Raw genomic sequence first — 57,671 nt, 5'->3', positions numbered from 1 at the left:
TCCGTCATCCATGACATCAATTCCAGCAGCGTAATCCCCGGGTCATGTTCATTCTCATCCGTCCACTCCGGAAAAAGCTTCGGTATCGACTTCCGAGCCTCCTGCACCATCTGTTCAAACATACGATCATCCAAGTTAGGTATTGGCAGCACTTGTGCTCACCGTTGCCAAAAACTTATAAAACTATGAAAAACAGATACTAGCTTATAAGTATTGTTTGCTTCCTGCTTCGTTGTGTCCGATTTTGCCCAAGGGCTACTCTCGTTTGGTGTGACAACACTCCACAGGCGTAAATTCGGATGCAACGCGTCCTACATATTAGCGGTAACGTTAACGTGTTATATCGCTAATTGCTTTCCATAACGTGAAAGGTTGATCGAAGCATTCAGGTCTCTATCCATACTCAAGCCACAAGAACAGACATACACTCGATCAGATAGTTTTAACTCCTTCTTCACGCCCCCACAAGAGGAACACATTTTAGAAGAAGGAAACCATCTGTCAGCTTCCACAAGTACAATCCCATTTTTCTCGCACTTGTAAGATAGCTTAGCCTTGAAATCGTGTAGCTTTTGCTCTGCAACCGCTTTAGACAGGTACTTGTTCTTCATCATCCCGCTCACATTCAAGTCTTCAATCACAATTTTCGATGGCTTGGTTTTCACAATCGAATTTGTCACTTGATGAATGTGGTTGTTACGGGTGTTCGCTAACTTCCTATGAAGCAAACGTATCTGTTTTTCTTGTTTTACAATGTTGCTCGTCTTGGCGTAACGGCTTCCCTCCTTGTTCATTTCGTATTTACGGGAAACGCTTCTCTGCAACCTGCGAAGCCGTTTCTTCGTCTTGCGTACTGCCTTGGTTTTATTGATGTTCTTATGCTTGATACCGTCTGAACGAACCGCTAAGTCTTTCACTCCCAGGTCTATTCCAAGAGTAACGTCCGCCAATTCTACCGCAGCTGTTTTTTGTTCAACACCCACTGCTATATACCAATACTTTCCGTCAAAACTAACTCGCGGCTGGGTGTACTTTGTATGCATCGGAAGTTTTTCAGCTGTTTCTATCCAGCCCACTTTCTCGATAAGCACCTTGTTTTCTTGTACTTTGAGTTTATCGGTATCGTTGTAGAAGGCAGGTTTTGAGCGTTTTCTACTCTTGAACTGCGGATACTTTGCTTTCTTTTTGAAGAACTTTTTGAACGCTTCGCAAGCATCTTTAATCGCTTGTTTGGTCACATTGTTCGATACTTCATATAACCAAGCGTATTCTTCTGTTTGTTTCAAAAGGGTTAACTCTTTGCGCAAGTCTTCATCAGGGATGAACTTACCGCCGTTCTCGTAGTTTGCTTGTTGCCGATTTAACGCCCAATTGTACGCCCAACGTGCAGTTCCTACGGATTTCCAGAGTTGTTTCTCTTGTTCGGGTGTTGGCTTTAGCCTAACTTTCTTCGCTAGAATCATCTGCTAACAACTCCTTAATCATCCGCTTGGCTTTATTAGCTCCTTGCAGACGAAAACTGAAAACGGTATCGATCTGAATTAAATCTTCTACAAGTTCTTGTTCTTCTGTTTTCTCAGTATTGTCAATGATTTTAATCTCGCAACCAAACATAGCGGTGAAGTTTTCCACTACTTCAAAACCAAAGCGAAGAAGTCTTTCTTTATACAGCAACTTTGGATACTTCCTGACGTGCCATACGTTCGATAAGGCCGCTTAATCCTAATTCCGCTGCCAATGTCTATGATGACCTCAAATGAGTATCCTTTAGCGATCATATACATTCCCACGTTCTCTGCTTGACGCTCCAAATCATTTTTCTGTTTTGATTATGTTAAAACAATTAATACTACAACGCATTCACAACCACCTTGTGCTTGCCGCTCACAATGATCCCGTGCGGGAGCGCCGGGAGGCGGTTCACGTCGAGTTCCGTACGCTCGCCATCCTCAATCTTGTATACAGTCATGTAGAGCTTCTCTACATGACTGATCACTCGAATTGATTTCAACAACGCGTAGAAAACAGAAGGGTGGATTTGTTGACCAATTCCCCAGCCTTTGCCGTCGAAATTGCCGGTTAACGGATCTAGGAATCTGTTCAACTTCTCCAACGCCTGAATTTCGGTAGCTACTACAGCGTCCATTCCCTCAACAGCAACGATCGCCGAAACGGAAATTTCCATATAGACCGGCTCAATCACTTGAAGCCGTTCCGGAAAAGCAACAAGACTGGAAGCCCGCTGTAGAATATACCTCTCTACCTGCTTCTTCAGCTCTGGAAACGCGGAGCTTCCCTTCTGCCCTTCTTTTGGCAGTACCACTAAAGTCATAGCGCCGATTTCTTTATGCATATAGGCGTTTCTATTCGGAATGCACGTGACTTTTGCAATGTTCGGATAAGCCTCACGGGCCAGCCACTCGTAGTCTTTGGAAGATACAGCCCGATCGCGATGCTTCAGCAATTCTGGTCCGCGCTGCAAGGCCGACTCCAGCTGTTCGGCTTGGCACCCGCCTGACGCTGGTTCTGGGTTATAAACTTCACCGACAAACGCAATAGAGTCCTGCATCTGGTTAATTTGCCGAGCCCCTACGTTTCCGATTTGTCCGGATGTAACTTGGTAGGTTACCTTCAGCTGCTCCAGCCCACCCTTTGGCGGCCGCATGCCATGGATACCGTCACCTACACGAATACGTCCAAACGTACGATCGATCATATAATGACGATCCCGATTGCCGGAATCCGCCATCTGGCGAACCGCTGTCCAACGAACCCAAAGTTGAAGTAAGTTCCCTTCGGAATCCCGACTTATATCCATAAGTGGCGTTCCCGTACGTTCGTACTCAGCGATTTCCTCTTCTGTCACAAACTCCGTCTCATCTACCCATACCTCTTCGGAGACAATCCCGCTTCTGCTGAGCTGGTATTCCGTTTCTTCCAGTCCTTTGGAGTCGGGAATTTCCCCGATAATCGTTTCCTGCTGAAGCACTTGAACCGTATTCATGTACAAACCATGAATGGTAGGAATTTGTATCCGACCAGAACTATCATCATATTTATCATCACGATTAACAGCACGAATCCAGTAGCCATCTTTACCAAACAACGACGCTCCTGCAAAATCAGACGGACCTACGAATTGCACGGTACCGCTCTGGGTCAAACCGTTCGTATCATCAATAACTTTGAGTGCTGCCCATTCGGGATGGCTTCCCGGCATCAAACCAGCTCGCAAATACTCCCATTCGAGTAATGGCATGTCCTGCTCTGAGAAACGCTGCTGCTTCACAGAAACGAACATCAATATCGGACCTTTTACTGGCGGTGTATCAAAAGAAAGATGCAAGGCAGGATGACGCCCCTCCAAAGGTTGAAATGGCTCAAACCCGCCCTCCAACTGACGGCTATGCCGAGTCCGATCCTCAAACACCGTATTATTCAGCGCTAAACACCGTTCGGCTGGGTATAATCGATCATCATACTTATAGGTTAGGGACACATCATCCACCCAAGGTGAAAGATAGATCGCTTGCGCCACATACGCATTCTCAATATGTAAAATCCTCGCTCGGATCCAGCAGTTTTCATTGCCGTTCACATAAGTCGCTTCAAGATCAGCTGGACAACGGAAGTGAATTTCTTTGCGCACCTTCTGCTCCTGTGGATAATAAAACAGCTTCTCTGCTTCCTTCCCCACATCCAACCGCAACCAAGTTGCCCCATTCCAATACTCCCAAGCAACCTCCATAACGGTGACGTGAGTAACTGGCGGCTTATCGAACTTGGATTTTTTCATCACCATTTTCCAATCGACTTGTTCCGTCAGCTCCGGCTGAAACCGATTCTGAACCGCTTGCAGTCCAAAGCTCAGCTTAATATCGCCGTCTTTTTTCGTAAATACTTCCTGACTCCCGATGTAAAAAGAACCATAAAGCGCAAACTGATCACCAAACGGATAAAACCCCGATGGGTCCGCACCAATATCATTGTAAAACATCTGATCAGGCCGAACGCCACCTGTTTCCAGTGTATCGACATAATCCGTTTTAAATGAAATATGGTCCATGGACAGCCTGCTGTCAGCCAGCGTTTTACCACCGCTTATGAGCGGCTTTAAACGGCATTGTATCCAGCGTCCGGATGCCCCGTTCACTTCTCGCAGAGCAATCTCACCCGCCACCGCTTTCAATAAAATAACCCTATTACCTCTAGCCTCTACGTGGTCAAAAGCCTTCCAACCTTCCGCTGTGGCATACAGCCACTCGGTTAGCTCGGGATCTGCCAGTTGGCTGGACATCGAAAGTTCATCAAAACGTCGCTTCGAGTTACGGAACTCGATTTCGATACGTGCCGTATTATACACGGTGAAAAGAGAGCTGTGCTCCAAATAAATGGCATGCTCCTGCAAATTGTCACCATCTTGCAAACGGAAAAGCGCCGTTGGCGCAGCATATCCTTGCCGGGATGCCGTAACGAACTCATCAGAAATGCGAATGATCATATCCTGTTTGCGGCTCGTCATATACACATCTGTAAGCAACGCGGGCGTCAATAAGCTACTCCGTGCTGTCTCATACAGAATGCTGCCTTCTTCTGCTGCAGCGGCAACTTGTGTGCCTGCCGAGATGAATACGGACTCCTTCGTACCCTCGTTCAGCGCAAACGTTAAGTAACTTCGGGCAGGACGTGCCGGAAGCAGCGTCACATCGAACATGTTGAGAAACGATATCAAATTTTTCGTAGGCACTCGGTTCAACCGTTTGATATTGTCATGAAACATATCAGCAAACATCAAGAACAGCGCGGAACCCGGGTCCGGATTTTCTGGTGTAAACCGCCACTCGGGTGTATAGTATGGCGCCATTTCCTTCATTTGCGCGATTAGATCGGGTAAATCTCTGGAATCAATTTTGGGAGGTTGCACAGCTCCACCTCCTCTCTGTACGTGTCGTCATCGCTACCGCAGCCAGCCTCTCTCTATTTCGATCCTTCAAATAAATAAAACGGATAGACTTGGTTAAATAAGTTATTGGTCGTACGTACCAAATAAGAAATATGAATCATCACCTTAGCAGGGTCATCTGCTTCCGGAATGGCTTGTACATCGACTTCGTGAACCCTAGGTTCCCAGTTCCGAATGGCTTCTTGTATATTACTTTGGAGCAAATGAAGCGTTGTATCGTCCGTTAATCCGAAAATAAATTCCTGAACACCACAACCAAAGCTCGGGCGCATAACCCGCTCCCCTTGTGTGGTTCCCAAAATAACGCGGATCGCTTCGGCGATGTCTTCCTCATACTCAGACATTCGGATTCGCCCTGTTGCAGGATCGACCTGAATGGGGAATTTCCAGCCTCTTCCCAAAAATGCTTCCGACACCTCGTCACGCTCCACTCGTTAGTTGATTTTGACCATACTGCCTTTAATATTAATGATACCATCGGACTTCAGGTCCAGTGTTGCCCCAGCCTTCAGAGCCATCGTGGCAGAAGCTTCTATGCTAATTTGAGTGGATTTGATTTTGATTTCCTTCGTGCTCTCAATGCTGACCTCGCCTTTGGCGTTCAAGGTGATCTTCGAGGTTTGGCTCACAACCGAAATTTCATTCGCCGAGCCGCCCTTGATCATAATCTTGTTATTCCCGCTTGAATCTGCGATCGAAATACTCTCATCCTTATCCTTCAATTCAATAATTTGGCCTTTTTTCGTCTTAATCTTCATGCTCTCGTCACCACTTTTATCGTTGAAAGAAAGCTCATGACCGGAGCGTGATTTAATCATGCGCAAATCATTTTTATCCGCGGGCGCAGGCGGCTTATTCTTCGGATTCCATAGCGTGCCGATGACGAAAGGCATTCGGAGCTCTCCCAGATGGAAAGCGACTAAGACTTCATCCCCTACCTCTGGTATAAAAAGACTGCCCATTTCCTTACCGCCCATTAACGTCGCGATACGGACCCAATCCGTTTCGGTCTCTGTTTCCTGCATGGACAGCTTGAGCTTCACTCGTCCCATTTTATCAGGATCGGTGTTATTCGTTACAATGGCGACCATGACGCCGCCAAATTTCTGACTGGCAAAATCAGACACGCCACCTATGGTAATATCGGGAGTTTTGAACATTAGACCACATTTCCCCCCAGCTGAAACCGAGTTGTATAACCTTCATCGTCAAAAATATGTGTAGCCCCGGTAATATAGTAAGTCTGGTCGAATGATTTCCCAACACCACTGAGTTTGATATATCGCCCGGCGCGAATCTCAGGAATCCCAATGCATTCCCCGTTACCGCTAATCAGCTTCATCGCTCGGCGATTTAGGATCGCATTCGCATAGCTTTTTGCTTCTTCTACCGAGGACACATTCGTGTACATATGCTCGATGAAATCACCTTTAGATGCCAAAATATCCTTGCCTGTCTTGCTATTTGAGCCCAGCTTCGTAATACTAGCCGATTTACCTTCGATCACTTTCAGCTCTTTATTATCCCAGGCTCTTACGGTTACACCTGTGATTTGCTCGGCTAAATTCATATCAATCATTAAACTACGGAGGGTTTTCCCCATTTCTAGCGTCATCAATGCCGTCATCGCCGTGAGCGGCTTACGGAAATATAAGTTCTTCCCTACAACAAAGAAATCATAGTTAACCAAATTAGCTAAATTTTGAATAAAGTGATAGTCATTAATCTGACTCTGCGAAAGCGCAGGAAATTCCGTCGTCGTTGCATCAATATGTGTTTTGAAGCCATACGTTTTGGCGATTTCCTCAACAACATCACTATATTTCTTCTTATTCCACGAGCGAGACTTGGTCCCTTTCATCATGAGATAAGAAATGTCCATCCCCCGCACGATGAGGCCAGGAGCACCCTCTTCCGGGAAATCAACAACAACGGATGTAATATGTCCCGAAAATACAGCGGTCATTTTGTCTACATAACCTAAACTGATCTCAATGGCTTTGCCTAAAGAAAACGTTGACAGCCATTGGAACTCATTATTTGTAATATCGTACGCATTCGCAATTCGAAACGAAAAGGAGTCTGCGGTTCCATCGATAGACGTTTCAACGCGAAGTATATCAATGGCAATCGTATCCGATATTTTCGTTCCATCTACGCTAATGAGATAGGAAGGCGCATAGAAATCTTTGTACTTTTTGGCCAACTCGTCATAGGGAAAGGAGCTCGTTTCTAATTCTAAGGCCATCGGCTTAATCCAGCCTCGGGACTGAAATGCGGCGTCCCGTTGCGACTTTCATAGGATTATCAATCTGATTGGCTTTGGCGATTTCCCGCCATAAGGTTGGATCCTCGTATTCAGTTGCAGCAATCATCCAAAGCTGTTCCCCTTGATTCAGCATTTTCAGCTTTGTCCGGTCGGCCGAGTGGCGGGGGATCTGCTTAAGCTGGTCTTTCTTGCTCAGCGTGGATTTAAAGGTCACTTTCAGCTTGGCACGAACCGGAACTCCGGTTTCCAGAAACATCGTGAAGTGCTGATTAACCGCCACAACTACCCCCTTGAAGTCCAGAGACCCCCAAACAAACCGGCAAAGCGGTGGTGCATGGATCTCCTTCTCGACATCCAAGAGACCTGAGATTTTCTTCGTAAGCAGACGAACGTCCGTCCCTTTTTCGTAGGTGTCAAAATAAAAATCCATGGACAGCGTCGTTGTCCCTCCGCTCACGAATTGAGCGATGGGCATGGACAGACCCGGCACTGTTTTCCAAGAGTAGCTATTATTCGTGTCTAGGGTATACTCACCCGGATTGAACATCACTTGTACATTTTCTGTTTTGCTTCCCTTATGAACGATAATCATTGCTTTCTTGAGCGCCATAGGTGTCTGTCCTTTCTGTTTTTATCTATACTTAACGTTATTAACGATTCACGATGAAAATAATTAAATGCCGCGACGCTGCCGCTCGAACTTCATCTTTTTCTCAATTTCGCGGTAAACTTTGTCCGCGATTTTGGCTATGTCCAGCTGCGGGAGCTGTTTCATCAGCTCCTGCAGCTGCTCCGCACTTAGCTCCGGCACCGCCTGAGGAACCGGCGCTGCTGGGGTTGGCGCTTCGTCTGCGCTTGCTCTGGTGCGCAGCCAGTCCATCTCCAGCGGCGCTTCGGCTAGCGTGCTGCTGATCTCTGCGGCTGGAGTTTGTTTGTGCTCCAGCGTGGGTTGTGGTTGCTGCGAGGCTAGAGAGATTTGCCTCGCGGTTGGCGTGCTGCTGGTCATCGGCGCGCCTTGGTTTGGTTGGCCGGCGTTAAGCACGCCGCCGGCTAGTGCTTGCCGCTGCACCTGAGTGGGCAGCGGCTTGATGGCAGCAGCCAAGCTTGTGCTGCTGCTGTGGGTCATGCTGGCGCTGCGCTGAGCACCAGCTGTAGAGCCTGCGGCGGCGCTGCTGATGGCAGCCGCCTGGGTGAGACCCGCAGGAGCAGCGCGAAGCGCTCCTGCGCTGCTCGCCAGCAGCGGCATGACACGCGGTGTCATGCTCACGGGCTGGCGAGCTATCGGCGCGCTCGCAGCACGCGCGCCGCCGGCACTACTTGCTGCCAGCGAAGCAGCAGCAGATTCAACCCCCTGAGCGCGCTCCTCTTCCAGCGCGCTCACTCTAGCCCGAATGGTTCGTTCCGCTGAATCTGACTGGAAGCCGCCAGCTTCCACTCGATTCTCCGAACCAATCCCTGCCTGCAGCTCGCGCTCGCTGTCATCGACAATGACTTGTCTCTGAACATGCTCGACTTGCGCCCTGCGCCAAACTGCTCGGCCGGTCTGGCTCGTCATTTGCCCAGTCATCCCTTCGCCTGCTGCTCGGTAATCCATCGTTTGATTGGCTCTTCTTGCACCTGTGCGAATATCCGCTGTTCGACCGGCTTCTCCTGAGCTTGTTCGACTCGTCATCTGTCGGGTCATTGCTTCACCCGTCCCAGTTTGAGTCATCGATTGTCTAGCCCCGCCAATCTCTGGTCGAATCCTCGTCATTACCTCGGTATCGATCTTTCTTTGTATCGCTGCTTGCTGTTCTCTTACTCGATCGATTCCCGTCGGCCCGCCAGTTCTTCTTACCATGTCCACAGGTGCCCGGCTTATAGTTCCTCTAACAAGTTCCAGTGGAGCATGGTTTGCTTGTTCATTACTTGCACTGTCATTACTAACTTTGTTGTTAACTGTGTTACCAACCTTTTCACTGGCTCTTTCTCGGATGGTTCCACTTACTGCCTCTATATTCGTTCCAGTCTCACCTATCGACCCTTTTTCAGCTTGCCTCCAAATGGCACGAACGGAAGCAGGCTCAATTAGCTCAGTATTACGGGAGAAGCTCCGCTGTAATCCTATTTGATCTGCATTCACTGTAAGACTAGGACCAATCTTCTTCAAACTGTTTTCAACTACTTTTGTAGCTATCTCAGAAGCTAAACTTTGGGAGGAGGGGAAGTCACCGCGTGACTTCGTCCCTAATCTATCTTCGTTCGTCCTTGAAGGTTGTTGTCTGCCCTCTTCCAACAGTCTCGAACCTGCCGATTCAACAGGAGTACGAAAAATCCGTCGAGCCTCCGGTTTAGGAGAACCAGCTCTAGCTTGTAGGCTAGTTTGAAAACCATCAAGTCGATTCTCAGAACCAGCGTTCCTTTTAGCTTCAGCTGCCAAGTTCAGACTTGTTTTAATTTTTCTGGCACTGGATTCGGTCATTTTTGCAGCTAGTTCAGAAGCTAAAGTTGGAGTAGAAAGTATGCTTCGCACAGAAGCTGGTTTTTCTTCCTTTTGTGTCGCAGATTGTTGCTTCCTTAGCTCACTATTTACTTCGGTTCCTGCCAGCTTGCGAAATACACGCCCAACTTCTTGCAGCTGTATTCGCGAGCTGGCTTGCAAGCTAGCTCGATATCCCTTAAGCGGCTTCATATCACCCAGCTCATTTGATGTTTGGTTCCCAAGTATCGGTGACCTCGCAGTTATTGGGAAATTCCACCCCATTTTCATGCCTGTTTCATCTTGCTCTTCAGGTTTCGAAGCAGCTCGGAGGACACGCTGTGAATCTTGTAAAAAAGAACTGGCTTGCAAACTGGACAGATATCCCTCACGGGGACTTCCTGCCTGGAGTGTCACTCTACTGGCACTAGGATTAGAAGATAGTTGTGTACTACCCTCTTTCCTTTGCGCCTTTACATCTACTTTTGTACTCCTATTTGGTTGTAGTGGAACTGCCTCAGAGTGTGACTGTATCATCGGTTCCACATTCGGATTCGCAGCCGATCTCGCGATGGCTATGGGATTATCAGCGTTACTTTGTACGATATTCTCCCTGCGCATAATCCGAGGAATGTGAGTAGTCATTGTTAGATGATCGGAGATCACCTGTAATTTATTTTGTGGAACTGTATGTATACTCCCAACAAATGAATCATTAGAAGAGTTTTGTCTTTGTTTTTGTCGTTGGACGAGCTGCTTTAGCAATTTCTCGTTGCTTTGAATTTTTACAACAGATTCTAGTCCATTGTCCATCACACTTGCTTTTCTATGTATTTGGGAAGGATAAGCAGCCTCTACAAATCGAGATGCTTCAATACCTTGCTCAGTCACTTGTTTAGTAACGAGCTTGGTAAGGCGTTCCATCATGGAGGAGCCTCGATTTCTTTTGTTAGCTTCACGCGTGCTTGAACGAGTTTCCACATTTTCATTTGAGATAGCTTTCGAAATCGGCTGCTGCCCAGTCCCCATCTCAAGCTTTTGACCGGCAGAAGAGTTTGTCTTTAGCTGCACTGTTTGGTGTGTATATTCATCTTGCTGAACTTGATTCCGTATTTGATCCTGGTTTCGATGATTCGGTACCTGATTCTCTACTTGATCCAGTTGATCCTGTATTTGATCCTGAGCTCGATTTTGCACCTGATTCTGAACTTGAATCTGCACATTCTCTTGGGCTCTATCCCACTCCTGCGCTTTTTCCTGTTCTTGCCCTCGCAGTAGTTCTTGTACCTGTTCTTGTTCTCGCTTTTGTAGAATTTCTTCTACTTGTTCCTGTACTCGTTCTTGCCCTTGCTCACTACCCTGATCTCGCTCCTGCAATCTTTCCTGCGTTGGCACTTGCACTCTTTCCTGCTGTAGCTCACGAATTCGCTCAACTAGTTCCTCTTGCTCTTGCCTTCTCACTGAAGCCAAAGCATCATCTTGATGCACCACTTGAGCTGTTAGTCGCTCTTGTCCAACTACTTGCTCATCCCGCTTACGCCAAACATGCGGCACACTCTGCCCTACTCCCCTTGATGTGGAAGCATGCATAGCAAAAGGTAAAGTTGAAGTCAAACGCGCCGCATTAATAGCTAATGGTTGCTGACTAGCAGCCAGAAAACCTCTAGCAGTTGAAACTTCTTCCTTACGAGTTAGTTTCCCATCGTTCTTCGGCTCACCTATCGGCGACAAAAGAGCAGTTGACGAAACATCCTCCATATCACTGGCATTAGCCATATTTCTGACAAGTAAGCTGCTAATAAAATGCACAGAAGCAGGTGCTTCCGATTTCGAAAAAGGCCCCTCACCAAGCTTTGGCAATGAATGATTATACTGCGAAAGTCTTTGCTTCTGCAGCGTTTGTGTTTGGCCCACACTATTTATATAGAGCTTGGCAGCATGCAGTATAGAAGGCTGCATCCCAATTGTAGATACCACAGAAGGAGCAATAGCAGAATTACCTACCCTGCCATCAGGCAAACCAGCGCTGAGTTTCCCCACTTGAAACTGCTCTATCCATTGCAATGTATGCCGAATAGCACCCACATGTTTGACTACTTGCACATGATTATCCATAGCTGCAGCTCTATGCACGATTGAGCGCTGTGTATGTATTTTTGTATGTTGAGGTCCATTCACCGAGTGCGATTGTTGATTCGGGTTACTGCTTTGGGCATGTGAAAGCATCCCAATTGAAGCGGTAATCTGCCGAATAGATCGCTGGATTAACGGTGAATTCCCTTTGTTAACGTAGTTAATTGAATTTGATTCCTTTGGTGGCATTGCCTGCTTCTCACCCAAAATCTCATGAGCAGCAGCTTGATGATTCTTTTGATTTACGGATATTTCTGCATTCTTTTTGCTTTTTCGTCCTTTTTTCTTGCTCATCTTGTCAGCAAGTACTTGCCTGTAACCACTATTCGCAATCAGCTGCTGTAACTGACGAATCGTTTGCTTTTTAGTAATCAGGGGTGCTGATTTGGGATGCTGCAAGCTTTGCAGCTGCAGTTGCAGCTGGATAACCCATGACTGATCATTCGTGTCCGTTAAGGCCGATAATTCTTTATCTGTGAGAATTCCTTTTTGTTTAAAAATTAGAGCTAATAGACCTAAATAGTTATTACGCCAAAATCCGTATTTGCCCATAATACCGGATGCAAACTGTCTGGATTCCCTGGCTGCACGTCCTGCAGAACTACTGCTAGCAGCAGAAATCTGCAAAATGCCCTTGGTTCTCTTCACTCGGGGTTTATGCGATTGTCGAGATTTCATAAACAATCCCCCTAAAAGTTTTGCTTTAGCAAAACTAGCATCTTAAGCGTAAACTTTGCACTCACACTTATTTTTTGAAAATAGTTTTCAAACCAGCATGCACCAGCTCGATCGACTCGATAGCTATATTGCCGCTGCTGGCATTCAAATCAGGTCCGTTCCATTTCACCGGAAAAGCACTGAAAAAATTCCATCGGCACATCTCCGTGCCTGCTTGGTTATGTAGGATAATGGAGCCATTTTTACGCTTTATTTTGCCTTGGGCGACACCATTGTACCATTCCCAGAGCTCGCTGGAAGTGGTGATGCCTCTTTTTAGCACGATATTAGGATACTTCGTATGCTCGATCATATAGTGGGGGTGCGTGTTCACGCCGCCTTCCCATAAGGGCTTAACTTCCGTTTCAGACTTCATGCCTGTTACTTCAGAAAAACCGCCGACAATGAGTCCGTCAAGCTCTACCTCAAACCGGAATGCGCCACCTACGTTATGCAATTTGGACTCGTTTTTGGACTGTTTCACTTGTTACTCACCTCTTACCGAACACATCAAACGGATTGTCAGGCTGCTTTTTACCATCGTCGTTCAGATTGCGGTTGATGCGCGATATTTCCTCACACCACGTTCGGCGCTCCCGGTGCTCCATTGACATGATTTCATCATGCGTCCAATGAAAGTAGTAAGCAATGAAGCCCGCTTCCTCATAGATCTTGTCAATGGGATAACCCGTTATGCCCCCGCCATCTCGTCCAAAAAAGACACGTCCACATCAAACTCATGCTCACATTTCGGACAGCTTGTGTGTACTCTCGGCACTTCCATTTCATTGATTTGACGATAAAAGTTTTGCAGGAACGCGAGATCAGCCGTGAAGAACTTCTCTACCACTCGGGTATCTATTGCACGCAAATCACCGAGATTGGTAATCACTCGTGTTAATAGGATAATCGTTAAATACCCCGGATTTTGCTGGACGCGTTGATCACGCATAGGTAGGATTTCATCCGCAGCTGTTGCTAACCGCATAACGCCTCTCTTGTGCAGCGTACCGTTGTCATCCACATATCCTCTAGGTAGCTCGAATTCATATTCCGTTTTGAAAGCCATGATGTTACCCCCTTAGCATTATCAAAGAAAACTACTGCGTAAGCAAACTAGCTTAGCGCCTGAAAAAAAGAAGAGTTAGGAACCGGAGACTTCGTGCTCCGGCACCTACTCTAGCGCTGCATTACTTCGTGCGTGTCATGCCTTCGTGGGCAAGCTCTAGGCTCTCAATGGCAATTTCATTGCCTGTACCTTTGAAGCTTGGAGCAGAGTACTTGGACGGCCATGCTTCAATAACCTGCCAAGTCGCTACATCTGCGCCTTCTTCGTTGATTGCGATGATCGTAACCGTTTTGCGGGAAACTTTCCCCTGAATAGACTCAGACATCCAGTTATACATGTCCATAGAGTCAGTAACACCCCACTTTAGTGAGATGTTGCCATATTTCGCAAGTCCCGGAAGCTTCCGAGGCGTAATGGTTTCGTTTCCTTCGCGGTATTCAATTACCGACAAGGATGCGTCAAATCCAGAGATTTCGCTGAAACCAGCTTGCTGAATACCTTCTACTTCAATTCTAAATCTAAAATTGCGGTATGGATCCCTACGTTCGCCAGCCATATAATACCCCTTTCCTAATATGAGAAATATCTAACGTTTCGACTATTCTTCTCTTGTTTTCTGAGTAATGCGGAAGATTACGAACTCGGCAGGTTTGACCGGAGCTACCCCGATCACACAGATAAGTCGACCATTGTCGATATCATCCTGCGTCATTGTGCTGCGTCCAATGTTGATATAGAACGCCTCGGAAGGACTTCCGCCCATTAAGGCACCGTCTCTCCAGACACGAGTTAAGAACGCATCAATGGTTCGTTGTACACGAGCCCAAAGCTGTTCATCATTCGGTTCGAATACGACCCAGTTCGTGCCGTTCTTGATGGACTCTTCAATGAAGATGAACAAACGTCTCACGTTCACATATTTCCACAAGCCGTTCGACGAAGTTGTACGAGCACCCCATACACGGATACCTTGTCCGGCAAAAGCACGAATCAAGTTTACGCCTTGCGGGTTCAGGATATCTTGCTCGCCTTTGTTATATTGGCAATCAAGGCCAACTGCACCGCGAACGACTTCATTAGCAGGCGCTTTTTGAACGCCACGCGTTTGGTCGGAACGGGAATAGATACCAATTACAGAGCCAGATGGCGGTATGTATATATTTCTTTTGTCTAATGGATCGAACACTTGAAGCCACGGATTGTACATCGCTGCGTAACTGCTGTCAAAGATGTTACGGTGCGTCATCACATCGGCTACTTTTGTTTTCTCACGTGGAATATCAAGAACGGCAAAACGGCTGCCCAGATTTTCGCAATGCGCTACGAGAGATAATTGAACCGTAGGTTCAGTTACACCTGGAATCGCGATGATGCTAACAACATCGTTGTCGATGAAAGACTGGATACCTGTACGTTTACCAGGTCCACGGTCTACACCCATGAAGATATCAGGAGTCACTTGCGCGATTGAACCGTTGCTTCCACCAGACAATGCGATCTGGAATTTGCCAACCGTTTCACTTTCACCAGAGAGCACTTCGAACGGAGCAACAGCACCCAGATCCTTACCATCTGTCAAATCTTTCACCGTAATGATGTTCGAACGGGAAACAATTTTCTCAATGTGGTTCGCTGCAGAGATGTTTAGGGACACTTTCTCATAAGTCTCTGCTTCATCGCCGTAAAATACATGCAACGTGAATTCGCTAGTTGTTAACACTTTGGATGGAAGAAGACCGCTGTCCACAACATCCCCATCAAGCGCTTCAGCAAGCTCAATAATGTTATCTTGGGAAGAAACGACTTTGTTGTACTGCTTCTGGCCAGCAGCTTCGAAGGCAACAACATCGCCGACATTGAAGCCAGCATTATTTTTCACGCGATATTGAGTCTCGCTCAGCACTTCATAGATTTGCGTTTTAGCTTTACTGGACGGAACAACCACAATGCGAACTTGGTTACCCCATGTTCCTGGGTTCTTGGAAGCAATCTCCAGAATCGCGGATTCTTTGTTTGTTGCCGCTTTGTTCGTTGCTACTTTAGCGTCAGTTGGCGCTACACGCATGACATAACAACGAGAACCTCCGTTTAAATAGAAATGCTCAACCGCATAAGAAAGGAAACGATACTCACCGAATTCATTCTCGGACAAGTAGCTGCCGAATAAACGATGGAAATCAGCTACGCTCGTAACCAGTTGAGGGACACCTTCAATTTCCCCTCTTTGCGCAAGCCCTATAAACCCGGCCGTACTTGTGCTTGCACCTTCAAGCGGTTGCGCCCCGCTGTCAAACTCTTCCACATAGACTCCAGGTGATAAATAGTCAGCCATTGTTCCCCAGTTCAGTCAGATGGCACTTCTTGCAAATCAATACGGCCACAGACATGAAACCAGTTCTCTCCTTTCTGCTTGTCATTTTTGTATAGAAGATGGACGTGTCCATTCTACTAATTAGGGTTAAGTCAGCCGTATGATTCCGAGGTTCGTAGTTGTTCCTTCTGCTACTATTACTTCCTTCATAATATGCCGCCGATCTTCGCCGTATGTAATAGCCAATTCTGTCTGAAAGGATGGAATCCGATTGCCACGAAAAGCAACAACAGCCTCTCCTCGTTCTGTAACACGGGTTTCTTGGACAGGCAGCAGCAGTGCTCCTCGAGTAAACGCTTTAGTCAGCTTATTCTCTAGACGAAAACGCTTTTGATGCTCCAGTACCTCAACGATTCGAATTTGCTCTTCGGCAGCTTTAGGGCCTCGTCCTCGAAGCAAGTAAGAATCTCCAACTGCGATAACACCTGTAAACGAACCCAATGTTACTTCACGTGCTCCCTTGTCGACTTGGTCTACCATAATTCGAGCGCGGGCACACTCCTCTGATAAAATCATCGCCTTCAGCTGGGCATCCCTTAGAGGAGCTCCGGCTGCATCCTGCAGCATGACTCGGATAAGTCCAGTTCCTTGCGAAAAAGGATAAGACGGAAGCGGCTTTAACTGAACAACCTCTATAAAATTGTCGGTTCCTACTGTGATGAGAGTTTGTTCCTGAAAATAGTGCTCGCTGCTTACCTTAAGACGGTAATCACCGGGCGGTAAATCGTTGAATATATAGGAACCATTCGTTTTATGAATTGCTTTCGAACGGGTGCCTTCCAGATAAACGGTGGTCGTGTTGCCAAGAGGAGTTTTTGAGGTAATTGCATCGATGACGCATACAACCAAGGATACGCGGGTTTTCAATAGCGATACGCGAATGTGGTCCACAACCTAAGCCCCCTAACCCTGTATACGAAAATCGGTTTCCGAAACTCTTTTGGTTGTCTTGATGCGGGTTGAATCGATATTTACAGGCCCAACTGAATAGCTAACAGAGAGTCTGTAAGGGGTTTCAGCGAAGTTCCACATATTCAGCATGCTTTCTCCTTTAAGAGGCTCCATGACAATGCGAACTTCTTCATCTTGCTCAGCAAGCGTTCCGAGGGTCATAGAACCTCGAAGTATGGAATGATCGTAGAGTACTTGCATCGCTCTTCCAAGTATCCGATGCTCATCCAGCGCTCTGGACTGCAGCTCTGCTGGTGATTGTACCGTCAGCATGTAGCTAAGATCTACAACCATAGGCGGATACTGAATTTCATTCGTCCCTCTGGCAATCATGTGGGTACGACGATTATCGCCGCTTTCGCGGACGTTGTACAAATAGAGAGATAAGTAGAAATCCCCTTTATCGACAGGCGAAGCAAGCCCAATCATCTCAGGTTGAGGAATGGGATCAGGGGTCATATTTTCTCTGAGCAGCTTGATTAAAGATGCGCTTACATCTGCAATTACAGAATAATCGCCAATAGGAATCACTTCCTGCCTCAAAATACCTATGTAATGTATAGAATTGGTGGGGATTATGTCATAATGTGTATCTTTTTCTTATTATAATTGCAATTTACTAGGATGACTATAGGAATAAAATTATTTATTTTTAATTCTTAATTCGGGCAAAAAAAACGGCGTAACTGCGCGGTTCAGCCTTCTTTTAGTACTCTTCCCACTCCTGGCGGGCGAGGATTTTGCCTGATTTCTGCAACTCATGCCGAATGGACTTGATGATATGCTGCATCCGGATGGGTTCGCCAGCCTCTGCAGCTAGGAAAGCCGAAGAAAGGACGACGTTCTTGATATTCCCACCGGCGATCTCATAGCGCTGCGCTAAATATTTAAAATCGACATCATCGCTAAGAGGCGCTGCAGGGGGAAACATAGAGTACCAAATCTTTTCACGATATTCACTATCCGGAAAAGGAAATTTAATGACGTAATTGATCCTTCTGAGGAAAGCTTCATCAATATTATTTAATAGATTCGTTGCTAGTACCGTGATTCCTTGATACTCCTCCATTTTCTGAAGCAGATAGGCGGTTTCGATGTTCGCATATTTATCATGCGAATCTTTGACTTCCGAACGCTTTCCGAATAGCGCATCGGTTTCATCGAAGAACAAAACCGCATTGCTGAGCTGCGCTTCCTCAAAGATCTCATGCAAATTCTTCTCGGTCTCGCCAATATATTTACTGATCACCTGCGAGAGGTCGACCTTGTAGAGCTCCAGCTGGAGCTCACCGGCGACAACCTGTGCAGACATCGTCTTCCCCGTCCCAGGTGGACCGGCGAACAGCATACTCAGCCCCTTGCCGTAGGCCAGCTTCTTCTCGAAGCCCCAGTCGCCGTAGACAACGCCACGGTATTTCACTTGATTGCACGCGTTGCCGAGCTGATCCTTCTGCTCAGGCGGGAGGATGACATCCCCCCACCCATAGCGAGGCTCAATGCGCGTCGCCTTGCGCTCGAGCTTATGCTGCACCTGCTGGTAGCACGCCTTATAGAGCGCATCAGCTCGCAGCGCGTACGGCGCAGCAACGTCGCCGGAGCCCTCAAAAGCGGCCTGCGCCTCGCGGTGCCAGGCCGAGTACCCGCGCGCCAGCGTCAGCGCGCGACGAATTTGCCCTGGGGTGAAGCGGAATTTCCCGCTCATCACCCGCCAGTCCACGTCCGCGCTCACGCCGAGCTCGCGCGCGAATGCCTTCCAAAGGCGCTCACGCCCGCCTTCGTCCGGCACTTGCAGTTCGTGCTCAAGGAGCAGCCGCTCCTTGGGCTTCCACGTTAGCCGGTTGAACCGCCCGGCCAGCAGAAACACCATGCCGCCGTAGCCGTCCAGCAGCTCGTGGAACCACCCGAGTCGCCGCTGCGCCGCAAGATCCGGCTCCTCTGGATAGAACGCCTCCAGCCGTGTGAAGCACAGCACGGCTTGGTGCAGAATCGCTTCACGAACAATCGCGCTCAGCTGATCTTCAAAACTCGCTGCGTGCAGAAGCACATCAGCGAGATCAACAAGCAGCAGCGGCTTATTGAAGTGGCTGCTGAGATGCTCCACCTGCAGCTTCTTGCCTGCGCCCGCATTCCCCCACAGGTGGAAGGCGAGCCGTTTGCGCTCAGCCGCCGGAGCCTGGAACGCAGCTTGGATGAAGCCCTGCAGCCGCTGCTGGAAATCCTCATGGACGAGCAGAGGGGCCCGCTCGTCATCCGGATAAACCATCCGGACTGCCGGCTTGAGCTTCGGGTCCATTTCACCGGAATCCAGCATGAATGAGATGATTCGTTTATCCAGAAGCAGCGGCCTAGACAATAACGTCTGGCCGCTAATTTCCTGCGCATCGCGGTGAAGCATATAGCGCGCCAGTTTACCCTCAGGCGCCATGAATGTCGTTCGTGATGCCCGCATGTCCTCAGGGCTGCCGCAAGCAATTTGCAGCGCCAGACTAATATTAGGTGTTTTGCTGGTCAGGTCATCTTGCAGAAAGCCGAAGATACGTTCATATTTGCGATCCAGTTCTACCGCGAGCCCTAGCATAACGAACCGCTCTTCTACGAGCGATAGCCCAAACACAGAAGATACATACGACAGAGGCAAGAACACGCCTGCCTTACGGCTTTCTTCACGTCTCAGAGCAATGAACGCCTCCGAATTCTGAATACTAGCCAGTAGCTCAAGTTCTTCCCCATCAAGCTCCTCTTCTCCACTTGACCCGCCTATGAGGCGGATGAACTCATCTTCGGACACGAACATCCCGCGAAACGAATCCGTTTGCGGGTCGGGCGTTAGCTTTTGACGACGCGTATATAAAAGTTCAAGCTTTTTATCCAACAAGGTAAGCTCATCCTTATAATGTTCCCATGCATGTACGTAACCTTGAGCTGCCATAGCCCCTCCTGATAACCCGATCTATATTTACAATAAAATACAATCCCACCCCTTCGTAAACAGCTTGCCTAAAAGGGGTGTTATTCTTTACAATGATCTGATAAGGCACAAAATGTTTTTCCAATAATTGCTAAACCGAAAGGAAAGTGGCCTCCACTACATGGAACAACTTCCGGCTAATGATCATATATGGAATCGAAAACTTATACATATTTTATGGTGGATCCTATTCATCTATGAAGTAGTTGCTATCCTTGGATTCTTCTTTAATTTGTATGATCAGCCTTCGCAATGGTTTAACAGCTTCATGCATGCTCAAATCATTACGACTTGCCTACAGCTCTCCCTTATGGGAGCCGGTTATTTGGCTATTCACTTTCTGAAACAATACAGCGATTTTATCATGATTACATGGACGATGACCATGGTTAGTATCTTTATTATCTGTATTCCTGAACTGATGAGCAGCTACGAATTAATTAGTATCCCTATTATTTTAGCCTCTATCTATTTCCAAAAGAAATATATTTTTTTCGCTTATAGTTTAGGCATTGTATATTTAATTTCATTACTAGTTTGTCAGGTATATCAAGGGCATGCCCTAACACCCTCTGATGTGATCGTATCTATTACAGTCCTCACCTCAACGGCACTTGTTTGCTTTGTCATCATGAACAAAGGGCTAGTTCTCATTACAGAGTTAAAAGATTCGGTCGTTCGCGAACAGGATCTCCTTATTCGAAATGTGATGATTGATCGACTTTCCAAAGTGGATGCGCTCACCGAGCTGTTTAATCATCGTTCTTTTCAGGAACATACCGATCATCTGATTTCGCATATGCCCCATGATACGCCGCTTGAGCTTGCTCTTATCGATATTGATAATTTTAAAAGGATTAATGATACCTACGGGCATTGGGTCGGTGACATGGTTCTCAAAACGATCGGCTCCATCCTGAAAGAAGTGCTCGGCCCTGACGATATGTCTTTTCGATATGGTGGCGAGGAATTCGCCGTTCTGTTTGTAGGCAAATCACACGAGGAAGTTTTACATATTTGCGAAAAATTAATGGAAACCATCCGGAGTACCGAGATTCCTGAGATGCCAGATCAACCGTTAACGATGAGTATCGGGCTCGCTAGCTATAATCGCAACACGATGAAAAAAGCCTGGTTCCAGCTTGTAGATGAATGTTTGTATACCGCCAAGAGAAATGGGAAAAACCGTATTCATTCGCATATTTCCGAATAGATGTACTTCAGCTAGGAGCCTAAAGCTTCTAGCTTTTTTTGGCTACTGATTACGATGTAATTACTTACCAAACGAAAACCCTCATGAAAGGTGCTCAGCCTTGGAGCAGAAGACGATGATTATCGAGGCTATCCATGCGGGTGCCAAAGAGTTCGTTTCTAAGCCTTTCCAGGAACATAATATGAAGGAAACGATGCTGAAGCTGCTGATTGTGTAAGCGAGGAAGAAGGGTCAGGATTAATAAAGCTTAATAAAAAGATAGGCCTCGTACATGTATTTGGTTGATTAGGCAAATAATAGCCAAAACCAAATGAGGTGGTATACAAATGTGTCAATCCATATCTATTCTTGCTGATGTCAACGAGCTTGTTAAACAATTCCGCATTGATCGGCTGCTATCGTATAGCTCCAATCGTTATGAGGTGCGGCCGACAGAATCTGTTTCCGCTGTGATGATGAACAAAAAGGGAGAACGCATCCTTGATGAATTCCGTTGGGGTCTAATGCCGTTCTGGGCAAAAGATGCCGTATGCGGGGACCGCGATTCGATCTTCACCAATGTCGTCTTCGAGCGTATCGTCAGAAAGCAGCGCTGTATCATTCCTTGCAGTGGATTTTATATTAGCGTGACCGAGGGAAAAGAGACAGAGTGGATTAAGTTCAAAATGCGCAGCGGCACCTTTGGCATCGCGGGGCTGTATGATGTCTGGCGGGCTCCATCTGGTGAAGAGGAGCTTCGTACTTGTATGATGCTAATGACAGAAGCGAACTCACTCGTCTCTCCTTATCAACGCAGAATGCCTGCGATACTCGACCAAGATCAGGCCGAGATGTGGCTGCAGCCAGAGATAAAAGACAGCAGACTCCTCAGATCTATTCTTCGACCTGTGGATGATCTGCTTATGGTTGCAAATGTATTGTCGTCCCCTGAAGAGAAGCTGGAAAGCGGTTCGGATGTCAGTGTTTTTGTATGAAAAAAAGAGGGCTGCGTCTAACGCAAGCCCTCTTTTTTGGTAATGACGGGCGGCAAGTCGCCACCCTCCCCGATCAATCGTACACCTTCCGCACAAACACCGTAAGGCTCCCATCGGCATGTGGCACATAGGTGACCAATGTCGTCCGGTTTTACACGCTCGGCCACTTGCCTACAAATCTCCGACCAGCTCAGCTCCATCTCCACTTGCAAGCTAAGCTTGGTAACGATTTCTGCATCGCGCTGATAGACCGTCCTATTTTCACAATGCGCTTCTTGATCCTTCGGGTAAGCTGCGCAAAGATCATCAGGCCCAAGAACAATGCGGATCATCGTTTCGGGCTTTTGACGCAATTCCTCGTAGACGGTCGTCATATTTTCGCAAAACTCTTTCGAATAACCCATTCCTCTGTATCCCAACAGACAAAGTAAGTGATGTCCGCGAAGCTGGATCGCTTTGGTCATATTCTAGGGACACGGTACAATCCGTACCCTTCCATTTTGATGATTGGATCTTTATCTTCGACTAGTCCGGTCGTTTTGGAATGTAGGGCAACATCAATGAGCCAGCGTGTAAAATCCGCCACATTCATCGATTCCATCTCGACCAAGCTGTAAAATCCTGCTGCGTCGACCTCCACGCCGTCTGGTTGAGGCTCACCGCTGATGTAATCCATTTCAAAAGCAATGTATACATTATGTATGCTTCTAGGCAAATCGCGCACAGCTACTAGGCGAGTGACAACCGCTTTGACTCCGCTTTCCTCCAACACTTCGCGCTCAATCGTATCTTGGATCAGCTCATGCTGCTCAATATAACCACCTGGGTTGGTCCATCGGCCTTTCCCTGGCTCCTGAGCCCTGCGTACAAGCAGCATTTTCTCATCCTTCATCACGAGTGCGCCTACACCGATGCTATAATTCCCCCAATGAACGAAGCTGCACTCCGTACAAGCTCTTCTTATCGTGCCATCCACATCGCGCGACTCCATAGCGGCTCCGCAGGTCATACAAAACTTGGCTTCCATCTATCTCATCTCCAACTTCCTATAGTCTTGAGTTCCAACTTCCATTCGAGTTTACTGTATGTAAGCTTACTGCTTAAAGTGGAAAATAGGCAACTCCGATCCCGTACGTTTTCCGTTCATTGTAGGGGAAATTGGAGATACTTCCTGCACTTGTCTTGCGATATCGCTGAATTAGGAAACGAGGTGGCTCTGAGCAAATAAGAGGTCCTAGGGACTGCTATTTTTACTTTTTGGTAAGTTTATACGGAAATAAGAGTCTTTGGAGACTCTTATTTCGCGGATTCGGCTGGCAAAAGAAAAACCCGCCACCCTATGGAGGAGCCCAGAGGGTGGCGGGGTGCGGTTGACGGAACGGGGTGGTTGGTTGGTCGGTCGGTTGGTCGGTGCGGGGTGGCAGATTTTACTGTTACAACTAGTTTGATGGGCAAGATGCCGCATCTTACTACACCAAAAACATCGCCACGACGGTCGTCACCGCTAGGCCGATGAGCACAGGCAGCAGATTCCGTCGCGCCAGCTCGAACGGACTCACGCCGCAGATGGCCGCTGCTGGAATCAGCGCCCACGGAATCAATGTGCCGCCGCCGACCCAGATGGCGGCCACTTGCCCGAGCGCTGTGAGCACAGCCGCGCCGGAACCGATGGCGGTTGCGAATAGCTGCGCAATCGAGCCCGCGAGGGAGATGCCGGAGAAGCCAGAGCCGTCGAGGCCCGTAATGGCGCCGACGACGGTAAGCGTTACGGCACCGACCGCGCCGTTCAGCGGCACTTGCCCCGCGAGTGCCACACCCAGATCGTTCACGATCCCGTGCGAGCCTTGCGGAAGTATTTTGCCGAACAACTCCGTGAAAGCGGAGTCGCCTAGATAGAAGAAAGCGGCGATCGGGATCACGGGGCCGAATACTTTGAAACCGAATACAAAACCTTCGATGAGGTAGGAGGTCGTTTGTTCTAGTCCTTGATTCCGATGCGCGAGCAGCGTCACCGCAATGAGAATGAATACGGCGGTGCCCCCAACGAGCGCTGTCGCATCTCCCCCTTGCAGATTAAGCACGAACATCGCAATTACGTCTAAGGCGAAGAGCAAAGGAATCATAATCGCCAGAGTTTTCTTCAGATTCGGTGTTAAATTAACTTTGGCCTGCCCGACAGCTGAAATAAGGGAGCCGCTATCCCCTGGACCACTCGCCACAAGGCCATTCCGCCACTTTCCGTTCTTCATGTCCCGCCGCATCATCCAAAAAGCGGTGATCGTCGTGACAAGCCCCATTACAATAACGAGTGGAATGCTTGCCTCCATGACGGCAGTCACTGGTAATCCAGCTGCATCCGCGGTTAGTTTAGGAGCTCCCTGTATAATGTAATCCCCCGAAAGCGCAATCCCATGTCCGAATAAGTTCATGGCCATAGCTGCACCTAGCGCTGGCAAACCAACACGGACAGCCACAGGCAAAAGAACAGCACCAATGAGCGCAACACCGGGAGATGGCCAGAAAAACCATGACGTTACCATCATAATGATACCGATACCCCAGAAAGCTAAAGCAGGCGTTCGCAGAAAGCGGGTTAGCGGAGCGATCATGGTTTCATTAATTCCTGTTCGAATGAGCACGCGGCTCATCGCTACAATAATGGAGATGATCATGATGGTGCCCATCAGCTCTTTAGTCGCAAATATAAAGCTGTTGAAAACACCAGAAACGGAGCCACTCAACGTTTCCGTTGCCAACAAGCCAAGCGCGAAAATACCAACCACACAAATCATCGTTGTGTCTCTACGCTTGATTAAAAGAGTAAGAATAAAACCAATAAATACTAGATAGACCCAATGAATCGGTAATAATTGAATGTCCATCGGGATCACGCATCCTCTCTGCCCATACAGCATTTGGTGCTACATTGTATGCTCGGCTGGGCGGAGGAGTTCATGCGAAATTCGGGTTGATCGACACCTTGTGGTACAATAGAAGAACTATTTTAACCAAGTTAGGGGAATGCCGAGGATGGCTAGAAATCAACGCTTAGTAACGGATACGGATTTTCAAGATGCTGTTGAAAGACAGGCTGTCGTCCGTGTTTTCAAAGATGATCACATTGTGGATTCGAATGCGGTTGTATTGCGTTTCAGTGAAAAAACAGTTGTCGTACAAACTCGTGTTAGTGATTTGACGTATTATGATCGAGAGGCTTGTGAATTTTTTGAAATGAAAAAACGATAGCTGCTGCAGCTATCGCTTAGTTTAATGTATAGGAAGTTAGTAGAACGAAGCGGTAGCCCGCTTTTTGAAGCTCGGGAATAGCTTTCATGATACCTTCTGCCGTATCTTTCTCCGGGTGATTCATATGAGCTAGTACAATAGAACCGCTTCGGGCTTTTAACAGTGCTTTGTATACCTGCTCCGTGTTATAAGTCGCTCCAGCGTCGCCGAGTACATTGTAACCAGCCAACTGAAAGCCCAAATCATGAACAACTCCTGCTGCAATATCATCATAATAGACTGTGCCCGAACGAAAAAATAAAGGACGCCGTCCAGTCAGCTTCTCGATCTGGTCAGCATTGTCTTTCACTTCATGAATAACATCGCTCACATTCTTGGTTCCCGTGATGCCATACGCCAACTTGCCATTTACGGACAAGGGCCGATGCTCGGTCCCATGATTTTCAATCTCAAACAGCGGGTTTGCGGCTAATTTGGCAAATATGTCCTTATTGGCCGTTATCCATCTCGCATTGATAAATAAGGTAGCCGGGATGTTCTCCTTGATCAAATAGTCGATCAGCTTCTCATCGTACCCACTGCCCTCCTTCCCACCGCATGCGTCAAAAGTCAGCGCAATCACTTGATCCTTCGTAGTAAGATGTGTCCGAACACCTGGAACATTTTCGCCCCATTTCTTTGGTTTAGCGTTTCCGTAACGCTCGATCAAGGTCTTTTCTAAAGACGAAAAATTCGGACTAGGCGATGAACTTGGGTCACTTGGAGCCGCCGATGGAATCGAAGATGTATCCAGTGCTGTTGGTGTTGAGGTCGGTGTTTCTATTGATGTTGCAATTGGTGGTGGTATTGTTGCCACTGCCGGTGTACCACTTCCTACAGCAGTCCCTTGAGCTGCCTCTCTATTGCTAATTTCGCAGGATGACAACGCTACCATTACGAGAAGAAAGAAAAGGAGGCACACTGTGCGCTCCCTCATTTGTGCTTACGCCAATCCAGACTGCTTTTAGACAGCAGATGTCCAAAATCATTCTCTAACCGTTTTTCTTCTGCTTTGCGAGCAGCTTCCGCCTTCGCTCTCTCTGCATCTTTCTTCGCTTGTTCCTCTGCTTTCATGGCATCAGCCTGCGCTTTGAGTCCCTCAAGTATTTCCGGGCGCAGTAAATCCTTAAGTGTTGCAGGTTTATCTTGCACGCTGGTAACAGCAGGAGTAGACGACCATTTTTTCTTAGCCATAACGGGTTCACCTCTGTTCAGTTTCTCCCTATTATTGTACACTTCTACTCGTGCAAATGATACGGTACCGTCGCCACAACGATATCTTTATCTGCTTGCAGCTTCGAACGAATACGTGCAGCAGACTGGTTATGGAGCAGTCGATGCCACCATTTTTTCGGCATAAATTGCGGTAAAATGACCATAATGTTTTGTTTTTCCGAAACATGCGCGTCAATTCTCTCAATAAATTCAGCCAGCGGCTTCAGTATCGTCCGATAACGTGATTTAAAAATAACCAATCGAACGCCCGGATCCCACTTCTCCCACTTCTCCTGCATCAATTCTTCATCTTCATCTGAGAACGATACGTAGAAAGCAATAACGTTTGGCGACAACGATTTCGCATAGTTCAAGGACTGTGCCACAACCCGATGAATACCCGCCACAGGGACAATAATCAAAGGCTCCTTCGTGCAAACCCGATCAATCGTTATATCAATACGTAATTGTTTCGCTACATCATCGTAGTGATGACTAATTTTCGTAATTAACCAAAGCAGCAACGGGGTTATAATAATAACAATCCATGCACCTTCGGTAAATTTAGTTATAGAAAATATGAGTAAAACAGCAAGAGAAACGATCCCGCCTAAACCATTGATGAGCAGCTTTCCGATCCAACCTTTTACTCGCTCTCTCAACCATTTACGAACCAAGCCGCCTTGCGCAAGTGTAAAAGATAAAAACACGCCTATCGCATATAGAGGAATGAGTGCATCGGTCTTACCTTTGAATCCAATCAAAAGAATACTGGCAAGCACACCAAGTGTGATAATACCATAGTGAAACGAAAGTCGGTCTCCTCGGAATGAGAACATACGCGGGAAGTTTTTATCCTGTGCCATGATGGATGCTAAGATTGGAAACCCGTTGAAGCTAGTATTAGCAGCCAAAACCAGAATGAGCATGGTACCAATTTGAGTTGCGTAATACATCGTCCCACGACCAAATGCCTGCTCTGTCACCATCGATAATACGGATGTATGACCATTAGGATCAGGTACAATTCCGTAACCCAAAGCCAACAGCGTTACGCCTCCAAACACGATAGCCAAAAGTGTCCCTAAGGATACTAACGTACGCTTCGCGTTTTTCACAGATGGTGAGCGGAAATGCGGCACGGCATCGGAGATGGCCTCGATCCCTGTCACAGCTGAACACCCGGAGGAAAATGCTTTTAAAAGGACGAATAACGTTAATGAACTCGTCATTGAACTCGGAGCAAACGCTATGGGATGCGTATTAATAGATCCCGTCAGCATATCGTATGTGCCTTTGCCCACTAGCAGTAAAATACAAAGAATAAAAAAGTACGTTGGAATAGCGAAAATCGTACCTGATTCCGAAGTTCCTCGCAAATTAAGCCAAACCATGATCCACACGAGAACTAAAGTAATCGGAACAATATACGGCACCGCCGATGGAAAAGCTGACGTAATCGCTTGCACGCCGGCAGAGATCGAAACAGCAACGGTAAGTGTATAGTCAATAAGCAGCGAAACCCCAGTCAGCCTTCCCCACACCATACCTAGATTTTCTTTGGAAACCATATAGGCTCCGCCACCTTGCGGGTAGGCCTCAATCACTTGTCTATAGCTCAAAACTAGCAGCATAATCAGAGCAATAATGGATATCGCAATGGGCAAAGAGAACGCAAAAGCGGCAATCCCAACGGTCGCGAGTTCCAAAAGAATCTGCTCAGTCCCATAGGAAACCGATGATAAGGCATCCGAGGATAGGATCGGCAGCCCCTTCCAAACCGGCAATTTTTCCGATTCCATTTCGCTAGATTTAAGCGGTTTTCCAAACATAATTTTTTTCAATGAGTCGCTTGTCATTCGTGATAGTTCCTCCAATTAAACCTAATATCTGACGTAAACTTGCGTTTTAGGACGCAAAAAAACACAAGGATAGACCTTGTGTTTATACACATGTTCTCCTTCCCACGGTCGCTTACGAGGTTAGCTGTCGGGTTCGGGCCGCGAGAATCTGCCCTAAATGGTGCCAAACGTAAGCACCTTTACTCACCCCATGAAACTTGTGGTTCCCCCGCTTTTCTAATAAGAAAATTAAGCGAAATATTCAACTGTAACGTACGAGTTGAATACTACTCTCTTCTTGCGGCATAGTAAAGGATTGAAAAAACTTAAAAATATAACTCCAACCTCTACATTCACTCAATAATTCGCTTACAATCATACGATTCATTGATTTGCTTCCATTCTCTTATTCCATCGTGGTTTTTTAAACATTTCTTAATGAGTTGAGTAATTAATGAAGCAAAGTAAAGGAAATTATTGGATTTTGATGATAACTCCTATGCAAACGAGGATCTGTGTAATGGACCCATCAGCTGAGAACAAGCTAGTCATTCTCAAATGGACAACAAAATAGACGGCTTACGCCGTCCTTGGTTGAAAGTGTTTATACAGGTTGATGCAATTGTTGTACACAGTACAACTTGCCTCTCTAATTCTCCAATTTATTTGAATCATCCTTTTTGTCTGAACCAAGAATCACATAAGCAACGCTAAATAAAACGGTTATGCCAAAAATCTGAAGCCATGCCTTTACCGCATTTATTTTCACATTATAACTTATACTCGAATACACACCCTGTGATGGTTGAAAGGAAACATCCAACCTGGATACCCAGATCGATTGATAACCTTGTTTTTCAGGAAAAGGAAACGGGCTATTCGATAATAGGTAATAATCAACAGGAACGGCAAGAAAGCAAAAAATGATGATAACGATAGCATAAACAGCCAGAAGCTTCTTACGGCGAGAGGTAATCTCCAAATTTACATCTTCTTTCATTTTGGATTTTTAAAGCTCTTCAACGACAATACCTTGGGCGAACTGGTCACTTAGGGATGACTCCATAATTAGTACCTGGTACTAACCCACCCAAGTATAATCCATAATTTGGAAAACATCAATGTAAATCGTAACTACCACAGCAGTCCCTTTTCCTAGTCTTGGTACAAGGAATAAATTTCCGTTTTCCAAGGAAACCTACTCTCAGGTGATATAACATGAATCTGACAGAAACAACGGATATGGCCAGACTTAAACTTCAATTCGAATCAAATAGCGATTTTGTGATGGAACGAAAACAACTTTTGGGTCAGGAAGTTGTATTTTGTTATTTTCGCCCATTTGTTAACCTTGCACAAACGAATCAATTATTATCTTGGATGGAGTCCAGTCCAATCAGTGATTGGCTTCAGCAAATAAGCCTATTGAATGGCCAATTAAACGCTTCTTACGACATGCAGATGAGCAGCTTAATGAAAGGTAATTTAGTTATTTATTTACTCGATAACCCAATAAGAAATTTTGTTATCGAGCCCGTTCCGTCAACGATTAGGAGAACGCTAAATGTTCCACAAAATGAAAATGCGATTGAGTCTTCCTTTGGAGCATTTAACGAGGATTTGGACACCAATATGGCGCTGATCCGCGATGAGCTAAGATCCCCTACACTAACCATGAATACCATGATGATGGGGACAAAACAGCCCAAAAGAACCACGTTAGCTTATTTATCCGACTCTGTTAATCGTAAACTGCTTTCTTCCTTAATGAAGAAGCTCGAGGCAAATAAAGCAAAGGAATTTAAACATTTGCAAGAAATCATCAAGGTATTGGGAGAAGGGAATTTCAGCCTTATTTCCCCTTGTCTAACTTCTGAGCGGCCGGCAGAAGCAGCAGACCATTTGAAAAATGGCCGTGTTATCCTGTTTATCGAAGGACTTCCGTACGCTTTTGTTATGCCAGTTATTATTACAGATCTCTGGTGCTTGAACTCCGATCGCAACTTCCCCAAGATTACAATGATTACCATTCGGATGCTTCGGTTTATCGGCATGTTTATCGCTTTAGTCTTACCTGCTCTATATGTATCTTTGGTCTCTGTGAATCCAGAGGTATTGAGAATCCAGTTAGCCTTGTCAGTTGCCCAGAGCCGTGAAGGGGTACCCTATCCGGCCTTTTTGGAAGTCATTTTTATGTTAATTGTTCTAGAGATGCTCATTGAAGCGAGTATTCGTCTTCCCAAAAGTATAGGTCCCTCGATAACAACAGTAGGTGGAATTATTCTCGGGCAAGCCGTTGTAAGCGCAAAATTGGTAAGTAATCTATTCATTATTGTTTTGGCAGCTTCCGCTTTGGCGAATTTTACATTGAACGGGGTACAAAATGCCCTGTTTATTCGAATATCAAAATATGTTTTGATCGTGCTTAGTGCTATTTTTGGTGTTCTTGGTACGATTGGTGGAATCATTTGGCTGTCCATCTATATGGCCTCTATCGCGACATTTGAAGTCGCCTACGTCAATGTAAATGTAAAGGAAGGTCCCCAGGATGGTTAATAAAATATCAGTCTATCTAACCTTCATCACTGTACATTTCGGGCTGATATTCTTCGTATATCCGGAGAAAATATTTGAATCGACAAGCAAAGGTCATTGGGAAGCAATACTATTAGGCTGCCTATTTGAAGTAGCTATGATGTGGATCTATCTAAGGGGCCTTTCAACTTTCCCTAACATGACGATCGTTCAGATTTGTAAACAAGTATTGGGTCCTTGGCTGTCAAGAATCCTCCTAATCCCAATCATGTTATATTTTCTTGCAACTCTAGTATTAATTTCTAGGGTATATTCGGAAATGATGACCATCGTTTTTTTACCTAAAACGCCGATCTCGGCTTTACTCTGTTTTATCTTCTTGGGCTTGTTTGCAGCCTGGTGTGGTATCAAGACTGTACTAAGAACGAGTGTCATTATCTCGGTTTTGTTCATACCTTGGATTTTTGCAGCACTCAGCAGCTCCGTGATAAATTTCGATATCCGTAATGCATCCCCAATTTGGAACACTAACTTTGATTTTTTGAAGCATCCTGCTTATTATTCAAGTTTTTTCGCTTTTTCCGGGTTTTTATTTTTGGGTATGATTCACCCTTTTTTTCGAAATGTCGCGCGCAGTCGAAAGGTATTCATCCTTTTGATTGCTGGCTTGTTTCCTTTATATTTGGCATCCGTTTATATACCCCTTCTCATTTTCGGACAAGAGACTGTCATTCAACTCCAATTCCCTCTTCACACAGGGATGGATACGATCGATATGAGCTGGTCCATATTAGAGAGAATGACGCTGTTTTACACAACTTCTACGATTGCTTTTTTAATTGTTTATAGTTCGGTTTTAATTTGGATCATAGCTGAGATGATTCGGAGCATCGTAGTTCCCTTATCCAATAAGTGGTTGAGTGTAATTATTACAATCATTGCCTACTTTCTTAGTTCTCTGGTTCCAGGGTGGTCTGAGACAGAACACCTCATTTGGCTGGATACTGGGCTCCGAGCTTATAGTATCTTTGTCTTTCCAGTCGTAATTGGGATTATTGGCGCACTGCAAAGGAGGCGAGTTAATCAAGGATGACATACATATTTCGTTCAGTCTTAATACTCCTAACGATATTCCTGTTATCGGGCTGTTGGGACAATAAGGATATTAATAAAAGGATACTTCCTGTAGCGATGGCTATTAGTCAAACAGACGCAAAAACGTATAAAGTGGGGCTTCGAGTGCCTCAACCTAATTCCTCTAATATGACGCCACGAATATTAACGGGGGAAGCCTCAACGATCAGTGAAGCCTTGGATCGGATGCGTGGAAATGTAGAAAGCAGTATTGATTTACTGCATCTCAAACTTCTGATGATTGATGAAAGAACCGCTAAGCTTGGTATAAAAGAAGTGCTTGAATATGCCATTAGGTCTCATGACATTGCACCTAAAGCGCTGGTTTCTGTGTTTAGAGGTGATTTAATTGAAATGTTAAACAAAAAAGAGCAAGGCGGAGCGGAAGGAGGCACTGCAAGCTATGATTTTTTCAACAAGCTGGCTGGCTGGACCCCCAATACTTCTATTGTGTATTTATGGGAAGCATTTCGAGGGAGCTTTTCACATACGGAAGATTATGCGCTTCCTATCATTAAACCTGGAGAGCGTACAATGTTTAAGTTAGATGGTTCCGCCATCATGAGTCGGGGAGTTATGGTTGGAACGATTTCTTCAGATGATACGCTCATATACAACATTATGAAAGGTGATTTTCAGGGGGCTAATGTAGAAGTAATGGAGCATGCCAGCGTTCTCCTAGTCGACGTGGATTATAAGCACCGTCATCATTGGGATGGCCATACACCGCAAGTGAAAACGGATATGAAGGTCATTGGCATGCTTCTGGAGACGAAGGGCAACCCCAGTAAAGAACAGATTAAGGATGAACTCAAAAACTTGTTGAGCAAGCGGGCTAACGCTATGATTTCCAAACTGCAGGAAAATCAGTCCGATTTGTTTGGTTACGGACAATATTTCCGTAATGATCTTTCTCGTGATCAATTAAAGGAATGGAGAAAAACCTGGTATCCACGGCTGAAAGTGACATTAAATGTGAAAGTGAATATTAGAAATAGTGGGAATTTGAAATTTAATACGATTGATTCGTGAGCATAAGGGCAAAAACGACTGAAAAACACAGCTTCCAAGCTGTATTTTTTCAGTCTATTTCCATTTCTATGAACGCTTCAAACCTAACTTTTCAACATCTACCAGCCATTTTTCACGCTGCTTATCCGTTGAAGACTTAACGGGACTTATTTCTGTAATCTTGACGGGATTGACTCCACAAAATTGTAAGGTCCCACGTTTCATGACATGATGCCCTGCTTGTTTATACACCCATCGATAGTACCATGCAGGTGTGTCCATGGTTACTATGAGACGGGCAGATTTCCCACTCAATAATTTGTCCCAGAACATGGAATTCGGACGATTCCGATAGGCGAAACCAGGTAGAAATACACGATCGATGAACCCCTTTAGGATCGCTGGGACTGTCCCCCACCAGATCGGATATACGAACACCAGGTGATCCGCCCAGCGAATCGTCTCTTGAGCCGCAAGCAAATCCTCTTCTAACTCCAGCCGTTGATGGTAGCCATATTTCAAATTCGGTTCAAAAGACAAAGAGCCTATATGAATGCTCCGTACCTCCGAGCCGCTAGCGATTGCCCCTTTCTTGTAGGCCTCCGATAACGCGGTGCAATAGCTCTTGGCAAAGGGATGTCCGTTAATAATGGCTATGTTTGGTTGCATGTTCCTGCCTCCTCGTGACTCTGTTTATTCATCTTTCATCACTGTGCGTGTTAAGATAAAGTAAGAATAAGCCATTTGGAACTAGAAAAGTATGATCAAACATGCCAAAATCTTATTCTTATGTGCAGAAAGGAGGCCTCGGGAGTTGTTACCAAACTACACAGGGTTATCAGTATCCCTTGTTTATCCGATTATTAAAACGATTGTGTTCAAGGGACATAACAAAGACGAGTTTTTCAAAAGAGCAAATATGGATGAGTCCATTCTTCAAGACACCGAGGCTCGGTTGTCGGAGGAGGATTTCGAACGTATGACGGAATTGGCCGCTCTTATTACTTCGGATGACATGTTCGGATTACATCAGGGACAAAACATAGAGGTTTCTGATTTGGGGATTCTAGGATATGTGATGCTTCACTCAAAAACTATCGGTCAAGGCCTAGCTGCTTTTCAAAAATATAATATGATCGTATGTGATGGATACAACATCAATTGGCAAATAGAAGAGAATGACGTTATCATCGGGTTGTCCTACAATCGTCCTCACAAACAGCCGGCCCGACACTGCATAGAGGATATGGCTAGTTCTTTGTATCATTTGATGATAAGGCTAAGCTGCAGAAATATTTCTTTAAAAGAGGTGCATTTCACTCATGCTCTCTCCACGGAGATTGACAAATATACATCGGTACTTGGGATCACGCCGCAGTTTGGTAAGGATTCGAATGCAATTCGTATAAGCAAGGACATCCTGGAATACCCGATTTTATTAGCGGACTCAAAGCTATTGGGGACTTTCGAGGCCATCGCGGAGGAAACCAGATACAGACTCATGGAAGGTCGAACATTCTCCGACCAATTATACAATTGGATCATGAAGGACATGCCGATGCCTTTTCCAAGTTTAAAAGAGACATCAATGGCTTTTAAAATGAGTGTTAGAAGCATTCAGGCAAGGTTAAAGCAGGAAAATACAACCTATCAAGATATCATGAATCGGGCTCGAAGAGAGCTTGCTGTTGGTTATTTGGCTAAACCGGAATATAAAATAGGAGAGGTCGCTTACCTTCTTCACTTTTCAGAGCCAAGTGCCTTCCAAAGTGCTTTTAAGAAGTGGACTGGAGTAACACCAAGGCAGTATAGGATGGATTTATTGAACCAGGGGATTGCAAAGGGAAGCTAGAAAGATGAGGCAGCATAAGCGCTGGCTTTACTGAATATGGATGAGATTTTTAAGCCCTCGAAGTACTCGATTGGGCTTTTTTTTATTATACGGTGTTAACGTCTTTCTGATTATCATCGTTCTCTGTTCCGCCATTTACATTGGCATTCTTCAAAAATTCGATATGGCTAAATCCCCACCCGCACATATTGGCTAAAACCGAACTTAACGTTCTTCCGTGATCGGACAAAAAGTATTCAACCTTAGGCGGAACTTCTTGATACACACGGCGTACAACGAGTCCATCCCGCTCCATCTCACGAAGTTGATTAGTGAGCATACCTTGCGTGACACCCGGAAGATGACGTCTCAGCTCCCCGAAGCGCTTGGTGCCTTCATTCAGTAAAATAAATAAAATGAGCGGCTTCCATTTCCCTCCAATCACCTGCAGAGTAGCCAATATCCCTTGCGTCGTTATGAAATCGCGATTTTCTTCCCGCATGTCCCCAACTCCCGATCACATGATTGTTACCTTCATAGTTGTTACTTTATCAAAGTATTCGGAAATAAAATAGTACGATGTTTTATCGTACTTAGTACGATTTTTAGTACTATATGCCGGAATCAAGTGCCACCGATGGTACGTTTTAGCTGACATAGTATGAATAAAATGCGTACTTTGCAAAAATGAAGTTCTCCACAATAATGAGGATGTAACTCGCGAAGCTACGAAAAATAGAGAGGATGTTTACTTTGAAAATAATGGTTATTATCGCTCATCCCCAGCTGAATCACTCCCGTGCCAATCAGACTTGGACACATGAGCTGAAGAAACACGCCAACATTGATGTCCGAGATCTTTATCAAGAGTACCCAGATTGGAAAATCGATAGAGAGAGGGAACAACAATTGCTGCTCCAATATGACCGGATCGTATTCCAGTTCCCCTTTTATTGGTATAGCTCCCCTCCTCTTTTAAAAAAATGGTTCGATGATGTTTTAACGTATGGCTGGGCTTTCGGACCCGGAGGTGATCATTTGAAAGGCAAAGAGTTCATTGTTGCAACGACAACTGGGGGCAAGGAAAGCGAATACAATTCGAGGGGTTACAACTGGTTCACAATCAGCGAATTATTAAGACCGATACAAAGCACCATCACCAAATGCAACGGCGCCTATCTGCCCAGTTTTGTCACCTATAATGTGAATGAAGCCACAGATATACATCTTGCAGAAGAGGCAAAAAAGTACGCGGATCATATCCAAACTTCCATACGTGCGCTCGTTCAAGAATAAACGACTCCGTCGTCCTTCTGGGACGAGCGCGTTTGTCAAGGTAGATGCGAAGCAAAAGTATAAAACTTATACTTTCTTATCTACTAAGAAAGCCCGAAAGGGCTTTTTTTACGTTATCCATTTTCTAAAAACTACATCGCTAGACCGAGAACTTTTTAAAGCTTGCGCCGGATGAGTGAAACACCTTGAAGATCTATGCTTAGAAGCGTTGAGGAATTTAGTTAAAGATGAGGTGTAACCATGAAAAAGCAAGGAAACAACAAGACTTTAGTTCTAATCGGTCTGCTGCTAGGCCTGGTATTCTCAGAGTTGGATCAAACGGTCGTGTCGACGGCCCTGCCGACCATTATTCGTGATCTGCACGGCATGACACTTTACGGCTGGGTAGCAGGGATTTACATGCTCTCGATTACGATGTTCATGCCGATCTTCGGCAAGCTTGCCGATATTTATGGTCGCAAGAAGATTTATTTAAGCTGTGTCGCCCTATTTATGGTCGGATCCATCATCAGCGGACTCGCTGATTCGATGACCACACTGCTAATCGGAAGAGGCGTTCAAGGAATCGGAGCCGGTGGACTCATGCCTTTGGCCATGATCATCATTGGCGATACATTTCCACTGGAGCAGCGAGCCAAAGTCCAGAGCCTTGTCGGTCCGTTATTGATTCTGCCACAGCTGATCGGACCTACGATAGGCGGGTATTTTGTGAGCTATGTGAGCTGGCATTGGATCTTTCTGATCAACATTCCTATTGGACTTATCGCTGCCTTTATCGTTTCCAAAGGCTTACGTGAAACGGTCAACACCGAGAAAAAATCCATTGACTGGGCAGGAGCCTTCACACTAGTGCTTGCCATGCTCTCACTTCTTCTAGCTCCGGTCTTGATCGACATCAAAGGCTATACATGGTCGTCCCCAGTTATTATCGGCTTATTGACGTTATTCGCAGCTCTTACCCTGCTCTTTATCCGAATCGAATCGAAGGCCAAGGAGCCGATTATTCCGCTTGTTCTCTTCAAAAATCGGTCCGTCGTCGTATTGTCCTGTATCGTGTTCCTAACCATGCTTGGTGTCATGGGAGGCATGTCGGGATTCCCATTTTTTGCACAGAATGTCATGGGTATGTCGCCTACCGCATCCGGTTACTTGTCGCTGGCCTTCATGGCAGGCGCCATTCCGGCGAGTGTCCTTTGCGGTAATCTCATAACGAAGATCGCCTACAAGAAACTCTTCATCGTATCGTTTATCTTCCCGATCGTAAGCTATGTACTGCTATCACGTATACATGTTGATACAACAGTTATCTATATTATCGTAGCGTTCTTCATTTTAGGGCTTGGGATCGGCGTTCTATTCGGTTCAGACAATTTGATCGTGCAGGAGTCCGTTGCGAAGGAACACAGCGGAGTCGGAGTGGCAACGGTGCAGTTGTTCCAGGCCATTGGTACCACGCTAGGATTCAGTATCTTCGGAAGTTTACTTTCCAGAAATATCGCCAGCGGTTTATCCGGATTATCGGACCAATTTCCAGAAGGAACTACAGAGACAATCCTGAATGGAGGCATCCCGCAGGGGCTCTCAGATGACTTACTGTTGCAGATCAAGATGGTATTTGCAGAGGCGTTTCAACACATTTTCGCAATAGGCATCATTTTCGCCATCGTAGCTTTCATAGCTTGCTGGTTCATGAGAAAAGAAGTGCTGACGAATTCGGAAGAGGCTCTGACTGCAAAAGAAGCTCTGACTACAAATACATGACAAAAAAGTCTGGCGTCAAAAATAAACTGGATAGGAAGTCAGATTAGTTTCTGATCTTCTTTTTCCAGTTTTTGCTCTTCATCTTATTCAATTCGGCACATGATAATTGCGGGCTGTTGTTTTTTGTTTAAAAATCATTTTTTTCCATATGAGCGGGATACCGCCAATGAGGTATAAATAGCGAGCATCGATGACTTTTTTCAGGAGAGCGGCGAATTTGCCTTTGACTTTCTTCACTTTGAGTAGGCCTACTGCCTCTCCTCTGCCCAAGGAAGCCACGGTTCCCTTGAAATCGTATGCGAAGGGCTTAAGGTCACGGCCGCGAGCGGCATATAAGAGATTTCTCGCTACGTTGTAGCCTTGCTGAACGGCAATCTGGGCATTCGCCGGATAAGGCGTCCCTTCAGGGCTCATCACAATGGAGCAATCACCTGTAATATATACATCCGGATACTGGTAGGAGCGCAAGCATTCGTCCACTTTGACCCTTCCCCGCTGGACATCGAATCCCGCTTGCTGTAACAAGGAATTCCCGCGAATGCCTCCCGACCAAACAACGGTGCCTGCACGAATGAACTCGCCATTCCCCAAAATAACGCCATCTGGCGTGCACTCCTTGATTGGTGTGGATAGTTTATACTCAACACCTTTGCGGCGCATTACTTCCATGCCATATTCGACAAGATCTTCAGGTAGACCAGGAGGCAGCGCTGATGGGGAGGCTTCAACATTTATGATTTTCACAGTGGACGGGTCGACGTCATAGGTCCTGCTGAGCACAGGGATCCGATCCGCCAATTCCCCCACAAACTCTGTTCCAGTGAAGCCTGCACCCCCAACCACAAAGGTGAGGTACTCTTTCCTCTTTGGCTCCATTTTTGACTTGGCAAACATATATTCAATATGCTGGCGAATAAAGCGCACGCTGTTAATGCTCTTAATTGACATCGCATATTCATTCATCCCAGGAATGCCGAATGTCTCGGTTTCACTCCCCAGCCCAATAACCAGATAATCGTAGGAGAGGTCCCTATCACCGAGCACAACCTTCTTTTCCTCGGGCAAAATTTGACTTACCGTTGATTTCACAAAATGAATCTTACGCTCATCAATCAAATCCGCAATCGCCACACGGGCATTATCGTGATGATCGGTACCGGCAGCCGGCATATGCAGATGTGTCGTCATGTAGTGATAATCATGTTTGTTCACCAAGGTAACTTCCATCTCACTTGCTTTCATCTGCTTTTGAAGCCTAATGGCTGTGACCAGACCTCCGTAACCTGCGCCAAGAATAACCACTTTCGGTTTGCTCATTGAAATCCTCTCCTTGGATTGTGAAATAAATCACATATATTTGTGAAAAATATCACATACTTTTATATGTAGAGCCGATTAACGACTCTTTCTTTTATCATATGCTATTTCTCATCGAAAATCACTATAAATTTGACCAGTTTTTGAACAATAACCGTTTTTATTTGGATTCGAAGCCGTCGCTCTCCGCTTTATCATGTAAGCGGCGTAATCGAAAACAGTTCATTCCTGCCACGCCGAGCTCCTCCAGCAAACCAAAGTTAGCCCAAGCGCCCACCACCGCCCCGATGCCGGGGACAAGCTGAAGCATTTTACGAAAATCAATCGTATCCCGGTATTCCTGCTGCAGCTGCTGCCAATCCACTTGATTCATGTAGTCCTCAGCCGGTGGAAAGGAATGAGAAATGGTATGCCAATTCTTAATGGTATGAAGAAGATCCGGCTTCTTATTCGGACTGGAGAAGGCCAGCTGAAACACGTAGAGAATGAACAACCGCTCCCGGTAATCTTTCGTTGAGTAGCCGTACGCATGCGCCAGCTCAAATAGGAATTTTAATTTAATGCCGATCAAAATCGGGAAATCCGCCAATCCTAGCAGGATCCCCCCCGCTCCCGTACCTGCTCCTTCTGCTGCAGCAATCTTTTTATATAGAGATAATAATTCCTCAGCTTTGGCATCGCTATCTGCTAAGGAGACGCCGTATAGCGGGTCGTTTTTGGGGATGTAATTCATACCGAATAGGGTCGTTTGCACGATTCCTTTGACGGTCGCGGTTATTGTCTTATGAACCTTGTCGGGGATCAAGTTATTGATGCTGGTTTGAACAGATTTGGAGGCTCTCTCCATCAGGTTGGGAGTTCTCTGCTGCCGGATTTCCCAGCGTTTCAGCTTTTTTAACATCTGCTGTTCGTAAATTGTGTACGCTGTTTCCATTCTCGCCACCGCCATCCCTGTTCTTCATTTAAGTATAGTATACGGGGCGATTGGTCTCAACATGACGTGGTGAACGGAGAAGAATACGGGGAGTGGCGGGAAGCGGCATGAAGAAGAGCGTGAGAAGAGCATGAGGAAGTGCACAATGAAAGAGCAAAGTGAAGAGCAAAGTGAAGAGCAAAAAAGAGCAAGGGGCTTCCCCAAAAGTCCTATTTGGAAAATTCAGCTCCAACTTGTGAATTTCACAGTCCGCTTGCTACTTCCATTGGATTATTCCAATAGAAGTGGGGATTTTACAGCCTAAAAGTCAATTCCATTGGATTATTCCAATAGAAGCACGAATTTCGAAGCCTCAGAGTAAATTCCATTTGGAAAAATCCAATGGAAGTATGAATTTTGTTTTGAATACCGATTCGAATGTCCCTGAAGGTCAATATGCCTATAGGGGCTGTCCTCAAGTAGTTTATCTACATTTGGGACAGCCCCTGGAAATTATGATTGCATGTACATTAGTAATGAAAAACAAAGAATGCCCGTGATAACGAGAATGGTATCCATACCTCGCCACTGTAAAGTGTTTTTCTTCAACAGCAGCTGTTTGCCGTCGATTTTTTTCAGTTCCATCGCAATGGTCATTTGCTCTGCTTTATGAAACATAGCAAGCAGCAAGGGGACGACCAGCGCAGGGATATCTCTTGTGCGAACAGCACCCGGGCGGATTGATGCTTTGCCTCTGGCTCTTACGATGGCTGAGAACCGCTGCCACTCCCGCAGGATGAGTGGAATGAAGCGAAAAATCAAGGAGACGGCCAAAGAAAACGATTCTACCGGCAGCTTAACTTTGCGGAAATATTTCAAGGCCCAATTGAGCCCTTGCACGAGCTGACCATAAGGCGTCGTGACGACTAGCCAATAGCCTGCCATGAGGACGAGAAACAAACGTGTCAACGTGAGTGCCGTGCTCCAGCCACGCTCCGCCGAGAAACCAAGCGGAAACTGCCCTTCAGCGGTTGACCAGTCCAGCCCTGCCAGAAGGATCGAAATGAACATGAAGATCAGGAATGGCAGGGCGATCTTCATGCCGCCGCGAAGGACGGATCGCGGGAGGCCGAGAAACGCGAGGCTGAGGAGCAGCATGGAAGCCGCGAGGCCGCTCCACTGCTGCTGCTGCATCGTTCCGATGACGAGCAGCAGATAGAGCAGCCACTTCGCGCGCGGGTCGAGCCGCAGCCAGACGGCCTGCGGCGGCTTCGGGGCCACGCCAGCTTCGCGCGCGGCTTGCGGGCTCGGCGCTGCCGCTTGCGGCGCCGGCCTAGGGCTGGCGCTGGCGCATTCGCGCAGCGCCTCTGCGATCGCTGGCGCGGCAAGCGCCGGCGTGAGCCGGTCCGGTGCGATGGCGATGCCATAGCGCGCCAGCTCTATAGCGGCCTCCACGCAGCTCGGGAGGCCGACCCCCGCGCGCGTCAGCACCTCCGGCGCGCGGCAAAGCTCTTCCGGCGAGCCGTCGAAGACGAGCGCGCCGCGGTCTAGAACGAGGACACGGTCCGCTAGCGGAAAGAACGTGTCCAGGTCGTGCGTGGCGATGACGAGCCCGCCACGCTCGCGCGCGCGAATGATGCGCAGCAATTCGCGGACGGCTGCCGCCTCTAAGCCGGCAGTTGGCTCATCCATGAGGAGCCAATCCGGCGCAGTGGCGAACGTTGTGGCCAGCGCGAGCCGGCGCTGCTCGCCGCCGCTCAGCGAGAAAGGCGACCGATCCATAGCGATGACGCCACGTGGATCGAGGTCAGCGCAAGCGGCGCGAATGCGGCGCTCGCGTTCGTCCGCCCCGAGCCGGTAAGGACGCAAGGAGTACGCGAATTCCTGGCGTACACTGCGCGCGAACAGCTGTTGCTCGGGGAACTGAAATATCAGACCTATACGAAGGAGATGGGCTTGATCTACTTTCCGTTTGTGCCACAATGGCTGCTCATCAAGGGTAATCGTTCCTAAGGTTGGTTCCAGTATTCCGGCCATGACCTGCAGCAGTGTTGATTTCCCAGAACCCGTATGACCAATCAGCAAGGTCAGCGACCCTTCCGACAATTTGAAGCTTATATCCTTCAACAATTGATTGTTAGGATCATCCGGAGCATCTACCCGAATGTCCTGCAGAGCTATGGGCATAAGGACGACACCGCCTTGGCGAGTTCTTCCATATCTATCGGGAGGAGGTCAAGCTGACAACCTTGCTGCTGCAAACCAATGGCTGTCTTAACCACAAAAGGCGGATCAAACCCTAACTCCATACAAGGTGTCATAGCCGGTAATTCTCCCCCTTCCCCATAAAAAAACGCTCTCGGCTCCCCATTAAAGGTAATCCGTCCCTCTCCAAAACCAACGACACGCGTAGCATCCGCCAACTCTTCCAAACGATGGGTAATCCACACAATCGTTGTCCCTTGCTTATGCGCTTCACGTACCGCTTGGCGCACTTCCTTCCTTGCCGCAGGGTCAAGCATTGCGGTCGGCTCATCTAATACAAGGATCGTTGGATGAGCCGCAAGCGCTGCTGCGAGATTCACCAACTGCTTTTGCCCACCGGATAACGTGTTAAGCGTACGCTCGATTGGGATCGTCAGTCCAACGGCAGACAAGGTTTCAATGTACCATTCTTTACGTGCTTCTGTGCTTAAATTCTGCCCATAGGGCAGGTAGTCCAGCTCTTCCTGAACAGTATCCCCAACAAACTGGGCATCCGGTATTTGCAGCACACCTCGGGTTAGCCTATGCTGGTCTTGTTTATGCACAAATTGCCCACTGGAGAGCGGACTTAAGCCCAGTAATACACTGGCTAGTGTACTTTTTCCGCTGCCATTGGGTCCTATGACGACAATCCACTCACCCTTATGAATATCCATGGAGACATCAGACCACACTTGCCTTCCATCTCCCGATTCTGTTCGATAGATCACGGAGGCTTTCTCCAAAGAAGCTAAAATCTCACTGTTTGCCATATGTAAAATGTTCCTTTCACTTTCACAAAAGATGTGCTATCATCTGTATTGTTAACCAAAGTCAATCTAGTTGGTTAACAATACATCAACAATAACAGAAACAGGAGCGATGAACAATATGAAACTCACTCTACGCGGCGTTGTTTTTAGTGCACTATTTGCCGCTATTCTCGTTTTATTCAGCTTTGCGAAAATTTCTCTTCCTTTGACACCCGTGCCTATTACATTGCAAACACTGGCGGTAATGCTAGCAGGCGGGCTTCTGGGAGCTCGCTATGGATTCCTTAGTATGGCCCTCGTTGTCGTCCTCACAGCCATCGGCTTTCCCCTACTTCACGGAAATGGCGGTTTAGGTGTCGTCCTCGGACCTACTGGCGGTTTCATTATGATTTGGCCTATTTCGGCCATGCTTATCGGTCTTATTTTACCTCGTATTCGGATGAATGGCATCATGGGATACATCGCCGCCTTCTTTGTCCTTGAAGTATTCGGCTCTCTCATTCTATATCTGGCTGGAGTTCCTTGGTTAATGTACAAAGTACCAACCTATACATTCGCCAAAGCCATGGCAGCAGCGTGCTATCCATTCTTACTTGGAGATGCAATCAAAGCTGTGGTTGCAGCACTGATCATTGCTCCTGTTCGCCAAGTATTCCCCCCGCAAAGACTTACGTGCTCCTCTTCACACAGCGTTGTTAAAAGTAATAGTCCTACAGATCTTAGCATTTAAGACTCTAAATTCCATGAAAGTGGTTGAACCATCCACCTAACTAAAATTAACGAACAACGGCCTTACAGCCGTAGAAGATCTGAGCACATACTCAAATCTTTTACAGCTGTATGGCCGTTTTTTTGTATTGCTTTTCGAGTGTGGATATCAAATTTTTACGATTTTGTAATGTACAGCACGGAATTTTTATTCGATTGTAATGCCCTGACGTGTAAGCTAGTTCTTGTAGACAACAGCACGTTGCAAACAACAGCGCAATCCAAACATCATCGAATAGGAGTGTTATATATGAAAAACAGCAAAAAGACATTAGCCGCATTAACCATCACGGCAACCGTAGGTTTATCAGCAATTCTTCCATTCAATGCACTAGCAGCTAATCCTTTCACGGATTCTGCCAACACGGCTCAAGTTCAAACAGCTATTGAACAATTAGCACAGCAGCAAGTTGTATCCGGATATGAGAACAACAGCTTCAAACCGAATCAGATTGCAACTCGCGCAGAGGTTGCCAAAATCGTCGCTTTAGCACTTCATGTGAGCATGGACCCAGCTGCAGTCAACCATTTTAACGATGTATCAAAAGGTGATTGGTTCTATTCCTATGCAGTTGCCCTTGAGACTCTAGGTGCCATGAAAGATACTGCCGGACAATTCCGGGGAGGTCAATCCATCTCTTCCGATCAACTTGCTGACGTGATTGCGAACGTGTTAAAAGTTGATAAAACAGCGGTTGAAAAGCTGCCAAGCTTTGCATCTATCACAGGCAGTCAAGTGACGCGAGGTCAAGCCGCTCTTCTTATCTTTGAAGCTCAGCAATTAGCGCCTATTCAAGTGACTAAGCTTCAAGCTTTGAATGCCATAACACTGCAAGTTACTTTCTCGGCACCGATTCCAGCGGCAGAATTGGAACTGGATCAAGCATCCAAAAACTTTGTTTTTGACAATGGCCTAGCAATCAATAATGTTCCACGGTTAAAAACAGGTTCCAAATCCACCTACATCGTTCCAGTTCCTACCCAAAAAGCCGGGACCACTTACACACTGACTTATAAAGGTAAGCCTGCTGGAACTTTCACAGCGAGCACGGAAAAAATTGCCCTAAAATCCACAGCGCAGGTAGCGAGTGATTTGTTTGAAGTTGAATCCCATCTGGCTGATGGTGTTGCTGATTATGGTTATGTAATTGCTGCATACAGCAAAGGCCGCCCAGGTTCATTCATCGTTGACGAGAATAACACCTACAATGGTAAAACGTATCAAATTCTTTCGTCGATGCGCAGCCGTCAAGTGCAAATTACCCCTGAGGGTGGCGCAACAATGACAGCGAACTACTTGCCATTCACACAAGCAACCGATGGCCGTCAAGCTCCTAAATTTATTCTACCTAACGGCGAAACGTTCAAAGCCGGTGTCAAATATACAGTTTCGGCTGACTGGGCTACTCTCGCGAATCCAACTTTTACAGCCAAAGAAATCGCGCCGCTTACTATTCAATCTGCTGCCGCGGTTGATACGAAGACGATCACTGTCACACTATCGCAAGATCCTAAGGATGAAATTTTCGTCTCCCGACGTGTTACACTTACCGCTACTGACGGTACGGTGTTAACAGCAGAATACACGCTGACTTCACGTAAAGGCGCTGTAGGTACTTTCGCTCTACTTAATAACGCTCAACTTGTTCCAGGCACTTCTTATACCGTTGCTCCAGTAGGTAAATGGTCTAATGCAACAGGCGTCACTTTGACTTTAACAAAATAATCTTCCATTAAGATAGAGATCCGAGGGTACCTTGAATGAGGTGCTCTCGTTCTATTATTTATCCCTATCCAACATATCCGAGGTGAATTCCCATGTTACGTAAAAACCTTTCCTTCCTGACAATATTGACTCCGCTCACGCTGCTTCTTCTATTAATAGGCTGCGGGTCGCGTCCCGACGCGGCAGTTGGTTCCAACATCACAGCAACGTCAGCACCTGTTCCTACACCGTCAGTACCTTCAACAACACCTGTCGTTAGTCCAAAACCAACAAATACCACTCCGCCCGATGCTTCCAATACCACTTTGATGGTTACACATTCGAAGAGTGACTATATATCTTTCTTAAACCCAGCTTCCGGCAGCTTCGAGAAACTCATCGTCGGTCAATCTCCTTTCGCTATTGCGGAAGGGTCTAATCATCGCGCCTATGTATCAACAGCGGAAGGTATCGCTGTGGTGGATACCCAGTTGCGTAGACGCGTAGCCCTTGTACCTTACCAAGCAGATGTAGGTAAGCCTCAATTTGGCGAATATCGTCCCGGCGGCATGGGTATCGCTGTGTCGCCTGACGGCCGATACGTCTATGTAGGTGTTTACTTGCCCGGCAGAAGCAAAAGCCAATTAGAGATCATGGACACCGAAAACCTCTCCATGACAGGCAGTATCTCAGTAGGAATCCGACCGTTCGATGTCGTTACCAGCCTCGATGGCCGTGAAGTTTACAGCATTGATCATGATTCTTACTCTGTGACGGCTATCGATCTTGCCAGTAACAAAGCTCGCACCCTTGAGGTAGCTCCGTATGGTCGCGGCGGCTTCGAGAAGCCCCATTATGCGGCGGTTCGTTCCGATGGCCGTCTACTCTTGCCTTACCAAGGCCGCGGTCTTGTCGTTCTTGATCCTGTCAGCGGCAAGTATGAGACGAAGTCGCTAACCGGCAACACGCATCAGGAAGGCGTTGCCCTTACACCTGACGGTAAGCAGCTGCTCATCGTCGGCATCGGCTCTGCCGGCAGCGCAACCGGCAAGCCTAACTTAACGGTGCTCGACATAGCTGCTCATGCCGAGAAAATCATCCCTCTGGCCCGTATGCACCAAATGGTCGCCAGCAGCGCAGACGGTCGTTACGCCTACCTCACAGGCGGCGTCACTTATGCCGATACCGGTTGGAACGGCATGACCGTTGTTGACTTGGAGTCTGGCGCAGTCCGCGACTTCGAGATCCCTGATTATCCTTTGGATGTGCAGCTGCTGAGTCGGTAAGGTGGTTTTTCATCGTTAAATAGTCTCATGCCAGCTTGAAATAATCTGGATCATTGCGCGGAAATAAGAGTCCCTAGAAGCTTCTATTTCGAGAAAAAGTAGCTAATGGTGGGAAATAAGAGTCTCCAGAGACTCTTATTTGATGCCGAACACAGTGAATCTGGAACATTCCGCGGAAATAAGAGCCCCTAGAAGCTTCTATTTTGAGAAAAAGTGACTATTGATGGGAAATAAGAGTCTCCAGAGACTCTTATTTGATGCCGAACACAGCACAAATAAACTTTAATGATGCAAATCATCGTCTCAGCGGCTTTATCATCAAAATGATGGCCTTCAGACACTCTTTTATGATGTTTTACATCACTAAAGTGTCCTCTTAACGGAAAACACCTACTTTAGCGATAAAAAACATCGTTTCAGCCTCTGCGTGTAACTTTTCCGATAGTGAGAAGTCCATTACGGCTCTCTCAGCACACATTTGTCGGTCATCCAACTAGCTCCGAGAAGTCCTTTTCAGACTTCTCAACAACATTTTGCTACTTTTTCGACGGTGAGAGGTCCTTTACGGCTCTCTCAGCATACATTTGTCGATTAAAAGGTATCCATCTAGCTCCGAGAAGCCCTTTTCGGACTTCCCAGCAACACTTTGCTACTTTTCCGTCGATGAGAAGTCCATTTCAGCTTTCTCAGCTTATTTTGCATGTGATGCGAGACCAAAAGCCCCTTACCTGATTAAACAAGGCAAGGGGCTTTTCTATGGGCTCTTACTTTATGAGAACTCGCTTAGCAAACGGCCGCATGCATTCAATCTTTCAACATGCATTCACTCGGTCAGCATTCATTCATTTATTCATCATTCTTTTATTCATTCGTTCATTCATTCATTCATTCATGCTTCGCCATGTAGCCCACCCCAGGGTAGGTAACAATAATCTCCTGCCCCTCTGCAAGGCTCTTAATCTTTTGGCGAATTCTCGCGATCGTGACCCGCAAATATTCAACTTCATCGCGGTATTCACTCCCCCAGATTTCGCTCAGCAGCTGCTCATGGGTCATAACTTTGCCCGCATACTGCAAGAGCAAAGCAAACAGGTTATACTCGGTCTCCGTAAACTTAACCTCAATACCTCCCAGCCATATTCTACGCTGAGCAAGATTAGCCGTGACGGGTCCAAGTGTGATTTCACTCGTTGTGACTGGAGTCGCCATTCGGCCATCCATCCGGCGAAGCACGGCGTTCACACGGGCGAATAGCTCATCTAATGAGAACGGCTTCGTCAAATAATCGTCCGCCCCAAGGTTGAGTCCTTGCACTTTATCCGCACCATTGCTCCGCGCAGTCAGCATGATGACTGGCACACTAGAGTACGAGCGCAGCCTTTTGAGAACGTCGAATCCATCCATGCCAGGCATCATCAGATCTAGTAAAATCAAATCCGGATCAAATCCCTCAACCTTCTCAAGCGCCTCAGCGCCGCTCTGGCAGGCTAATGTTTCGAAATCCAAAGATTTGAGGTTCGCTGCGACGAAACGCACGATTTTGGGCTCATCATCGACGATCATAATCTTCTTCTTGTTCATTTTCAGCTCTCCTTCCCTTGGAACCTCGGTATGGAGAGGATAAATGTGCTTCCCTCACCAGGCTTGCTCAATACGCGAATCTCTCCGCCGTGCGCTTGCATGATCCCCTTGCAGATCGCAAGACCGAGTCCGGTTCCGCCCGTTTGACGGCTTGATGACACATCAACTCGGTAGAAGCGGTCAAATATTTTATCCACATGCTCTGCAGATATCCCGATGCCATTATCTTGAACTTCCAGATGAACATAACGCTCATCCGCTTTAGCGGTTATTCGAATTATCGGATGCTGCTCATTATAGCGAACTGCGTTCGTGAACAAGTTCACGAGAACTTGCTCCATGCGCAGCTTGTCCGCGTAGACCAAAGGAATATCATCGGCCAGATGCAACTCGAATTGGGTATGCTCATAATTCGCTTGCTGCGGCAGCCTTCTCTTGGCGCTTTCCACAACTGCTTCCAGCCGGAGTGGCTGCGGGTTGATCCGCATGGCGCCCGATTCGATCTTCGAGATATCCAACCACTCATCGATCAGATCCTGAATGCGCCCGATATCTTCATGAATTCCCTCCAGCAGCTCCTGCTTAAAGCTTTCTTCCCACTGGGCATCCACACGAAGCAGCGTCTCAACACCCCCGCGTATACTTGTGATTGGTGTTTTAAATTCATGGGAGGCAAGGGAAATTAGATCATTCTTAAGCGCATCTATTTCGTGCTCCTTGGTCATATCACGCCACACATAGCCGCGGCCAAAAACTCGCCCTTCTCTAGCGACCTGAAATGCCGAAACCATCATAAAGCGCTCTTTGCCATGCTCAGATTTCACCGTAAAAGCACCCTGCACCCTTGGCTCAGCAGTAAGCATCTGGAGCTCGTCTTGACGCTCGGGCAGCAAAAGAGCAATTCTTTCAAACAGCGCAGCTTCATTCATTGCTCCCAACTCTAACATCGGAATTGCGAAGATTTCGGCCATCCGATGATTGGCATAAACAACATTATGCTTCACGTCGATCAGGACAACCGCATCGGACATGCTTTCCAGAACGGCATTTAAGGTCGCATGCTCGTCCTGCAGCCGCTGGGTTCGTTCCTCAACACGATTCTCAAGCTCGCTGTTGAGCTGCAGCAGCGCTCCTTGATTTTCCTTAATTTGCTCAGCCATCCGGAAGAAATGATCAGCCAGCAATTGCAGTTCAAGAGGTGAACCCTGAGGAACGACTTTGCTGTCCGGCTTGGCGAAGGTGCCTCCTGCAAGACGCTGCGTGTAACCAACCAAGGCATGAATAGTTCCATTCAGCCGTTTCGCCAGAAAACTGCCCAGCAGTACGGTCAATATGAGTGTGAACACCAGCAGCAATATCGTGATACGGAGAGATTCGATAAAAGCAGCATTGACTGCGGCTTTGGACTTACTTACCCAAACGATCCAATCGATTTCGGGAATGGCTTTGTAGGTAATCAGTTCTTTATGAGTAGAGGTGCTTAATTGGTAAGTTCCTTCCCCCTGTCGCTGGACTCGGGCATCTTCGGCAACAGGCTCCTTAGATAAATCCGCCATGGATTCAGTAAGTGCAGCGTTAGGATGATAGATGGGTTTACCCGCATGATCCAGAACAACTGGATACGCTTCTTTGCCATAATCATATTTGGTAACAAGCTCCTTAATGGGAGCCAATTCGAGCACGGCGAGCACAAAGCCATCAGCTTGCCTATTTCCCTTATAAATCGGTACAGCAATCGCGACTGCCGACTGATTCAAACTTTCTGGTCCCCGGAATAACGAGGATATGATGGTCTTTTGTGCGGTTTGCACACGTTTGGTGTAATCTCTCTCCTTGACGTCGGCGCCAATGAGTGAAGCATTCGCTGCAGTGTGACTCGCTTTTATGATCCCATTTTGATCTACAACGTAGATGCCGGTGAAGCCCGCCAAATTTTCTTGCAGCGATTGCAGCTTTAGCGTTAAGCTTTCGCGCGTACGAAATGTAGCGTCCGATGCCGTAATTGTGGCAGCTAACGTTTCAACCGCATTTCGATGATAGTACATGTAATCTTGGACGGCATCCCCTAGTCTGTAGGTCGTCTGCCGCTGATTCTGATTGGACTCCTGCGTAATATGGGTAATTTGAGAAACTTGAAAACTGCCTAGAATTAGAATCGGAATCATCGCCATAATAGCGAAAGTTATGGTCAAATGCGATCGCATAGAATAATGTTTCAAAACATGGTTCCTCCGCTCTAGCAACACTATTCTTAGATGTGTTCATTAGCTCTATTTTACCATTAGCAAAAATGTAATGAAAATGAAATCTGAAATTCATCTGATTTTAATGAAGTAAGCCTATAATAAAGTTCGACCCCCCTTTAAAATATATACTTAGACCCGCGGCCCGTTGCTGTGGGTCACTTTTTTGTTATAATGTATAGAAATGTATAGAAACTAAACAAAAAAGGGCGGCTTCTTATGGAAAATGACCAAGAGTTGATTACGACCAAATTTCGCGAAATTAAAAATGTCATCTCCTCTTATTTGATGCAGGTGCTGCCTCACTTTCAGATTTCACCGATTATGATGTATGTCATGGAGTTTCTACGCAAACACCCTGAGTGTATCGCTGTGGATATCTCGAATGAATTCGGGCTAACCAGAGGCGCTATCACACAGCTGTTAGATAAATTGGAATTGCAGGGTTTGGTCATCCGCAAGCCGCATCCCACTAGTCGCAGAAGTCAGCTCGTTCAAATGACGGATAAAGGAAATGAACTGATAATTAGCATCTTAGCTGCGTACAATAAAAAAATCGAACAGCTATTTACCCCCTACTCTAAGGAAGAATTGGCTGCACTCAAACAGCTTTTAGAAAAATTGCCGTTATAATCCCAACGTTTCTGTTGGGATTTCTCATTTTCATCTTGACTAATTTGTTTAATCATTATATTGTTTAGTTTGTAAACAGTTTAAAGAATAAACACATAAGGAGTGTTTTGATTGAATAAAATTATAGCGATCACCGGAGCCTCGTCGGGCATAGGCTTAGCGACTGCATTGCAATTTTCTGAGATTGGTTGGACGGTTTACGCTGGCACACGCAACGTCGAACGCGATCAAGAGAAGTACGGCCATCAGGCTAATCTTCATTTTATCGAAATGAAAGTCACCAGCCCTGAATCTATGGTAAATGCGTTTGCCGTTATCGAAAAGAACCACGGTCACCTTGACGTTTTGTTCTGTAATGCGGGCTTTGGATTTTTGAGAGCCTTGGGGCAAGCGACTATGGAGGAGATCCAAAACGTTTTTGATACGAATGTCTATGGAGTTATGCATACGATTCGTGCAGGGCTTCCGCTGCTTCGCAAGTCAGATGCTGGACATCTGATTGCAACTACAAGTGTTGGCGGCTTGGTCGGGCAACCCTTTAATGAGATTTATTGCGCGGCAAAATTCGCCGTTGAGGGTTTGTTAGAAAGTTTAGCAACCTACTACAAGCCCACATTTAATATCGATGTTACGCTGCTTGAGCCCGGCGCGATTGCAACCAATTTTAACAGCACCGTCCTCGGTCACGTTCAAAAAACCGGCGGCATTCTAGAAGATGAATATAAGCCGATTATCACGCAGTATTTGGACACCTTCTCCAAGCGGAATTCGGTGCCTCAAACGTCAGAATCGGTTGCAGAGGTGATGGTTAAATTAGTCACGGAGTTGGATCCGAAGCCATTACGCATTAGAACATCGGAAGCTGCGGAAGCTTTCGTCCAATATAAAGTGAGTCAAGATCCCACTGGTCTGGACGGCATGCTCAACACACGTAAACTGCATTTGAATAGGTAAAAATCAAATCAAATACCACTTCGGAACGTAAAAACGTTCTGCAGTGGTATTTTTCAAATCCAAAAAAAGATTGCATAAACTAATATCATTAGTTAATATATTACTATAATTAGTTTATCTGTGAGAGGGAGTGTTGTTATCATGATGATCATGATGAAAGCCGCCAATTTAGGCTTACGTTTTCTGCTAGAACTTTGCATCCTTGCTTCCCTTTGCTATTGGGGATTTCACGTTGGCAACGGGTGGCTGCTCAAATGCATTCTGGGCATTGGCACTCCACTGCTTGCAGCTATTCTATGGGGCATGTTCGTTTCACCGAAAGCTTCAATAACCGTCTCTCAGCCTCTGCAATTTATTATCGAACTCGTTATTTTCGCAGTTGCCATTATAGCCCTTTATGTAACCGGCAAATATTCTCTCGCTATTTGTTTCGCTCTTTTTTACATCCTTCATCGCATTCTGAAGTTCCTCTGGGAACAATAAAGGCGGTCACATTTGGGCGACGAGCAGCCCATCTTTTACAATAACGGTATACGCGGTTAGACTTTTCGATGGCACATTCAAACAAACGCCTGTATGAGAATCGAATTCCCAACCATGCAAGGGACATACCAGCTCCCCACTTTCCTCTTCTACCAAACCCCCAGCATGCGGACACTTACGCGATACTAAACGGTAGCTATCGGGTTCGTCGTTTTTCAAAATCCAGTACTTTTGGCTTTCAACCTTAACTTCTGCGGGTAAATCTGTAAATCGCTCTTCCAGACCCAGTTCAATTTCTTTCATCCTAATCCTCCTAGCAAAATGTTGATTACTCCGTCTTAACAGTTTATCGCAATCCATAAGCTTCTACACATAATTTCCCACAATGTTACGATAGGATGTCCATAATCTTTCGGTACAGTAAGGGTGTAAGGGAAATGACTAACATCCCCTACAAGTTACATATATCGAGAGGAGTTTTCAAAATGAAAACACAATGGAAAAAACGCGCAGCTCAAACTAGCTTGCTAGCCGTAATCGCAACTATCGCATTCGGAGCCGTTACTGCATCCGCAGCAGACACGAACAAAGATACGAAATCGATCCAAGCCGCCGTCCAGATTTCACAACCTGAAGGAAGTAAACCAGTCATGATGTTCCGTGCGACTAGCGCTAGCGCAGGTCTACTAATGCAGCCATCGCATGAGCGAAACTACTGGAAGCTGCTTGCCAGTTCCTATGCACCAGAAACTTTATCCGACTGGAAGAAAGCGTTGGAAGATCGCAAACAGGTAGAAAATGAGTTTCCAAAGCCTACTTTTGCTAAAAAAGTGATCTTTAAAAAAGATGCTGAGACTGGTAAAACAGAAGTTGGGAAAGTCCTTACTGATGACGATGTGCTCCAATTAGAAGGGGCCGCAGCTTCCGTTACTGCCGTTCCTGCTGTTCCCTCGGATACAATCGCGACAGATGGTGTTATAACCCCGCCTACAAAAGATATCATGATCAAACAACTGGTTACCCAAGCACTTCCACTTGAGGGTGCTGTAGCTGGTGATATAATGAAAGCGGAGCCGTCCGAAGCATTCAAACGTCAGCAGAAATTAACAGAAGCGGTGGAAGCAGATGATTCCGCGGCGATTAAAAGCTTATTGCCTGAATTGTTGAAGGATTATGTGAAGCAAACCGAAGAGCTTCGCGAGTTGACGAAGAAATTGAAAACAGAAATTCCAGCACCCGCTGAGAAATAAAGTTTGTTTAGCTATTTGAATCTAGTGGAACCGATCGCATTTTTAAGCGGATCGGCTCCACTTTTTCCCTATGTGGTCAGGAAAGTAGGAGATTATGCACATGTATCATATCTATCTGGTAGAAGATGAAGAGGATTTAAGAGGCGTCCTCGCAGCATATTTAGAGAAAGAGGGGTGGCAAGTGCGCTCGTTCCCCGATGGAACCTCAGCCCGAGAAGCAATCTCGGAGCGGCCGGACTTGTGGGTCCTCGATATTATGCTGCCCGGCGTGGATGGTTATCAATTGATGCGGGAAATCAAGGCGGATCAACCGATGCAGCCTGTTATCTTTATCTCCGCGCGGGATGCAGATATTGATCGGATTATTGGACTGGAGCTAGGCAGTGATGATTATCTGGCCAAGCCTTTTTTACCGCGGGAACTCGTCATACGCACACGTAAATTGCTTGAACGTGTCTATGGGGAACGACTCGGCGGATCCCTGACAGCCGCCCAAGAACGCCGCGTGAAACTGACCGTTGGACCCTATCTGATCGATGAGCAAGGCCGCATCGTGACCGACGCCGATGGAACGAACCCGGATCTTACGTCGAAGGAATTCGAGCTGCTGCTTTACCTGGTGAATCACCATGGACAGGTGCTTGAACGTCAGCAAGTACTTACCGCTGTCTGGGGTATCGATTACTTCGGTACGGATCGTGTCGTCGACGATTTGGTGCGAAGATTACGCCGTAAGCTGCCGGAATTGCGACTTGAAACCGTGTATGGTTACGGATATAGGATGGTGAAAGCATGAGAATGCGTCTGGGAAATTGGCCTCTTGCGGTCAAGCTATGGGGAGCGTTCGCCTCCTTAACACTTTTGATTTTCACATTGCTCGCCATCCTGCTTCCTTGGACACTGAAGGGGTTTTTCACTGAGCAGCTGTATGATATTTTACTCGATACACAGAGCGGTCTACGTGTGGAAAGCACCAAAGCGGCGACATTTGCAATCCCCGCGGAACCAATCATTCAACTTCCGGTTCCCAGTTTTGTACAGGGCATACCTATGGACAAGCGCATTTTGGTCGTACCGAAAATGGAACTCAATGAAGTAAACAGCATCCTCCCTAATTCAACTATGGCGACACGCGCAACCGCGACTATTCATGGGACATTTAGCGGACCAACGATTCAGCATTTCATGATAAGCGGTACTGCTGCCAGCAATCAAACATTTGCTTCGAGCGCTACCATTAGCGAGCCTTTCATGCAGGCTATGGAGCATGATGCCTTCGCACAACAACTGCCCGTAGAAAAATATACGCGGAGTATTGAGAATAAGAGTATCTTCTATGTGATTCGCAAAGAAGGGGATTTAACTAAGCCCAACTTCATCGTCTCGTATGCTTGGGGAAACTATCGCAATGATCTTGTGATGACGATGTTTGGCCGGCTCATGCTGCTGATGGTAGGTCTTATTGTCATTAGTTGGCTCCCCTGTCTGGGAATAGCTCGCTATTTCACGCGTCCACTGGTACAGATGGAGCGCCATGTTGGGCGGATGGCCGAACGTGACTGGCACGAGCCTATCTCAACAAGCCGCAAGGATGAAATTGGCCGGCTAGCCAAAGCGATTGAATCCATGCGGCAGCGGTTAGTGCGCCAAGATCGGGCGCAGCAGTTCTTCCTGCAGCATACGTCTCACGAGCTGAAGACGCCTGTGATGGTGATTCGCAGCTATGCGCAATCCATACAAGACGGCGTTTATCCGAAGGGAACCCTCAATGAAAGCGTTGGCGTTATTATGAAGGAGGGCGAGCGGTTGGAGAAGCGGATTCGCGACTTGCTGCTGCTGAATAAGCTAAACTATTTGACGGCCCGAGAGAAGCCCTTTCAGCCTTTTGAGATTAACGCTGTCGTTGAGGATGTGGTTGAGCGACTGCGGTATCGTCGTCCTGAAATCAAGTGGGAGATGGATCTCGCTCCTCATACCAAACTAATCGGTGATCAGGAACAGTGGAAAATAGCCTTGGAAAACATGCTAGACAACCAACTCCGCTATGCCAAAAGCTGCATTCGCATCCTGGTCAAATCACAGTCACTCGACAATGCGAATGCGATAAAAGGGCAGCCCTCCTTATCTGAGTTTTGTATAAGTAATGATGGCCCGCTTCTTGATCAATCCATCGCCGATAGCCTTTTCGAACCCTTCCGCTCCGGTGGCGATGGCCAATTCGGACTTGGCCTCGCCATCGTGAAGCAAATTATGGACCATCACGGCATGACCGTTCGCGCGGTGAACCAGAGAGATGGCGTATCCTTTTATATCGAGCCAGGAAAGCATGCGGACAAAACTAGTGTACCAAAAGTTTCATAAAGACAAAAAAGCACAAGCAACAGGAAACCGATTCCTGATCGCTTGTGCTTTCTTCCATGGTTCCACGGGAGCTCATCTAAATGGCACGATTCATGATTAGACGCAGAATGTGCGAATGATTGGCTCATAATATCCTCCTAGTTTATAATTGAAGTGAACGGCTCTACACTTTAACATTTCGGCTCTGAGTGCTATTATATTTTTATAAGAACTTTTTGATAAGTACGCACTTTGAAGTAGTATAGATACATTTAAGGTATATAGGTACTATTAAGTACCCTTATTTTCAAAAGGAGGTTTACTTCGATGCCCTATAATATTCCAGTTGAAGCCACGCTTGATGTGATCGGTGGTAAATGGAAGGTCGTCATCCTGTGCCATTTGGACAAAGGGGACAAACGAACAAGCGAGTTAAAAAGGTTAATGCCCGAAATTACCCAGAAGATGCTTACCCAACAATTACGCGAGTTGGAACAAGACGGAATGGTGAAAAGAACAAGTTATGATCAAGTGCCACCGAAAGTGGTCTACTCCTTGACCGATTATGGTTGGTCATTCAAACCCATTCTGGATGCCATGTGCAACTGGGGGGAGCAGCATATGAAAGAAAAAGATATGGCTCCAATACTAACTCATTAGTTGATCACTGAGCCAAGGTGATACAAGTAACTAATCCCAGGAGGTGTTTGCTTTGAAGATCATGATTTCAGCTTCGGAAGCAATGGAAAAAGGGGTCTGGGCAGATATACTTCGTCTCTTCGGGAGAGATAAAGATGAGGAAATATGGCCTCAGGAGGAATTTATATTAACTGAGGAGCAGGCTCTTAAGTTGAATCTTATAAAGAAATAAGCGATGCAAAAGAAGACCACCCAGGGGATAGTACCAACGGGGTGGTCTTCTTTCTCGTGGTTCTAGAAGGGGCAGCCTCTTCACTGATATTTGCATTCATCTACCCAAGGTAGGCTATTTTAGACGATCGTAGATTCGCTATTTATGCGAAATAGGCACTAATTCATGCAAATGAGGAACGTAGCGCCGCTATTTACATAAAACTGCACTTCTGTCAATAGCGTAGACACAAAATCAAGGAACAACCGTTGTATTAGGCCGGCTGACTTTTGTAGTAAAGTTGCTCAAAATGATGAGCCGACTCGTACCCTAAAG

At 46.5% G+C, this 57,671-nt stretch carries 53 protein-coding genes, 1 pseudogene and 1 riboswitch (1 of these 55 running past the window's edge); of the genes and pseudogenes, 21 read left to right on the top strand and 33 right to left on the bottom strand.

Going from position 1 to position 57,671, the window contains the following annotated elements; all coding sequences use genetic code 11:
* The 17 genes and pseudogenes from AC58UU_RS29380 to AC58UU_RS29300 form a co-directional block, all read right to left on the bottom strand.
* Positions 1-134, bottom strand: the start of a protein-coding gene (locus AC58UU_RS29380) for a putative baseplate assembly protein (protein WP_497320845.1). Its footprint begins 2,083 nt before the window's first position; the window shows 134 of its 2,217 coding nt (coding positions 1-134); the start codon lies at positions 132-134; its stop codon lies off the left edge, out of view.
* A gap of 204 nt (positions 135-338) precedes the next feature.
* Positions 339-1,463, bottom strand: coding sequence for an RNA-guided endonuclease InsQ/TnpB family protein (locus AC58UU_RS29375; protein ID WP_497320844.1), 1,125 nt, complete (start codon positions 1,461-1,463; stop codon positions 339-341).
* Positions 1,441-1,826 (bottom strand): annotated as a pseudogene (locus AC58UU_RS29370) (IS607 family transposase); the annotation flags it as partial. The gene AC58UU_RS29375 and the pseudogene AC58UU_RS29370, both read right to left, overlap by 23 nt.
* A 23-nt stretch (positions 1,827-1,849) precedes the next feature.
* Positions 1,850-4,924 carry a baseplate J/gp47 family protein gene (locus tag AC58UU_RS29365; RefSeq protein ID WP_497320843.1) on the bottom strand — a complete coding sequence of 1,025 codons (3,075 nt, stop codon included), beginning with the start codon at positions 4,922-4,924 and terminating at the stop codon, positions 1,850-1,852.
* A gap of 53 nt (positions 4,925-4,977) precedes the next feature.
* The gene (locus tag AC58UU_RS29360) at positions 4,978-5,379 is read right to left on the bottom strand and encodes a GPW/gp25 family protein (RefSeq protein ID WP_307550182.1); all 402 of its coding nucleotides are present in this window, start codon (positions 5,377-5,379) and stop codon (positions 4,978-4,980) included.
* Positions 5,380-5,397: 18 nt separating this feature from the next.
* Positions 5,398-6,123, bottom strand: a complete 726-nt coding sequence (locus AC58UU_RS29355) for a phage baseplate assembly protein V (RefSeq protein ID WP_497320842.1) — start codon at positions 6,121-6,123, stop codon at positions 5,398-5,400.
* A complete protein-coding gene (locus AC58UU_RS29350) occupies positions 6,123-7,211 on the bottom strand; it encodes a phage late control D family protein (protein ID WP_497320840.1) in 1,089 nt (362 codons plus the stop codon). The genes AC58UU_RS29355 and AC58UU_RS29350 overlap by 1 nt, the downstream gene beginning before the upstream one ends.
* 4 nt (positions 7,212-7,215) lie before the next feature.
* On the bottom strand, positions 7,216-7,842 hold the full coding sequence (locus AC58UU_RS29345) for a CIS tube protein (RefSeq protein WP_307438311.1): 627 nt from the start codon (positions 7,840-7,842) through the stop codon (positions 7,216-7,218).
* 63 nt (positions 7,843-7,905) lie between these two features.
* Positions 7,906-12,501 (bottom strand): hypothetical protein, encoded by a 4,596-nt coding sequence (locus tag AC58UU_RS29340; RefSeq protein ID WP_497320838.1) that lies wholly within the window; start codon positions 12,499-12,501, stop codon positions 7,906-7,908.
* 67 nt (positions 12,502-12,568) lie between these two features.
* The gene (locus AC58UU_RS29335; RefSeq protein ID WP_497320837.1) at positions 12,569-13,024 is read right to left on the bottom strand and encodes a phage tail protein; all 456 of its coding nucleotides are present in this window, start codon (positions 13,022-13,024) and stop codon (positions 12,569-12,571) included.
* A 7-nt stretch (positions 13,025-13,031) separates the two neighbouring features.
* A complete protein-coding gene (locus AC58UU_RS29330; RefSeq protein WP_307449325.1) occupies positions 13,032-13,211 on the bottom strand; it encodes a DUF6760 family protein in 180 nt (59 codons plus the stop codon).
* A gap of 20 nt (positions 13,212-13,231) precedes the next feature.
* Positions 13,232-13,609 carry a hypothetical protein gene (locus AC58UU_RS29325; protein WP_057304095.1) on the bottom strand — a complete coding sequence of 126 codons (378 nt, stop codon included), beginning with the start codon at positions 13,607-13,609 and terminating at the stop codon, positions 13,232-13,234.
* Positions 13,610-13,730: 121 nt separating this feature from the next.
* Positions 13,731-14,165: a phage tail protein gene (locus AC58UU_RS29320; protein WP_057304094.1), complete on the bottom strand. Its 435-nt coding sequence runs from the start codon at positions 14,163-14,165 to the stop codon at positions 13,731-13,733.
* A 42-nt stretch (positions 14,166-14,207) separates the two neighbouring features.
* Positions 14,208-15,941 (bottom strand): phage tail sheath family protein, encoded by a 1,734-nt coding sequence (locus AC58UU_RS29315; RefSeq protein WP_171694288.1) that lies wholly within the window; start codon positions 15,939-15,941, stop codon positions 14,208-14,210.
* Between the two features lie 126 nt (positions 15,942-16,067).
* Positions 16,068-16,871: a beta-sandwich domain-containing protein gene (locus AC58UU_RS29310; protein WP_497320836.1), complete on the bottom strand. Its 804-nt coding sequence runs from the start codon at positions 16,869-16,871 to the stop codon at positions 16,068-16,070.
* 12 nt (positions 16,872-16,883) lie between these two features.
* On the bottom strand, positions 16,884-17,462 hold the full coding sequence (locus AC58UU_RS29305; RefSeq protein WP_497320834.1) for a Pvc16 family protein: 579 nt from the start codon (positions 17,460-17,462) through the stop codon (positions 16,884-16,886).
* A 175-nt stretch (positions 17,463-17,637) separates the two neighbouring features.
* A complete protein-coding gene (locus AC58UU_RS29300; RefSeq protein WP_497320833.1) occupies positions 17,638-19,860 on the bottom strand; it encodes an ATP-binding protein in 2,223 nt (740 codons plus the stop codon).
* Between the two features lie 160 nt (positions 19,861-20,020).
* Between AC58UU_RS29300 and AC58UU_RS29295 the strand changes: the two genes are divergently transcribed.
* Together AC58UU_RS29295 and AC58UU_RS29290 are read left to right on the top strand one after the other, a co-directional pair.
* Complete coding sequence (locus tag AC58UU_RS29295; RefSeq protein WP_497320831.1) at positions 20,021-21,112, top strand: GGDEF domain-containing protein; 1,092 nt, start codon at positions 20,021-20,023, stop codon at positions 21,110-21,112.
* A 326-nt stretch (positions 21,113-21,438) separates the two neighbouring features.
* Complete coding sequence (locus tag AC58UU_RS29290; RefSeq protein ID WP_497320829.1) at positions 21,439-22,086, top strand: SOS response-associated peptidase; 648 nt, start codon at positions 21,439-21,441, stop codon at positions 22,084-22,086.
* A 17-nt stretch (positions 22,087-22,103) separates the two neighbouring features.
* On the opposite strand, the gene AC58UU_RS29285 is transcribed toward AC58UU_RS29290, so the two are convergent.
* The 3 genes from AC58UU_RS29285 to AC58UU_RS29275 form a co-directional block, all read right to left on the bottom strand.
* On the bottom strand, positions 22,104-22,550 hold the full coding sequence (locus AC58UU_RS29285) for a DUF1284 domain-containing protein (protein WP_497320827.1): 447 nt from the start codon (positions 22,548-22,550) through the stop codon (positions 22,104-22,106).
* Entirely contained in the window at positions 22,547-23,113 is a 567-nt protein-coding gene (locus AC58UU_RS29280; protein ID WP_497320826.1) for an NUDIX domain-containing protein, read from the bottom strand. Before AC58UU_RS29280 ends, AC58UU_RS29285 begins: the two co-directional genes overlap by 4 nt.
* A 442-nt stretch (positions 23,114-23,555) precedes the next feature.
* A complete protein-coding gene (locus AC58UU_RS29275; protein ID WP_497320824.1) occupies positions 23,556-24,968 on the bottom strand; it encodes a hypothetical protein in 1,413 nt (470 codons plus the stop codon).
* Positions 24,969-25,116: 148 nt separating this feature from the next.
* Here AC58UU_RS29275 and AC58UU_RS29270 point away from each other — a divergent pair, with 148 nt between their 5' ends.
* On the top strand, positions 25,117-25,332 hold the full coding sequence (locus AC58UU_RS29270) for a hypothetical protein (RefSeq protein ID WP_057304084.1): 216 nt from the start codon (positions 25,117-25,119) through the stop codon (positions 25,330-25,332).
* A gap of 16 nt (positions 25,333-25,348) precedes the next feature.
* Here AC58UU_RS29270 and AC58UU_RS29265 read toward each other — a convergent pair whose 3' ends face one another.
* The 4 genes from AC58UU_RS29265 to AC58UU_RS29250 all read right to left on the bottom strand — a co-directional run bounded on the left by AC58UU_RS29265 (position 25,349) and on the right by AC58UU_RS29250 (position 29,427).
* A complete protein-coding gene (locus tag AC58UU_RS29265) occupies positions 25,349-26,266 on the bottom strand; it encodes a polysaccharide deacetylase family protein (protein ID WP_497320822.1) in 918 nt (305 codons plus the stop codon).
* Between the two features lie 38 nt (positions 26,267-26,304).
* Entirely contained in the window at positions 26,305-26,565 is a 261-nt protein-coding gene (locus tag AC58UU_RS29260) for a YqkE family protein (RefSeq protein WP_057304082.1), read from the bottom strand.
* Positions 26,566-26,609: 44 nt separating this feature from the next.
* On the bottom strand, positions 26,610-28,445 hold the full coding sequence (locus AC58UU_RS29255; RefSeq protein ID WP_497320820.1) for an APC family permease: 1,836 nt from the start codon (positions 28,443-28,445) through the stop codon (positions 26,610-26,612).
* Positions 28,446-28,542: 97 nt separating this feature from the next.
* A riboswitch (cyclic di-AMP (ydaO/yuaA leader) is annotated at positions 28,543-28,693 on the bottom strand.
* Positions 28,694-29,076: 383 nt separating this feature from the next.
* Positions 29,077-29,427, bottom strand: coding sequence for a hypothetical protein (locus AC58UU_RS29250; RefSeq protein WP_497320819.1), 351 nt, complete (start codon positions 29,425-29,427; stop codon positions 29,077-29,079).
* A gap of 218 nt (positions 29,428-29,645) precedes the next feature.
* Here AC58UU_RS29250 and AC58UU_RS29245 point away from each other — a divergent pair, with 218 nt between their 5' ends.
* From AC58UU_RS29245 to AC58UU_RS29235, 3 genes are read left to right on the top strand one after another with little or no spacing between them, the layout of a single operon-like run.
* A complete protein-coding gene (locus tag AC58UU_RS29245; RefSeq protein WP_497320817.1) occupies positions 29,646-30,983 on the top strand; it encodes a spore germination protein in 1,338 nt (445 codons plus the stop codon).
* Complete coding sequence (locus tag AC58UU_RS29240; RefSeq protein ID WP_497320815.1) at positions 30,976-32,055, top strand: GerAB/ArcD/ProY family transporter; 1,080 nt, start codon at positions 30,976-30,978, stop codon at positions 32,053-32,055. Before AC58UU_RS29245 ends, AC58UU_RS29240 begins: the two co-directional genes overlap by 8 nt.
* Positions 32,052-33,128 carry a Ger(x)C family spore germination protein gene (locus AC58UU_RS29235; RefSeq protein ID WP_497320814.1) on the top strand — a complete coding sequence of 359 codons (1,077 nt, stop codon included), beginning with the start codon at positions 32,052-32,054 and terminating at the stop codon, positions 33,126-33,128. Before AC58UU_RS29240 ends, AC58UU_RS29235 begins: the two co-directional genes overlap by 4 nt.
* A gap of 66 nt (positions 33,129-33,194) precedes the next feature.
* Here AC58UU_RS29235 and AC58UU_RS29230 read toward each other — a convergent pair whose 3' ends face one another.
* Complete coding sequence (locus AC58UU_RS29230; RefSeq protein ID WP_497320812.1) at positions 33,195-33,776, bottom strand: NAD(P)H-dependent oxidoreductase; 582 nt, start codon at positions 33,774-33,776, stop codon at positions 33,195-33,197.
* A gap of 145 nt (positions 33,777-33,921) precedes the next feature.
* Between AC58UU_RS29230 and AC58UU_RS29225 the strand changes: the two genes are divergently transcribed.
* A complete protein-coding gene (locus AC58UU_RS29225) occupies positions 33,922-34,959 on the top strand; it encodes an AraC family transcriptional regulator (protein WP_497320811.1) in 1,038 nt (345 codons plus the stop codon).
* Positions 34,960-35,044: 85 nt separating this feature from the next.
* Here AC58UU_RS29225 and AC58UU_RS29220 read toward each other — a convergent pair whose 3' ends face one another.
* Complete coding sequence (locus tag AC58UU_RS29220; protein WP_497320809.1) at positions 35,045-35,440, bottom strand: winged helix-turn-helix transcriptional regulator; 396 nt, start codon at positions 35,438-35,440, stop codon at positions 35,045-35,047.
* A 251-nt stretch (positions 35,441-35,691) separates the two neighbouring features.
* Here AC58UU_RS29220 and AC58UU_RS29215 point away from each other — a divergent pair, with 251 nt between their 5' ends.
* Both AC58UU_RS29215 and AC58UU_RS29210 read left to right on the top strand, forming a co-directional pair.
* Positions 35,692-36,234 carry an NAD(P)H-dependent oxidoreductase gene (locus AC58UU_RS29215; RefSeq protein WP_497320808.1) on the top strand — a complete coding sequence of 181 codons (543 nt, stop codon included), beginning with the start codon at positions 35,692-35,694 and terminating at the stop codon, positions 36,232-36,234.
* 240 nt (positions 36,235-36,474) lie between these two features.
* Positions 36,475-37,995 (top strand): MDR family MFS transporter, encoded by a 1,521-nt coding sequence (locus AC58UU_RS29210; protein ID WP_497320807.1) that lies wholly within the window; start codon positions 36,475-36,477, stop codon positions 37,993-37,995.
* An 87-nt stretch (positions 37,996-38,082) separates the two neighbouring features.
* On the opposite strand, the gene AC58UU_RS29205 is transcribed toward AC58UU_RS29210, so the two are convergent.
* Entirely contained in the window at positions 38,083-39,312 is a 1,230-nt protein-coding gene (locus AC58UU_RS29205; protein WP_497320806.1) for an NAD(P)/FAD-dependent oxidoreductase, read from the bottom strand.
* A 160-nt stretch (positions 39,313-39,472) separates the two neighbouring features.
* Complete coding sequence (locus AC58UU_RS29200) at positions 39,473-40,246, bottom strand: EcsC family protein (protein ID WP_497320804.1); 774 nt, start codon at positions 40,244-40,246, stop codon at positions 39,473-39,475.
* A 145-nt stretch (positions 40,247-40,391) separates the two neighbouring features.
* Here AC58UU_RS29200 and AC58UU_RS29195 point away from each other — a divergent pair, with 145 nt between their 5' ends.
* Positions 40,392-40,550 (top strand): hypothetical protein, encoded by a 159-nt coding sequence (locus AC58UU_RS29195; protein WP_497320803.1) that lies wholly within the window; start codon positions 40,392-40,394, stop codon positions 40,548-40,550.
* Between the two features lie 188 nt (positions 40,551-40,738).
* Here AC58UU_RS29195 and AC58UU_RS29190 read toward each other — a convergent pair whose 3' ends face one another.
* Positions 40,739-42,412, bottom strand: coding sequence for an ATP-binding cassette domain-containing protein (locus AC58UU_RS29190; RefSeq protein WP_497320801.1), 1,674 nt, complete (start codon positions 42,410-42,412; stop codon positions 40,739-40,741).
* A complete protein-coding gene (locus AC58UU_RS29185; protein WP_497320800.1) occupies positions 42,403-43,242 on the bottom strand; it encodes an ATP-binding cassette domain-containing protein in 840 nt (279 codons plus the stop codon). The genes AC58UU_RS29190 and AC58UU_RS29185 overlap by 10 nt, the downstream gene beginning before the upstream one ends.
* Before the next feature lie 118 nt (positions 43,243-43,360).
* Between AC58UU_RS29185 and AC58UU_RS29180 the strand changes: the two genes are divergently transcribed.
* The 3 genes from AC58UU_RS29180 (at position 43,361) to AC58UU_RS29170 (ending at position 47,001) form a co-directional block, all read left to right on the top strand.
* Entirely contained in the window at positions 43,361-43,972 is a 612-nt protein-coding gene (locus AC58UU_RS29180; protein WP_497320798.1) for a biotin transporter BioY, read from the top strand.
* Between the two features lie 288 nt (positions 43,973-44,260).
* On the top strand, positions 44,261-45,736 hold the full coding sequence (locus tag AC58UU_RS29175) for an S-layer homology domain-containing protein (protein WP_497320797.1): 1,476 nt from the start codon (positions 44,261-44,263) through the stop codon (positions 45,734-45,736).
* A 92-nt stretch (positions 45,737-45,828) separates the two neighbouring features.
* Positions 45,829-47,001 (top strand): YncE family protein, encoded by a 1,173-nt coding sequence (locus AC58UU_RS29170; RefSeq protein WP_497320796.1) that lies wholly within the window; start codon positions 45,829-45,831, stop codon positions 46,999-47,001.
* A gap of 885 nt (positions 47,002-47,886) precedes the next feature.
* On the opposite strand, the gene AC58UU_RS29165 is transcribed toward AC58UU_RS29170, so the two are convergent.
* Complete coding sequence (locus tag AC58UU_RS29165) at positions 47,887-48,582, bottom strand: response regulator transcription factor (protein ID WP_497320795.1); 696 nt, start codon at positions 48,580-48,582, stop codon at positions 47,887-47,889.
* A 2-nt stretch (positions 48,583-48,584) separates the two neighbouring features.
* Positions 48,585-50,801, bottom strand: coding sequence for an ATP-binding protein (locus AC58UU_RS29160; RefSeq protein WP_497320793.1), 2,217 nt, complete (start codon positions 50,799-50,801; stop codon positions 48,585-48,587).
* Between the two features lie 243 nt (positions 50,802-51,044).
* On the opposite strand from AC58UU_RS29160, the gene AC58UU_RS29155 reads away from it, so the two are divergent.
* From AC58UU_RS29155 to AC58UU_RS29145, 3 genes are all read left to right on the top strand, one after another.
* Positions 51,045-51,458 carry a MarR family winged helix-turn-helix transcriptional regulator gene (locus AC58UU_RS29155; protein WP_497320792.1) on the top strand — a complete coding sequence of 138 codons (414 nt, stop codon included), beginning with the start codon at positions 51,045-51,047 and terminating at the stop codon, positions 51,456-51,458.
* 111 nt (positions 51,459-51,569) lie between these two features.
* A complete protein-coding gene (locus AC58UU_RS29150; RefSeq protein ID WP_497320790.1) occupies positions 51,570-52,412 on the top strand; it encodes an SDR family oxidoreductase in 843 nt (280 codons plus the stop codon).
* A gap of 141 nt (positions 52,413-52,553) precedes the next feature.
* Positions 52,554-52,895 (top strand): YrdB family protein, encoded by a 342-nt coding sequence (locus AC58UU_RS29145; RefSeq protein WP_497320789.1) that lies wholly within the window; start codon positions 52,554-52,556, stop codon positions 52,893-52,895.
* A gap of 6 nt (positions 52,896-52,901) precedes the next feature.
* On the opposite strand, the gene AC58UU_RS29140 is transcribed toward AC58UU_RS29145, so the two are convergent.
* A complete protein-coding gene (locus tag AC58UU_RS29140; protein ID WP_497320787.1) occupies positions 52,902-53,198 on the bottom strand; it encodes a Rieske (2Fe-2S) protein in 297 nt (98 codons plus the stop codon).
* Positions 53,199-53,380: 182 nt separating this feature from the next.
* Here AC58UU_RS29140 and AC58UU_RS29135 point away from each other — a divergent pair, with 182 nt between their 5' ends.
* The 5 genes from AC58UU_RS29135 to AC58UU_RS29115 all read left to right on the top strand — a co-directional run bounded on the left by AC58UU_RS29135 (position 53,381) and on the right by AC58UU_RS29115 (position 57,356).
* A complete protein-coding gene (locus AC58UU_RS29135; RefSeq protein WP_497320785.1) occupies positions 53,381-54,145 on the top strand; it encodes a hypothetical protein in 765 nt (254 codons plus the stop codon).
* A 100-nt stretch (positions 54,146-54,245) separates the two neighbouring features.
* The gene (locus AC58UU_RS29130; protein WP_497320784.1) at positions 54,246-54,941 is read left to right on the top strand and encodes a response regulator transcription factor; all 696 of its coding nucleotides are present in this window, start codon (positions 54,246-54,248) and stop codon (positions 54,939-54,941) included.
* Positions 54,938-56,506 (top strand): sensor histidine kinase, encoded by a 1,569-nt coding sequence (locus tag AC58UU_RS29125; protein WP_497320782.1) that lies wholly within the window; start codon positions 54,938-54,940, stop codon positions 56,504-56,506. The genes AC58UU_RS29130 and AC58UU_RS29125 overlap by 4 nt, the downstream gene beginning before the upstream one ends.
* A 306-nt stretch (positions 56,507-56,812) precedes the next feature.
* Complete coding sequence (locus AC58UU_RS29120; protein WP_171645049.1) at positions 56,813-57,145, top strand: winged helix-turn-helix transcriptional regulator; 333 nt, start codon at positions 56,813-56,815, stop codon at positions 57,143-57,145.
* Positions 57,146-57,197: 52 nt separating this feature from the next.
* A complete protein-coding gene (locus AC58UU_RS29115; RefSeq protein ID WP_497320962.1) occupies positions 57,198-57,356 on the top strand; it encodes a hypothetical protein in 159 nt (52 codons plus the stop codon).
* The last annotated feature ends 315 nt before the right edge of the window (positions 57,357-57,671 follow it).

It is taken from the genome of Paenibacillus sp. JT22N1 (assembly GCF_059692155.1).
This window is presented reverse-complemented; position numbering and strand designations above follow the sequence as displayed.

What these genes read in the sequence shown, in the direction of transcription:
- AC58UU_RS29175 (WP_497320797.1), top strand. Translation starts at nt 44,261, where the DNA reads ATGAAAAACAGCAAAAAGACATTAGCCGCATTAACCATCACGGCAACC.
- AC58UU_RS29280 (WP_497320826.1), bottom strand. Translation starts at nt 23,113, where the DNA reads ATGGAAGCCAAGTTTTGTATGACCTGCGGAGCCGCTATGGAGTCGCGC.
- AC58UU_RS29240 (WP_497320815.1), top strand. Translation starts at nt 30,976, where the DNA reads ATGGTTAATAAAATATCAGTCTATCTAACCTTCATCACTGTACATTTC.
- AC58UU_RS29155 (WP_497320792.1), top strand. Translation starts at nt 51,045, where the DNA reads ATGGAAAATGACCAAGAGTTGATTACGACCAAATTTCGCGAAATTAAA.
- AC58UU_RS29250 (WP_497320819.1), bottom strand. Translation starts at nt 29,427, where the DNA reads ATGAAAGAAGATGTAAATTTGGAGATTACCTCTCGCCGTAAGAAGCTT.
- AC58UU_RS29145 (WP_497320789.1), top strand. Translation starts at nt 52,554, where the DNA reads ATGATGATCATGATGAAAGCCGCCAATTTAGGCTTACGTTTTCTGCTA.
- AC58UU_RS29255 (WP_497320820.1), bottom strand. Translation starts at nt 28,445, where the DNA reads ATGACAAGCGACTCATTGAAAAAAATTATGTTTGGAAAACCGCTTAAA.
- AC58UU_RS29165 (WP_497320795.1), bottom strand. Translation starts at nt 48,582, where the DNA reads ATGAACAAGAAGAAGATTATGATCGTCGATGATGAGCCCAAAATCGTG.
- AC58UU_RS29270 (WP_057304084.1), top strand. Translation starts at nt 25,117, where the DNA reads ATGGCTAGAAATCAACGCTTAGTAACGGATACGGATTTTCAAGATGCT.
- AC58UU_RS29320 (WP_057304094.1), bottom strand. Translation starts at nt 14,165, where the DNA reads ATGGCTGGCGAACGTAGGGATCCATACCGCAATTTTAGATTTAGAATT.
- AC58UU_RS29180 (WP_497320798.1), top strand. Translation starts at nt 43,361, where the DNA reads ATGAAACTCACTCTACGCGGCGTTGTTTTTAGTGCACTATTTGCCGCT.
- AC58UU_RS29340 (WP_497320838.1), bottom strand. Translation starts at nt 12,501, where the DNA reads ATGAAATCTCGACAATCGCATAAACCCCGAGTGAAGAGAACCAAGGGC.
- AC58UU_RS29275 (WP_497320824.1), bottom strand. Translation starts at nt 24,968, where the DNA reads ATGGACATTCAATTATTACCGATTCATTGGGTCTATCTAGTATTTATT.
- AC58UU_RS29120 (WP_171645049.1), top strand. Translation starts at nt 56,813, where the DNA reads ATGCCCTATAATATTCCAGTTGAAGCCACGCTTGATGTGATCGGTGGT.
- AC58UU_RS29315 (WP_171694288.1), bottom strand. Translation starts at nt 15,941, where the DNA reads ATGGCTGACTATTTATCACCTGGAGTCTATGTGGAAGAGTTTGACAGC.
- AC58UU_RS29140 (WP_497320787.1), bottom strand. Translation starts at nt 53,198, where the DNA reads ATGAAAGAAATTGAACTGGGTCTGGAAGAGCGATTTACAGATTTACCC.
- AC58UU_RS29265 (WP_497320822.1), bottom strand. Translation starts at nt 26,266, where the DNA reads ATGGTAGCGTTGTCATCCTGCGAAATTAGCAATAGAGAGGCAGCTCAA.
- AC58UU_RS29185 (WP_497320800.1), bottom strand. Translation starts at nt 43,242, where the DNA reads ATGGCAAACAGTGAGATTTTAGCTTCTTTGGAGAAAGCCTCCGTGATC.
- AC58UU_RS29135 (WP_497320785.1), top strand. Translation starts at nt 53,381, where the DNA reads ATGAAAACACAATGGAAAAAACGCGCAGCTCAAACTAGCTTGCTAGCC.
- AC58UU_RS29350 (WP_497320840.1), bottom strand. Translation starts at nt 7,211, where the DNA reads ATGGCCTTAGAATTAGAAACGAGCTCCTTTCCCTATGACGAGTTGGCC.
- AC58UU_RS29130 (WP_497320784.1), top strand. Translation starts at nt 54,246, where the DNA reads ATGTATCATATCTATCTGGTAGAAGATGAAGAGGATTTAAGAGGCGTC.
- AC58UU_RS29345 (WP_307438311.1), bottom strand. Translation starts at nt 7,842, where the DNA reads ATGGCGCTCAAGAAAGCAATGATTATCGTTCATAAGGGAAGCAAAACA.
- AC58UU_RS29325 (WP_057304095.1), bottom strand. Translation starts at nt 13,609, where the DNA reads ATGGCTTTCAAAACGGAATATGAATTCGAGCTACCTAGAGGATATGTG.
- AC58UU_RS29245 (WP_497320817.1), top strand. Translation starts at nt 29,646, where the DNA reads ATGAATCTGACAGAAACAACGGATATGGCCAGACTTAAACTTCAATTC.
- AC58UU_RS29205 (WP_497320806.1), bottom strand. Translation starts at nt 39,312, where the DNA reads ATGAGCAAACCGAAAGTGGTTATTCTTGGCGCAGGTTACGGAGGTCTG.
- AC58UU_RS29190 (WP_497320801.1), bottom strand. Translation starts at nt 42,412, where the DNA reads ATGCCCATAGCTCTGCAGGACATTCGGGTAGATGCTCCGGATGATCCT.
- AC58UU_RS29295 (WP_497320831.1), top strand. Translation starts at nt 20,021, where the DNA reads ATGGAACAACTTCCGGCTAATGATCATATATGGAATCGAAAACTTATA.
- AC58UU_RS29235 (WP_497320814.1), top strand. Translation starts at nt 32,052, where the DNA reads ATGACATACATATTTCGTTCAGTCTTAATACTCCTAACGATATTCCTG.
- AC58UU_RS29125 (WP_497320782.1), top strand. Translation starts at nt 54,938, where the DNA reads ATGAGAATGCGTCTGGGAAATTGGCCTCTTGCGGTCAAGCTATGGGGA.
- AC58UU_RS29220 (WP_497320809.1), bottom strand. Translation starts at nt 35,440, where the DNA reads ATGCGGGAAGAAAATCGCGATTTCATAACGACGCAAGGGATATTGGCT.
- AC58UU_RS29300 (WP_497320833.1), bottom strand. Translation starts at nt 19,860, where the DNA reads ATGGCAGCTCAAGGTTACGTACATGCATGGGAACATTATAAGGATGAG.
- AC58UU_RS29210 (WP_497320807.1), top strand. Translation starts at nt 36,475, where the DNA reads ATGAAAAAGCAAGGAAACAACAAGACTTTAGTTCTAATCGGTCTGCTG.
- AC58UU_RS29195 (WP_497320803.1), top strand. Translation starts at nt 40,392, where the DNA reads ATGAAAGAGCAAAGTGAAGAGCAAAGTGAAGAGCAAAAAAGAGCAAGG.
- AC58UU_RS29230 (WP_497320812.1), bottom strand. Translation starts at nt 33,776, where the DNA reads ATGCAACCAAACATAGCCATTATTAACGGACATCCCTTTGCCAAGAGC.
- AC58UU_RS29375 (WP_497320844.1), bottom strand. Translation starts at nt 1,463, where the DNA reads ATGATTCTAGCGAAGAAAGTTAGGCTAAAGCCAACACCCGAACAAGAG.
- AC58UU_RS29290 (WP_497320829.1), top strand. Translation starts at nt 21,439, where the DNA reads ATGTGTCAATCCATATCTATTCTTGCTGATGTCAACGAGCTTGTTAAA.
- AC58UU_RS29285 (WP_497320827.1), bottom strand. Translation starts at nt 22,550, where the DNA reads ATGACCAAAGCGATCCAGCTTCGCGGACATCACTTACTTTGTCTGTTG.
- AC58UU_RS29260 (WP_057304082.1), bottom strand. Translation starts at nt 26,565, where the DNA reads ATGGCTAAGAAAAAATGGTCGTCTACTCCTGCTGTTACCAGCGTGCAA.
- AC58UU_RS29355 (WP_497320842.1), bottom strand. Translation starts at nt 6,123, where the DNA reads ATGTTCAAAACTCCCGATATTACCATAGGTGGCGTGTCTGATTTTGCC.
- AC58UU_RS29170 (WP_497320796.1), top strand. Translation starts at nt 45,829, where the DNA reads ATGTTACGTAAAAACCTTTCCTTCCTGACAATATTGACTCCGCTCACG.
- AC58UU_RS29200 (WP_497320804.1), bottom strand. Translation starts at nt 40,246, where the DNA reads ATGGAAACAGCGTACACAATTTACGAACAGCAGATGTTAAAAAAGCTG.